The organism is Acinetobacter sp. FDAARGOS_515 (assembly GCF_003938865.1).
GTDB classification, from domain to species: domain Bacteria; phylum Pseudomonadota; class Gammaproteobacteria; order Pseudomonadales; family Moraxellaceae; genus Acinetobacter; species Acinetobacter ursingii.
This window is the reverse complement of record NZ_RKIX01000003.1, coordinates 1,441,409-1,499,079: the sequence shown is the minus strand read 5'-3', so window position 1 is coordinate 1,499,079 and position 57,671 is coordinate 1,441,409. Positions and strand designations below refer to the sequence as shown.

Sequence of the window (57,671 nt, the reverse complement as noted above, 5' to 3'; positions counted from 1 at the left end):
TGGTCACATTATTGAGATTATTGAAAATAATGAAGCTGCCAAACAGCTTGGGCGAGAAAAATTTAAATTTTATCGTCGCTTAGGGATCGAACCCCGCACCTTTAAACTGTAAAAGTCCATTAAAATGTAAGGAGATGGCGAGTGGCACTCAATGTCGGTCAGGATTTTAAAAAACGTTGGTTAAACGCGCCAGAAACGGTTCGTCAAACTTATCAGGATGATCTTGCCCGAATTTGTGATTTATTACTGCCACAGACGGTCATTGAAACATGGACAACGCAAGATCAAAAATCACAGCAGATCTCTTTGGATAAAATTGATCAAGCCTATGCTGATTTAAAAGCAGAATTGATTGAACAAGCGCATATTCGTAAACAGCAAGCACTTGAACAATCGCTTGCAGAAAAACGAGAACAACAAGCCCAATATGCAGCGTCACTACAAGCGGATGAAGCTCATAAATTTCAACAACAAACTCATGAGTTAATGGCTTTACGCAGTCATATCCAGCAAGAGATTGAAACTCAGACTGCTCGTTATCATCAAAACCCAGAGCAGGTAGCGATAGATTATTCACACGCCCGCCACCAAATATCAGATGATCAAATTCAGTCTGAACTAGAAAGCTTACGTTTACGGCTGGAACTTGAAGCAGATAGCTTGATTGAGCAGGCAGTGACCGTATTTAGAGCCAAACTGCATACCGCAGCGCAAGAAGAAATCGAATACATTCTAAAAAACTCAAATTTTTAGAATCTATATTGAATTCAATTCTTTATTTTTTCCAGATTGTCATCAAACTGACACATCCTTGTCACATGATAGTCATATCGCGGTTGCGATTAACTTTATAATACTGTTAAACATTTGACCCATTTCTGGAAAAATTCATGAACATACTTAGCAATATCTCCGCACAGATTGCCCAGTTAACCACAGGCGAGACTTGGACTTTATCTGCTCAGGATTTATACATGAGTCGCGACGATTTCAGCTCTCTTTCCATTTTCTTGAAACAGGAATCGCAAAATGGTACATTTTCCGTCGCGATACCAGAAACCCTTAAATCGTGGCTAGGTTCAACGTCATTAACTGTCACCAAACACTAATAAAAATGCCCAGTTTAAAAACTGGGCACATTTAAATCTTCAACAATATTTTATTTTAAGAAACCATTTTCAGCCAAAAAAGCCATACTAATATCAGCAGATTGTTGACCTTGCTCTGCGGCTTTATCGCCTAGTAGAAGACGCTCAATATAACGCGCCAACACATCCACTTCTAAGTTTACTTTTGCCCCAGTTTTCCATGTGGAAATATTAGTGCGTTCAGCCGTATGCGGAATCAGATTCAAACTTAAAATATTGCCCCGTAAATGGTTAATCGTCAGGCTAATGCCATCCACGGTGATTGAACCTTTTTCTGCCAAATATTTGGCAATTTCAACAGGAGCTGTTACTTCATAATAAATCGAACGGGCATCTTCGCGCACCAATGTAATTTCACCCACCGCATCGACATGGCCGCTAACAATATGCCCACCAAAGCGTGTGGTCGGTAGCATCGCCTTTTCCACATTGACAGGCTGACCGACTCGCCATTGTCCAAGTGTCGTCCGATTAAGGCTTTCACGTGATACATCTGCGGCATACCAGTCACTACCCCACTCGATTACAGTTAGACAGATCCCATTGGTTGCAATCGAATCTCCCAAATGCACATCGGACATATCCAGATCAGTTTGAATGCGTAAGCGCACATCACCACCTACGTTTTGCAGGCTTTCAACTTTGCCTAAACTTTCAATAATGCCTGTAAACATGCTGCTGCTCCAAATATTGATTCTGCATAAATGTGTTGCTTACCAAAGTGCAAGCTGGGTATTTGGCCCAGACGTATCAACCCCACCCAATTCTGCAAAGTGATACAGTTGTCCTAAAAGCTGACGCAGCGGCGGTCCTGATTTGGCATGTGTATCGGTAATCACGATAAACTCAAGTACCCGAGCACGTTCAGACTGACGTTGCTTACTGACTCGATAACGTGGCACATCTTGTGTTAATAAGGTCACTTTGCCGCGTTTCAAATTGGCCGTGAGTAAATCTTTCGGATCGATATTCCCATCAGTCGAATAGCTGGTCAAAATATAACGTGCGTTAATCGTCGCCAGTAATTTTTCATAAGCATCTTTGGCATGTCTGGATGAGTTATAGGGACTTGGACGTTCTTTACGCCATGCCCGATCAATCCCGCTCTTGTAGCCCTTCGTATCGGGTGGCGGCAAATCCACTTGATCCCAAAGGGTTAAGGCATTCAAAACATGGTAATTACTACTGTAGGCGTGTTGATTGTAAGGTGGATCCAGATAAGCGACATCCACTTCAAAACCACTCATTTGATTGGCGAGATGCTGTGCATCGACACACCACATTTCAGCCGCAGGACGTTTAGCATCGCCAATTTCACAAAAACGGCTTGGGGTCAGCCAAAGCAAAGATTCAATCCGTTCTAATGCGGTCTGGGTTTTACCACCCCAGCCTTGATGAAAGCTTTTAAATACACCACTGGTATTACTGACAAAACTGGCAGAATAGAGTAAAGGTGCCAACAGTGCACTCATTTCTACATCATTAATCGCACCCTGCGCTTGCCATGTCGCAATCTGCTGACGAATCGCATCAATCCGCATGCCATTACGACGTTTAAAAAATAAACGGTCGCGACTCGGATCATACACATCATCATTACGTGGACACAGATTATGCGTTACCCAGCCTTTGACTTCAGGCAAGCGATTCAAATAATCAATGGCTTTTTGATAACCACCTAACTCTTTAAATGCAGGCGCATCGACACAGGCCAATATCGCATGATTTAAAGCATGGCTATAAGGTTCCCAATCATTGGCAATCACACGATAACCGTTTTGTCGTGCCAGACGCGATACGACACCACTGCCTGCAAAAAAATCGGCAAAAATCGGGGGATTCTTCTTTTTACTGTTCAGCGTTCCCGTAATTTCCAGTGCTTCTAAAATCAGATGCAATAATCTGCGTTTGTTGCCTAAATATGGCACCAACTGGTGAAATAGATATTCATCTGTGGTTCGTGCCGCATGACGGCGTTTATGATAAACCGAAGCCTCTGAATTCATACTGTCTCTTGAATCGGGATAAGTCTTAAGCGGATGTCCTGACCAATTTGCGTCACATCAAACAGCTTAAATCGAAGTTGCTCTGACATTTTGTGCAAATCAGCGCTAAACATGGCACGTGCCGATTGCCCCAATAATGTGGGAGCAATATAGCTGATCATTTCATCGACCAGTTTTTCCTGTAAAAATGCCGTCGCTAAAGTCGTTCCTGCCTCCACCATCACATCATACAAATGATATTCTTTGGACAAGGTCGCAAGAAGTTCGCGTAGGGATTGAACAGGCAATTGTAGCACACCTAAATCTGCAAGTTCCTGACGAAATGGCCCCATCACCATTAAGCTTTCAGGTGCATGTAGAATTTTAGCCGTTAAGGGTAAACGCCCCTGCCGATCCAAGATTAAACGTTTGGGTTGAGCAATGGCAGAGATATCCTCGACATCCGCAAGTACTCGTACATTGAGCTGGCAATCATCTGCAAGTACAGTTTGTATGCCCGTGATCACTACAGCTGAACGTGCCCGCCAATATTGTACATCCAGACGCGCATCTACACCTGTAATCCATTTGGATTCACCTGATGCCATTGCGGTTCGCCCATCTAAACTCGAAGCGACTTTCAGGCGGACATAGGGCAAACCTCCCGCCATGACTTTTAAAAAACCACGATTAAGTTCAATGGCATCCTGCTCAAGCACTCCCACCTGTGTGGTAATCCCTGCATTGTTTAATATTTTTTGACCTTTGCCAGCGACTAAGGGATTTGGATCGAGTGTTGCAATCACCACGCGGGTGACTTTGGCACGGACTAGCGCTTCAGCACACGGTGGCGTTCGACCAAAATGTGCACAAGGTTCTAGGGTCACATAAGCGGTTGCACCTTCAGCACGATCACCCGCTTCACGTAAGGCAAAGACTTCGGCATGTGAACCACCAACAGGTGCCGTCGCGCCACGACCAATGATCTGATCATCTTTGACAATGACGCAACCTACAGCAGGATTTGGACGGGTTCGATACAAGGCAGTTTTCGCCTCAGCCAATGCTTGCGCCATCCAATAATGATCTTGTTGATCTAAGTGACTTACTTTAGTCATGTTCGTGTTCACGTTGCTGCATTTGTTCAATTTGACGACGGAATGCTTCGACATCCTGAAAGTCCTGATAGACAGAAGCGAAACGGACATACGCGACATGATCCAGTGCAAACAATGCCTGCATCACAACCTCGCCAATCTTACGAGACTTAACATCACGCTCACCCAAACGTCTGATTTGCAATTGAATATCACTCAAAACCGTTTCAATTTGCTCTTGGGTAACAGGACGTTTTTGCAGAGCATGCATCAGTGAACGGCGTAATTTAGCCTCGTCAAAAGGCTCGTTTTTGCCGTTTGATTTAATCACACGAGGCATCACCACTTCATAACTTTCAAAAGTTGTAAAGCGTTCACCACAATGGAGACATTCACGTCTGCGACGAATTTGACAGCCTTCAGCAGCAAGACGTGAATCGATGACTTTACTGTCTGCGGCGTTGCAGAAAGGACAATGCATAGCAGCTCAAAATGAATTCATTCTTAGAGCTAGTGTAGCAAAGATTGGACAAAGACTAAATCATCTCTCTATAAACAAAAAAACAGCCACGAGGGCTGTTTTTAATTTAATTCTAATTACTCGATACGTTCGCCATGTTGGCTTAAATCCAGACCCATACGTTCATCATCAGCCGACACACGGATACCAATGATTAGATCGATCACTTTTAGAATAATAAAGGTCATTACACCACTATAAATGATGGTCGCAAGAACACCTTCAAGCTGTACCCATAACTGACCAGCAAAGGTTGGAGCAAGAGTAACACCCGCTGCTTTAATAATTTCATCGCTATAGAATACGCCAGTTAAAATTGCACCGACGATACCACCAACTGCATGTAAACCAAATGCATCCAAGGCATCATCCGCTTTTAACATGCGTTTCAATGCAGTAATCCCCCAGAAGCAGACTACACCACCGATCAGACCCATGATCAACGCACCACCTACACCGACAAAACCAGCCGCAGGAGTAATCACAACCAGACCAGCAACCGCACCAGATGCACCACCTAATACAGAGGCTTTACCACGAATGATTCGTTCTACCACAAGCCATGAGAAAGCAGCAGCGGCAGCAGCAACTTGAGTCACCAGGATTGCCATACTTGCACGTGCGCCTGCACCTAATGCACTACCACCATTAAAGCCGAACCAACCTACCCAGATCAAACTTGCACCGATCACAGTCAGTGTCAAATTGTGCGGAGCCATAGATTCTTTGCCTAAGCCAATACGCTTACCGAGCATATAAGCAGCCACCAAACCGGCCACACCTGAGTTAATATGAACCACCGTACCACCAGCAAAGTCTAAAGCGCCTGCTTTAAATAACCAGCCATCCGTTGCCCATACCCAGTGAGTAATTGGGGTATAAACCACCAGAACCCAAACTGCAATAAACAACATAAATGCTGAATACTTCATACGATCTGCGATTGAACCACTAATAATGGCAACCGTAATAATCGCAAAAGTCATCTGGAAAATTACAAACAGTGTTTCTGGAATCGTACCGCTTAAAGCATCGAAAGCCACACCATTTAACATGGCTTTGGACAAGTCACCAAAATAAGCCCCTGTTCCAGAGAAAGCCAGTGAATAACCTGCAATCACCCAGATTAAGCTCACAAGAATGGCAGCTGAAAGACTGAACATCATGGTGCTTAGTACGTTTTTCTTACGCACCATACCGCCGTAGAACAATGCCAAGCCAGGAATGGTCATGAGTAAAACCAATGCTGTCGAGATCAGGATCCAAGAGGTATCGCCTGTATCAAGTTTTGGCGTCGCAGCAGCTGGAGCCACGGGTTCTGCTGGAGCAACGACAGTGGCGGTTGCAGCAGGAGCTTCTGTTGTCACAACAGTGGTCGTTTGTTCTGTTGGTGTAGGTGTTGATGCAGCTTCTTCAGCCCACGCAGCCGAACCACCTAAAAGCGCACTGGATAAACCAAGTGCCAAGAGCATTTTTTTCATTTGTATCCCCCAACCTAAAATTTTGTGAGTTATGCCGTATTCAGCAAACTTTGTGCCAACACTTAAACAGCGTCTGGACCAGTTTCGCCTGTACGAATACGGATCACTTGTTCCAGATTTGTCACAAAGATTTTTCCGTCACCAATTTTTCCTGTGCTAGCAACACGTGTAATTGATTCGATGACCGCATCGACCATTTCATCGCTAATCGCAATTTCAATTTTGACTTTAGGAAGAAAGTCAACGACATACTCTGCACCACGATACAGTTCAGTATGACCTTTTTGACGACCAAAACCTTTCACTTCAGTGACAGTAATCCCCTGAACACCAATTTCAGAAAGTGCTTCACGCACATCGTCCAATTTAAATGGTTTTACAATAGCAGTTACGAGCTTCATGTTTGTTTTCCTTCGGCTTATTTCACCAGTAAGGTTTTATGTTCAATTTTCATGCCAATATTTCTTAGGTTGAGGGAATCAGAAATGATCAGCGTGATTTTGTCTTTATAACCTATTTGCGCTACAAGATGTAGCATCTCCCTTTAATTTAAACATTTTTCTACTTTGTTTTGCAGTTTAGCTATAAAAATAGGTTGATTAATCGGAGAGCACTAGGGTCAATATAAAAGCAGTGGTAAACTGCACGCGGATCATATTATTTACGCGGATATCTCATGATTGAAACACTATTACAGGCGATACTTGAACAAGTCGACCAACCAAAAAAAGACCTTGAAAATAATTTAAGAGCTTTGCTCAATGAAGCTGTAGAGAAACTGGATTTAGTTTCAAAACAAGAAATTGACCGTCAACGTATTGCACTTCAACACGCCAATCAGCGCCTTAGCCAATTACAGGAACAAATGAATATTTTAGAGAGCATCATTCAAAACAAAAAATAAGCACCAACTCAGTGCATAAACATTTGAAAACGATTAAAAATAAAGCACCATAATGGAACAATATCAAAATGTCTTTTGCAAAGATTTTAACTCGCGGGGTATTAGGGTTACATGCTCCTTTAATTGAGGTCGAAGTTCATTTAAGTCAGGGGCTTCCCTCACTCACGATCGTTGGGCTAGCAGAAGCAGCGGTACGTGAAAGTAAGGATCGAGTACGCTCTGCGATTATTAACAGTGGTTTTCAGTTTCCAACCAAACGCCTGACCATTAATCTGGCACCAGCGGATCTGCCGAAAGATGGATCCCGTCTTGATCTCGCCATTGCTTTAGGGATTCTGATTGCCTCTGGACAATTGCCTGAAGCCTGTACAGATGGATTTGAATTTATTGGAGAATTGGCTTTGGATGGGCATTTAAGACCCGTCACCAGCGCTCTAAGCATAGCGATGGCGTGTCAACAAGCGCAACGTCAGCTTTTTATTCCTAAGGCGAATCTTGAACAGGTGGAACAGCTTTCTGAATTTCAACTTTATTCAGCCAACCACTTAAAACAGGTCTGTGAACATTTTCTGGGAGTACAGCCTATTCCTGCTCATATCACTCAAAATAACAATCATACTCAAGCTTATAAATATGATCTGATTGATGTAAAAGGACAATTACGGCCACGTCGTGCACTTGAAATTGCCGCAGCTGGAGGACACTCTTTATTATTTAAGGGGCCACCGGGTACTGGTAAAACTTTGTTAGCTTCGCGTCTACCTAGCATTTTGCCGCCGTTATCAACACAGGAAAATCTTGAAGTCGCCAGTATCTACTCGATTGCCAATAATCAGCATCATTTTGGTTTACGTCCTTTTCGAGCACCGCATCACACGGCTTCTGCGATTGCATTGGTAGGTGGAGGCTCACATCCTAAACCCGGAGAAATTACACTGGCTCATTTAGGCGTTTTATTTTTAGATGAGTTACCAGAATTTGATCGCAAAGTGCTTGAAGTATTACGACAACCACTTGAATCTAAAGAAATCGTGATTTCACGTGCATCTCGACAAATTACCTTTCCTGCTAATTTTCAGTTGATTGCAGCAATGAATCCATGTCCATGTGGCTATGCATTTAATCAGGATAGTCGCTGCCAGTGTTCGCCTGAATCAATTCAACGTTATCAAAATCGAATTTCAGGACCTTTGCTGGATCGAATCGATTTACATATTGATGTTCCTCCATTACAAGCCAATGAATTGCAAAATAATGTACCTGTAGAAGATTCTATGACTGTACGTAAACGTGTGATGAGTGCTTATGACTCTCAAATTCAGCGTCAACAAAAAGCAAATTTTGCACTTTCACCCCAAGAATTAGAACAATATGCGGTACTGGATGCGCATGCTGAAAAAATGATGGAAGTTGCGCAACAACGTATGAATTTATCGGCGCGCTCTTATCATCGTATTTTACGTGTTGCACGTACTATTGCAGATTTATCACACAGTCCTAATATTGAAATTACACATTTATCAGAAGCGTTGTCATATCGACAAAAGATTTGATTTACATAAAAAAATGCCTCAACAACGAGGCATTTTTTTGATTTAGATCAATTAAAAAGTTTTAGATAAGGTGAGTACTGCACCTAAATCATATGGTTTTTTACCTGCATCGGTCATACCCGATGTACTAATGTCAGTGCCTACACCAGCAAGTTCAGCCGTAACGCCTAAAATGCTGTATTGCACACCAAATTTATAATCTAGATAGCTATCATCTTCGCCCGGCCCACCTGCAACCACACTTAAAGAATCTTTATCTTTCAACTTGTTATATCCAATAGATGCAATACCAGTAAATCCTGTATCTGCAATTGGAGCACTATAACCTAAATTAAAATACCAGAAATCATCAGTACGCCCCCAGTAATCAGGTGAATAGTTAACGCCTACTGTAACGCTATCGCCTTTTAACAGAGCTTCTGGGAAAATTAACTTCGCATAAACTTCTGTGAAATTCAAACCCGATTTACCATTGTATGGATTGACGGCATTGGTTTTTGAACCAACATAACCATAATAGGTTACGCCCACGTCATAGGTCGCGCTATAGTTTGGATTAAATGCAATTTTGTTAGAATAACCTAAAGTTGCATCAGTCTCAGCAGATACCCCATGTATATTAAAGTCTACACTCGAACCCCATAGTGCCAGATAAGCACCTGATTCATGATTCAAGGTAAAGCCGCCCTGAATTGCTGGATTATTTGAACTTTGAGTCACACCACGGAAACGATAGTCTGTAGTTGCAGCCACACTACCCGCAACAGAAAAACCTGCGACAGATGGTTTATCTTCAGCCATTGCAGCCGTTGAACCTGCGACCAATACGCCTAATGCAACCGCTTTACATGCAAATTTTTTCATTCTGATCTCCCCCATGATCGGATCACTCCGACGGATATTGTGTTTTAAATTGCATCGATTTAGATTTAGCAAATGCTATGCCAACTTTTAGACAGCTCATCTCTTTTATTAAATTAACGCTGCAAAAAGAGCGAAAATTTTGAAGTTCAAGCTATCGACTTTAACCCCTCCAAAATTTGCTTTAAGCACTGCTACAATCGAGATGTAGTGTGAAAAATTAGACTGTAAAATTTCCATTCGTTTTAATACGACTGTCATCATTTTTGTATAAAGGCTTTAATAACGTTAAAACATGTCATTCATGATGAATCAAGTTCAGCCAACTATGTAACAAAAAATGTGAGATAGCGCAGTTTTGGGTCTTTTTCCAACTTTGCATAATAATTGTGCATTTTTTAAGTGCATCTTTGTTTTGTTTAAATAAACTAAAAAATTCCAAAAAATTGATCAAATAAAGTTAACTAAAAACCTGCTATTTCTAAATTGCATATATACATTAGTAAAATAATTTAATGAAAATGATATCTTTTCTATAGATTATCTATACAATTTGTTCATTTTCTGAGTCCTGCTTAGAAACCCATTTAGATTTATTTTTGAGGTATTCAATGCTAAAAGCACAAAAGCTTACTTTAGCAGTTTTGGTTAACGCTGCCCTTATTTCCTCAGCGTATGCAAGTGAACAAAGTGAAGCAAAAGGTTTTGTTGAAGGTGCTAGCGCATCGGTTCTATTACGCAACGGTTTTATTCAACGCGATAAAAAAGATGGCGTTCATGATACTAATTCATGGCTTCAATCGGTCATGCTAAATCTTGAGTCTGGCTTTACCCAAGGCCCGGTCGGTTTTGCAGCGGGTGTCGTGGGTGATTTTTCTTTTAAATTAGGCGATAACTATCATGCAGGTAACAGCATGATTGCGCTAAAAAATGATGGGCAAAAAGATGCCAATGGCCGTGTAGATCCATACGACCAATGGACACGCGGTGGTGGTTATGTCAAAGCCCGCGCATCAAACACAACCTTAACCTATGGTACACAGATTCTTGATTTACCTGTCCTTGCCAGTATGACGACACGTAACGTGCCTGAATATTTTGAAGGGACACTGATCACCAGCCACGAAATTAAAAACTTGGAAGTGGTTGCGGGTAAATTTACAAAAAACCAATTACCTGAACATATTGCATCTGACCAAAACCATTTGGATCGTGCTTATGTCTGGGGCGCAAAATACCAGTTTAATGATCAGTTAAAAGCTGCTTATTATGGTGCTGATCTGAAAGACAAACTTGAACGTCATTATGCCAATGTCAATTATAAGCAAACCCTTGCCAATAAAGATTCATTGACTTATGACTTCAGTGGCTACCACACCAAGTTTGAGCCAGGTACAACCTACTCTGCGACTGGTCCAGCCAATGAAGACAAGAAAAATAATATCTGGGCAGTATCTGCAACGTATAATACTGGCCCACATACAGCTATGTTGGCGTATCAACAAAATACAGGCAATGTTGGCTATGACTATGGTCAAAATGGCGATGGTGGTCAAAGTATTTATCTGCCAAACTCATACCTGTCTGACTTTATTGGTAATCATGAAAAGTCGGTACAACTGCAATACACTTATGACTTTGCGGATTTAGCTGTTCCAGGTCTGTCATGGACAACCGCTTACGTTTATGGCTGGGACATCCGTGTAAATAACTTGACTGATGATGCCAAAGAGCGCGAATTCTTCAATCAGGTGTCTTATAAAGTCCAAACGGGCCCTGCCAAAGATTTAAATATCCGTGTACGTAATTCAATTTATCGTGCCAGTGATGAATATCAAACCAATGCCTATATTGGTGATACCAACGAATGGCGTATCTTTGTTGATTTCCCGATTAAATTCTTCTAATCGGTTAAAACCAACCTGATACAAAAAACCCTACATTGAAATGTAGGGTTTTTCATTTGATTACTCAGAATAAAACTTATTTTTTAGCCGCTTCGATCGCTTTGATCACTTCTGCTTTAGCGACATCAGCACCTTCCCAACCACTGATTTTTACCCATTTACCAGGTTCTAAATCTTTGTAATGAGCAAAGAAATGTTCAACTTGGTTAATCAAAAGCTGTGGAAGATCCGTATATTCTTTGACATCTTTATACAATGGCGACAATTTTTCATGTGGAACAGCGATCAATTTTGCATCGATTCCGCCATCATCTTCCATGTTCAATTTACCCACTGGACGGCAACGAATCACAGAACCCGCTGCAACTGGATAAGGTGTCACGACTAAGACATCTAATGGATCACCATCTTCTGACAATGTATTTGGCACATAACCATAGTTCGCTGGGTAGAACATTGCTGTACCCATAAAACGATCTACAAATAATGCATCTGAATCTTTATCAATTTCATATTTGATTGGCGCAGCATTGGCTGGAATTTCAATGATAACGTAAATATCATTAGGTGCATCTTTGCCCGCAGGGATATTGTTGTAGCTCATAGCAACACTCTTTTAACGGTTAAACCAGATTTAAATCGCGACGATTATAACGGTTTTCTGAGTCAAACTGCGTCGTTTATACAATTTGGCAAAGGATTTTTTCATATTCCTGACCAATTTTAAAACCATCTCTAAACGCCTAGATATTTATGATTTTATAGCAAGCGAATAATCAAAAGTAACAGTGAAATAGGACATAACATCGACAATAACCAGATAATTGAGCGCAAGGTTGCCCAATTAATCAAATAGCAAATCCCGTAAAGGATGCGTAAAATCAGATAAGCAATTCCGAAGGTCATGATAATACTTTGCGGTAAAACCATATACTCCGCCATGAGTATCGCCGCAATAAATAACGGTAAACTTTCAAAACTATTTTGCTGTGCAGCATTGGCACGTGCAGCAATGCCGGTGCTTTTTGCAAGAAATTCACGCGGATTTTGATTATCTTTCGCCTTAAACCCCGCATTAAACTTGGCAATTATGGTAAATACATAAGGCAATAAACATGCTGCCAAAATTAGATAAATAATGCCGTTAATGCCCTGCATAATCTCATTCTCAAGATGTATTTATGGAAAATGCCTTATCATAGCATGGTGTTTTGTATGGAAATTCGCTTAAATAGTGTGTTTTTATAAATAAGATGATCAAGCGAGACCCTACATGAGCAATTCTGATCAGGATCACATGTTCAACATACTGGACAAACAGCGCAAAAACCAATTAAAGGTTGATCGCATCTTGAAGATTGTTCTGCCGCTGACTGCTTTTTTACTCAGTGTGATTTGTGCCAATCTTAACTGGCAATCGACCTTAGGGACGTTTGTGATTTTAACCCTTGCTTTTTTAGCAGTGGGGATCCAACGTCAAAACCTATGGATCTGGTTATTGGTTTTGGTGGTATATTGTGGACTAGATAATTATCTCAGTTTTGGTCAATTTAACTTAATTGCGCTGCGCTTACAGCTGGGTTCAATGCTGCTGTTTACATTGATTATTGGGATTGGGCGACCTTATATCGATCGCTGGTTCATGAAATCCTCAGTTTAATTTTACTCATAAAAAAACGCCTGAACATTCAGGCGTTTTTTTTAATGCTCAGATCAGGCACTTTTACGCAAATCTTTACGCAGGATTTTACCTACATTCGATTTTGGCAATTCATCCATAAACTCCACATAACGCGGACGTTTATAACCTGTTAGATTTTCTTTAGCAAAGCTCAAAACTTCTTCAGTCGTAAGTGAAGGATCTTTTTTCACCACAAATAGTTTTGGTACTTCACCAGATTTTTCATCAGGCACACCAATTGCGGCGACTTCCAAAACTTTTGGATGTTTTGCGACAACTTCTTCAATTTCGCTAGGATAAACGTTAAAGCCAGACACCAAAATCATATCTTTTTTACGGTCTACAATTTTAACATAACCACGGCTGTCCATGATACCAATATCACCCGTACGGAAGAAACCATCAACAGTCATGACTTTTGCGGTTTCATCTGGACGATTCCAATAGCCTTTCATGACTTGTGGACCACGAATCGAGATTTCACCTTGTTCACCCAAAGCAACTTCATTGCCATCATCATCTAAAATCGCAACTTCAGTTAATGGTAATGGAATACCAATCGTACCGCTGAATTCTTCTGATGCAGGTGGATTCGCTGTTGCCACTGGAGAAGTTTCAGACAAGCCATAACCTTCAATGATGTTAGTGCCTGTAATTTTTTTCCAAGCTTCAGCCGTTGACGGAAGTACCGCCATACCACCACCCATCGCCATTTTCAATTTGCTGTGATCCAACTGTTTGAATTCTTCATTATGAACCAATGCATTGAACAAAGTATTAACCGCAGGGAAGAATGAAGGCTGATATTTACGTAATTCTTTAATCACGGCTGGCAAATCACGTGGGTTAGGAATCAGAACATTGGCCTGTCCTTTGTACATGCCATACATGGCACACACCATAAATGCAAAAATGTGATAAAGCGGCAATGCACAAAAAATACGATCATTTTTATCGCCATCTTTGTCACCAAATTTACTTTGGAAGATACCGTCGCATTGCAGCATATTTGCAACAAGATTACGATGGGTCAGCTCAGCGCCTTTAGAGACACCCGTTGTTCCACCTGTATATTGGAGGACAGCCGTATCACTTAAAGTTAAACTTGGACGCTTATAACTGTTTGGACTGATTTTATTCAATGCTGTATTGAATTTGATATGTCCTGGAATATTCCAGTCAGGAATTTGTTTACGTACTTTGCGCAGTACAAAATTAACCAAAGTCCCTTTCAATGTACCCAGCATATCGCCAACTGAAGCGACGACCACATGCTTAACAGGTGTTTTACCAATAATACTTTGATAAACGCTCGCAAAGTTTTCCACAATGACCAGCACTTCTGTACCCGAATCATTCAACTGATGTTCAAGCTCACGTGCTGTATACAATGGATTGACATTAACCAACACCAAACCTGCACGGAATATACCTAAAGCCACCACAGGATATTGCAATACGTTTGGCATCATCACCGCGACACGCGAACCTTTTGCCAAACCCAAACTTTGTAAATAGGCAGCAAATTTACGGCTTGCTTCTTCCAATTCACTGAAAGTTAGGACTTTATCCATAAAGATAAAGGCATCACGTGAACCAAACTTTTGAAAATTACGTTCAAATACATCATTTAATGAAGTATTTTCTGGGGGTAATTCTACTGTTTCTGGAATCCCTGTTCTGTGGTACTCAGCAAACCATATTTTTTCCATAACGCCATTATCTCCAATCAGTAATCCTTAAATCACAACTGTTTATCAACGTGTAAGCTTTTTTTAGCTGATCTGCGCCTACACATTGCATTCATTTCCGCGAATATGGGCTATATATAGCCTAAATATCGCAGCAGATGCCAGAACTATCTCTGAATCAACAGTCTATTTGCTTTTTGATATCCTCGTGGTAAGAGTTGCCCCTTCGTCGCACGTTTACCAGCATACTTGAGGAGATCATCACCTTTTAATTTTAATTGTTGCTGTCCTGCAACCACCTGAATTATTTCATTTAAATTCATAGCTGTCATGGACAAAATCTGTTCTTTGCTATCAAGTTGTATCAACTTGTTACCCTTGCCTTTATTGAGTATTGGCAATTCTGACATTTCAACAATCAATAAACGTCCTGCGGAGCTAAGAATTGCAACATGGGTTGCATCCTGCACAGGAATGAGTGGTAAAGCATGTGCTTGTTCAGAGACGCTCAAGAACGCTTTACCTGCTTTGGCACTGGTATCCAGTTGTTTGACCTGACTCTTAAAGCCGTAACCTGCGCTACTCGCCGCAATCAACTCCTGTTCATCATCGCCAATATAAACCTGTATAAACGACACACCATTGGCTGGCGACAACTTGGAGCTTAAAGGTTCACCCGAGCCTCTAGCAGAAGGTAAATTCGCAATTGGTAATGCATAGCTTCTCCCCGTTTCATCCAGAATATAAGCGCGCTGATTTGATTTACCAACGGCATGACTTAAGTATTGATCACCTGCTCGATAGTTCAGATTTTCTGCATCCACGTCTGCGCCTTTGGCACAGCGAATCCAGCCCGCTTCAGATAAAACCACGGTCACGGTTTCAGCAGGCATGAGATCCTGCTCACGAATTTGTACCGCATCTTCACGTTGAACAATTGGAGAACGGCGATCATCACCAAACTTTTTCGCATCTTCTTTGAGTTCATTAATAATCAGATTTTTCAGCGACTCTGGATTATCCAATTGTTCACGAATCACAGCGGCTCTGGCTTCAAGTTCTTCTTGTTCACGGCGAATTTCCATTTCTTCAAGTTTAGCCAAATGTCTTAGCTTTAACTCTAAAATCGCTTCTGCCTGTATTTCATCAATGCCAAAGTGTGCCATTAACTCTTGTTTAGGCTGATCTTCTTCACGGATAATGCGAATGACGGTATCAATATCCAGATAAGCAATCAATAAACCTGCCAAGATATGTAAGCGTTTTTCAATTTTATTAAGATGATATTGTAAGCGGCGAGTGACGGTTGCCTTACGGATGTCAATCCATTCCAGCAAAATACGACGAATCGATTTGACTTGCGGACGACCATCTGCGCCAATCATATTTAAATTGACACGATAACTGGATTCAAGATCCGTGGTCGCAAACAAATGACTCATCACCGCTTCTGCATCGACCCGATTGGAACGCAATACAATCACTAAACGGGTTGGATTAGTATGATCCGACTCATCACGAATATCACTCACCAAAGGCAGTTTTTTGGCCTGCATTTGATCGGCAATCTGGGTAATCACTTTGGAACCTGACACTTGATAAGGCAAATCGGTAATGACGATTTCACCCTTTTCAATGTGGTAAATGGCTCTTACTCGATAACTGCCCCGACCTGTTGTCTGTATCTTGAGCAATTCATCGCGCGGGGTAATAATCTCAGCTTTAGTCGGTAAATCTGGTGCTGGAATATATTCAGCCAGTTTTTCATCCGATGTTTCAGGGTTACGAATCAGGGCAATGGTGCCTTTGACCACCTCTCGCAAATTATGCGGTGGAATATCCGTTGCCATGCCGACTGCAATGCCCGTCGTGCCATTTAATAAAATATTAGGAACACGCGCAGGCAAATTGACAGGCTCTTTCATGGAACCATCAAAGTTATCCTGCCAGTCACAGGTGCCTTGCCCAAGTTCACTTAATAATAATTCGCTAAACGCTGAAAGCTTAGCTTCGGTATAACGCATGGCAGCAAACGATTTTGGATCATCAGGGGAACCCCAGTTACCTTGCCCCTCAATCAAAGGATAACGATAACTAAACGGTTGTGCCATGAGTACCATCGCTTCATAGCAAGCAGAGTCACCATGCGGATGATATTTACCGAGTACATCACCGACTGTACGTGCAGATTTTTTCGGTTTACCACTATGTTTTAGCCCCAGCTCACTCATGGCAAAGACAATACGTCGCTGCACAGGTTTTAAACCATCACTAATATGTGGCAAGGCACGATCCATGATCACGTACATGGCGTAATTCAGATAGGCTTGTTCAGTAAATTCAGCAACGGAACGGTTTTCTGTCGCATGGTGCGCAAGGCTGGACATATTCGGAAATGATCCTAATCAATTTTTCTATTCATGGATATGCTAAGTGGCAGTGCTTGAGGATACAAGACCCTGTAATCATGCACTGCGTCAAATCATGTCTTATGGACTAAAACTATCCATTTTATGCAGTATGTTCAACCTCTTTTTATTGTTATAAGCCAATCGACTCTAATGTTTTTCCTTGAGTTTCTTCACCGAGAATAAGCACTACTGCTGCCACAGCCAACAAAACCACAGTAAACATCATAAAAACGTGATGAAAACCATTTTGTGCCACCATCATCTGTGTGACCACCAAAGGTGCTGCGATTCCACCTATACGCCCAATCGCGGATGCCCAACCAGAACCAAAAGCACGAATATTGGCGGGATATTGCTCTGGCGTATACGTATAAAGTACGCCCCACGCGCCGAGGTTGAAAAAGGACATTAAGCAACCCCAGAACATAATCATATTGACGCTCTGCGCCTGACCAAAAAAGTAGGCTGAAATCGCACAACCACCAATAAAGCCTGCAAGAGTTATCTTACGCCCCAAACGTTCTACCAACCATGCCGCTGCGATATAACCAGGAAGCTGCGCCAAAATCATAAATAAAACATATTCAAATGACTGAACGATGCTATAACCTTGTTTCACCAACAAACTTGGTAGCCACGTAAAAATCCCGTAATAAGAATAAACGATACCAAACCAGATCAACCATAACATCAAGGTGCGTCGTGCAAACGGTGACGACCATAATTGGATAAAAGAAACTTTGCGCTGCTGTGCAACAGGTTTTACTTCAATTTTTTCAACCACAGCAATCCCAGCTTGTTGCTCAAGCTGTTGCACCAGTTCATGGGCTTCATCAATGCGCCCACGGTTGATCAAATAAGGAATCGATTCGGGTACTTTTTTTATAATCACAAAGACATATAGTGCAGGTAAACCACCGAGCAAAAATGCCATATGCCAACCGAATTTTGGAATGACAAAATAAGAAATCAGTGCAGCCACCAGCCAACCTAATCCCCAAAAACTTTCCAACAAGACGATAAAACGACCACGTACCTGTGCAGGTACATATTCACTGACCAGTGTTACAGCAACAGGGAGTTGTCCACCCAAACCAAGCCCAACGATAAAACGGCAAATCAATAATGACGTCAGGTTGGGCGCAAAGGCACAGGCGGCGGTCGCAAGGCTATACAGCATCAACGTGCAGGCAAAAATGGTCTTGCGTCCAAAACGATCTGCCAATCCACCTGAAAATACGGCTCCGATCGCCATGCCAACAAATCCGATACTCACGATCCAACCGCTTTCCGCAGGGCTCAGCGCCCAATCTTTCACCAATGTCGTCATAATAAAAGCAATGATGCCCGTATCCATCGCATCAAACATCCATCCCAATCCCACCACGCAAAGCAAGGTATAGTGGAACTTGCCAATAGGTAAGTTTTGTACACGAGAGACTAAATCCATAGACTGAGCAACCTTGAATCTTGAGCTTAATTTTTATTGATCGGTAGAATAATAGGTTTTTTTCATCATTAGGTAGATCCTCTTTTTTCATGAAGAAATAAAAAAGAGACTGATAAAAAAATCTAATATAAACGTATTTTTACATCAAAGTTCAAATTATATTTTTAATTTTCAGCATTTAAGTTAAATGTTATGTTTCGGTTTAAGTCAGCGATCATTTCTAAGCTATTTTCAATTATTTTAGCGCTGCTTTGGTTAAATTTAACACCTTTAAATCTTTCAACAAGGGCTGACCGACATTGGCATGAATCGGATAATCCTCGACTTGCATCGTGAGCTGATAACCACGCCTTTGATAAAAAGCCAACAATTCTTTCCGTGCTGAAAGTACAGACATCTTAAAGCAATGAACTGAATATTTTTCGATTAAATAGTATTCCACAGCCTGAAGTAATTGTTTACCGATCTTTTGATTTAAACATTCACATATATAAGCTATTTTCTGACATATGATACGCGAAAACGTCATCTGCAACTGTCCGAGCCAAGAACCATCTAAAAAAATCCGTTTCTGCGATACATTGGATAGAAAATGCTATATGGCGAGTTTTGCAGATGACAATGGTTTTGCCTACTTTTGCCAAAACAAAAGTAGGCAAAACCGAAGGTTAAATTGTTGCCTAAAGATAAAAAAGCTTTGTTGAATCTTATATTTATTAATGTCGATCTGTAGAAGACGCAGAATCACTGTCATCATCCTGATAAATAAATTTCGGCATTTCCAGACCGAAATAAATCGCAATACAACGTAATGCAAAGCCAAAAACCAGTGTGAAAATCACCGTGAGCTCAAGTGACATGCCAATTTCAAGACAGACCCAATAACAGATCACCGCGACAAAAGAAATACTGGCATACAATTCACGGCGAAACACCAAAGGTACATCATTACACAAGATATCGCGCAAAATACCGCCAGACACTCCCGTCAATACCCCTGCAACTGCCGAGACAATAAAACCATGTCCCATTTGCAATGCAATCTGACAACCAATAATGGTAAATCCAATCAGCCCTAATGCATCGAGTAATAAAAAGATATTGCGTAAATGGCGCATCCATTTGGCGATTAAAATGGTGATAAACGCTGCCGCACAAGTCAACATCAGATACTCAGGATGCTTGACCCAAGTCAGCGGATAATGTCCCAACAGTACATCACGTACTGAACCACCGCCAAGTGCCGTCACACAGGCAATCAACATCACCCCAAACCAATCCATACTGCGCCGACCAGCAGATAACGCACCTGTCATCGCTTCAGCCGTGATTGCAATAATATAAATAATGGTGAGTAACATTGCCCTTCATCCACGTCGGGGAAAAGATGGCAGATATTCTACGGTAAACTTATAAGAATTGTGCACAACACTGTTTAAATTTTTTAGCTGAACCACAAATACACGGTTGTTTCATGGTGATGTGCTGATCTGTAGTCGGATCAAGGAAATACCATTGCTCTTTATATTGAACAAAATATGAAAGTTCATGATGAATCTGCTGTTGTGTCCCATCATGATAATGTGCCTTAAACTCAACGGATGCATGGGTTTTGTCTAACTTTGGCTGATGCTGTATCACTTCCAGTTTGAGCCATTGATTTTGACGGCTCCAATCGGCAATAGCGGCTCGATCCAGACTAGCCTGTTGACCGAGTGCTGTCGTTTCGATCAAATAATCAATCTGTTGCTGTGCAAAAGCACTGTAGCGTGAGCGCATAAGCTGTTCAGCCGACTGTGCCACTGCTTGTTTTAAGTGCAAAGGCTCACAACAGTTTGCATAATCACCCTGACCACAAGGGCATTGAATTGCTGAACTCATAGCGCTCTCGATTATAAAAAATTCAGTATGAAAAATAGCCCACTTAAGGGCTATTTCAATAATCACTACTTAACAATACCTAGCTGAAACATCAATCATTTTTCTGCGACGATGTTTCATCTACAATCACATGGACTTTCTCAATTTTATGTCCATCCATGGTGACCACTTCAAAAATATAGCCATCCGCATGAACCTTTTGACCATTTTCAGGCAAACGCCCCAAGTGAAATAGGATATAGCCAGATAGAGTCGAATATTCTTCGGTTTCATTGACCAGATCACGATTCAGCAATAATGAGACATGACGAATGTCGGTTGAGCCTTCCAGCATAAGCGAACCATCTTCCAGACTTTCAGCAATGGCTTCAAGTTCATCTTCATCTGGGAACTCACCTGCAATTGCTTCGAGTACATCGATTGGGGTCACAATACCTTCAATCGAACCATATTCGTTAAGCACAATCGCCATTTGTAGTGGCGCTTGACGTAATTGCTCCATCACCATCAATACCTGCGCATTTTCATGCACAATCACAGGTTCACGTAAATGGTGACTAAAATTAATGGCCCCTGTTTCGATATATTCGTTTAAGACTTTATGGGTAAGCGCAATGCCTTCGATATTATCCAGTTCACCTCTGGCCACAATCAAACGCGAATGAGTCATAGATAACAAGCGCTGTTTTAAGGCTTCGGGTTCTTCTTCCAGATCAATCCATTCCAGTTCAGGCCGCGGGGTCATCACAGATTTAGCAGGTCGCTCCGAAAGCCCTAACACGCCCTGTACCATCACACTGTGGTAAGCGCCATTCTCTTCATCAAACATCTCATCGGCAAAGGCTTGGGTCGCCAGTACATCTTCTTTTTCGTTTTGCGAATTGTCACTACTGCCTGCGCTATTTTTACCACCCAGCATTTTTAAAACCGCAGAGGCTGTCCGATAACGCAAGTCAGTCGTGGTGACTGCTTTTTCCTGATTATGACGCATGGCTTGATTCGCCATTTCGATCAACACGGCAAAACCAATGGCGGCGTATAAATAACCTTTTGGAATATGGAAACCAAAACCTTCCACTACTAGCGAGAAACCGATCATCATCAAAAATGCCAGACACAGAATAACCACGGTCGGGTGTTTATTGACAAATTCCATCAGTGGCTTGGAAGCCCACAGCATGATTCCGACCGCGATAATGACTGCAATCATCATCACGGAAAGATGTTTGACCATCCCTACCGCAGTAATCACACTATCCAGTGAGAATACCGCATCCAACACTACAATCTGTACGATCACCATCCAGAAAGTGGCATGTACTGGATTTTCTTCTTTCTGAAATTGTTTACCTTCCAAACGTTCATGCAATTCCATGGTGCCTTTAAATAATAAAAACACACCACCGAACAGTAGAATCAGGTCACGCCCAGAAAAAGGATGATCAAAAATATAAAATAAAGGACTGGTTAAGGTCACCACCCAAGCAATTGAGGCCAATAAAATCAGACGCATGCCAAGCGCCAGAATCAAACCGACAATACGTGCGGTATTACGCTGCTCAGGAGGTAATTTTTCAGCCAAAATGGCAATAAACACCAGATTATCGATACCCAGAACAATTTCCAGAATCACCAGTGTGGCAAGACCCACCCACGCAGAAGGATCAGACATCCATTCAAAAATCATAGACAAGTCTCCGACTGCGATGTGAGATTGTTCTTATTCTGAGGCAGCGCGATATTTTTCTCGCTAAAAATAAGGCTAAAATTTTGTTGTATAGACAAAGAAAAAACGAAGTGACGACAACCACTACCCATGGGCATAAATTTGTTGTTAAACAGGTTTTCAGTATAGGCAAGATTTTTTAAAAATTCATCTTTTTTTAAATCATCATTAGATGTCCGTCACCAACCCGATACAAAGCCTTGCAAAGTTTATGCACCACACGCATAAAGTTGTCATATTTCTTGCTTAATGTAGTGAAGTAGAAATGAACGTGATAAGGTAAAACGAAAACGAGATGAATAGCGTAGTAGAAATGACAGCAGATCTGAATGTAACTGTAAAAACAACTCAACCTTTAATTGCTTTATATTGTGGATCACGTAGCGGAAACAAACCGATTTATCGAGAAAAAGCCATTGAGCTGGCGCAGGGTATTGCTGAACAGGGCTTTGGCATTGTGTATGGCGGTGCCAGTATTGGGCTCATGGGACAAGTCGCCGATACAGTACTGGAACATCATGGTGAAGTGGTCGGTGTCATTCCAGAGTTTATGCTGGATTATGAAGTAGCACATGCGCAATTAACCGAATTGCATGTAGTACACACCATGCATGAACGTAAGTCCATGATGGCCGATCGTGCTAGCGCTTTTGTTGCACTCCCAGGTGGTTTAGGCACGTTTGAAGAAATTCTGGAAATTGCCACGTGGGGCCAATTGAACCAGCATCAAAAACCCATGATTTTATATAACGTGAATGGTTTCTATAATGCCTTGATCGCTCAACTTGACCATGCCGTTCAGGAAGGTTTTTTACCTCCTCAACATCGTGCCAAGCTGATCGTCTGTCACTGTATCGAAGAAATTTACACTACCATTAAAAACTTAAACCAACCAAGTCGTTTTGTAGTTTAAGGTTGCTCATTTGATCGAAATGATACATGCGGATTTTTAAAAATCCGCATGTTATTTAAAAGAACCCAATAAAAATAAAAACGTAATGCTTCAACAGCAGTCCAACAACCTTTTATCTGATTTTATGCTACTTTTAGGCAAAGCCCTCTGGATTTGTCTTCACGTCAATGAATGCTGCACCTACGTATCAAAAATTACAGCCTGAATTTCGATTATTGGTATTTCTGGTTTCCATCGGTTTTTTTATGCAGGCGCTGGATACCACCATCGTCAACACGGCTATTCCTTCAATGGCGCACCATCTCAATGAAGATCCGCTACGAATGCATGCTGTGGTGGTTGCCTATGTATTAACCGTTGCAGCGTGTATTCCTTTGAGTGGCTGGCTGGCAGATCGTTTTGGTGTAAGAAATACTTATTTTGCTGCAATTATTATCTTTACGATGGCATCGCTCGGCTGTGGGCTTTCGCAAACACTCAATCAATTAATTTTATTTCGAATCCTGCAAGGGGTTGGAGGTGCATTATTGCTGCCCGTCGGGCGACTGGCCATGCTGAAACTGATTCCACGTACCCAGTTTTTGGCGGCGATGAGTTTAATGAGTCTTGCTGGACTGATTGGCCCACTCATTGGTCCTACACTCGGCGGTTGGTTAGTGGAGGTTGCCACATGGCACTGGGTGTTCCTAATCAATATCCCAATGGGCATCTTAGGTATTCTGGTCACTTTCAAAGCCATGCCCAATGCCACTGAACCTACAGTCAAAGCATTTGATTTCAGTGGTTTTGTCTTGTTAGTGTTCGCAATGGTCGGCCTCTCTTTAGGCATTGAGCATTTGGCCAGCCGTGAATATTCCAAATGGTTCAGTATTGGTTTACTAAGTACAGGATTCATTGCGGCTTTAATTTACGCCCATCATGCACATACCCATCAAAATGCGCTGTTTCGTAGTGATTTATTTAAAAACAAAATTTATGCGATTGGTGTATTAGGCAATTTTTTTGCACGTTTTGGTGGCAATGCCGTACCTTTTATTCTGCCTTTGATGCTACAGGTGGCTTTTGGCTTTGAACCTTTTTATACGGGTTTACTCATGATCCCTTTGGTGCTTGGGTCTTTATTTTCAAAGCCTATTATTCGCCCCATTATTCAAAAATTTGGCTATCGTCATGTATTGCTTACCAATACTATTTTGGTCGGTGCTTGTATTGCCAGTTTCGCCCTGATGACAGCAGAGACGCCTATCTGGCTACGTGCCATTCATTTCTTTATTTTTGGCACTTTAAATTCCATCCAATTTGTATCGATGAATACCTTAACCCTGAAAGACTTATCTCAGCATGATGCCAGTAGTGGTAATAGTTTTTTATCGATGATCATGATGCTATCGATGAGTATCGGGGTCGCACTGGCAGGTACATTGATTAATTTTTTTACCCAATATTTTGGAACTCAGCATCTCACCACAGCATTCCATGCGTCTCTGATTTGTTTGGGATGTATCAATATTATTACTGCGCTGGTGTTCTCGCGTATTCCACCTAACACGTCCGTTTAAATAGATTGCATTTTCATCATGGTATATCTTTTGGGTTCAAGCTAAGATGTAAATTCAATGATTAATCTTATTGCTATGCCAAAAACGATCAGCTCTCGAACATCTGCATATATCCCCTATTTGGGTGGAGGACTGGCCGCTGTTGTCATGGCAGCCTTGCTATATGTCGGGGTGTTTTATCATCGTCAGGCATCTGCGCAGGATTATCCAGTACAAGGATTTGATTTATCGCATCATCAAGGTGATATTCAATGGTCGAAAATTTCTCCTGAGAAATTTCAGTTTGTGTATTTAAAGGCAACTGAAGGTGGTGACTTTAAGGATTCTAAATTTCAGGAAAATTGGCTTAAAGCGCGGGAACGTGGCTTTCATGTCGGTGCGTATCATTTTTATCGCCTCTGTCGTAATGGACAAATTCAGGCGCAAAATTTTATTGAAACTGTGCCGAAAAAACTCGATGCACTTCCTCCTGTAATTGATCTGGAATATGACAGTAACTGTATTAATACCTATACCAAAGAGCAGTTACTTGAAGAAATCAAAGTAATGCATGATCTTTTAAAAAAGCATTATGCTAAACAACCGATTTTTTATGTTTCAAAAAGCTTCTATCACATTGTATTGCTTGGAAGTTTTAAAGATACCCCTCTTTGGATTCGTGATTATCAGGAAAAACCGCAACTGAAAGATCAACGCGACTGGATGTTTTGGCAACATACCAATCAGGGGAAGATTCAAGGCATTACCAAACCAGTGGATTTAAATGTGTTCTCAGGCTCGCAGCGCCAATGGCAATATTTTATCGAGCAAAATAAACAAGCGCCAAAACCATGAGTATGCGTAAAATCATTCATATCGATATGGATGCGTTCTATGCCTCAGTCGAGTTACGTGAACGCCCAGAGCTAAAGCATTTGCCTGTGGTAATTTCATCACACCATCCACGAGCCGTAATTGCGGCTGCATCGTATCCTGCACGTGAATTTGGTTTACGTTCGGCTATGTCAATGGGACAGGCCCGTAAACTTTGTCCTGATGTCATCGTGATTGAGCCTAATTTTGAAAAATATCGCGCTGTTTCAGCACAAATTCATCAGATCTTTCAGCAATATACAGCAATCATTGAACCCTTATCTCTGGATGAAGCTTATCTCGATGTCACTGAAAATTTTAAAAATCTTCCCAGTGCTACCGATGTTGCGATTCAAATTCGTCAAGATATTTTGAAAGTCACAGGACTTACAGCTTCGGCGGGTGTCGCCCCAAATAAGTTTTTAGCCAAAATTGCCTCAGACTGGAATAAACCTGATGGCTTATGTGTGATTAAACCGAGTCAGGTGCAGGCTTTTATTCAGGACTTGCCCTTAAAAAAAATTCCGGGAGTTGGCCGGGTCACACAGGAAAAATTACAACAGCTTCAGCTTGAAACACTGGGCGATTTGCAACAAATTGAGGAAAATGTACTGATCCACCATTTTGGTAAATATGGAAAACAATTGTTTCTCTATGCACAAGGCATTGATCATCGGACAGTGCAGGCTGAACGGGAACGTCAGCAAATATCCAAAGAAACCACTTTTGATGGCGATTTATATCTGAATGAATGTCTGGCCTATTGGCCGCCACTGGCTGAAAAAGTCTGGAATAATCTACAACACAAACAACTGACTGCACGTGGTGTCAGTATTAAACTTAAACTCAAAAACTTTCAAATCTATCAGCACAGTAAAAGCTTTAAACGCCCGATTCAGTCATTTGCAGAACTTTTGGATATTTTACAGGTTCTGCTTTATGAAATGCATTTACCTGCCGAATTTCAATACCGTCTGATCGGTATGGGCGTCTATCAACTCGCCCCTCAAGCTGATGAAAATCAATTGTCACTTTGGTGATCTGCCGTTTTTTTATTCAAATGTGCAAAAAATCAACCTTTATCCCTTTCACTTCTGTTTTATTTTAGAGTAATCTAGCCTCGCAAATGCATTTACCCATGTATCTGCGGTTATGCTAAAACCTTACCTTTATTTTTAGCATGCTGTCCTGTAGTGAGCGCGACGAAAAAATCCGAATATTACAGGGCAACTGGTTTTAAAAAACATGGGATCCCTCTTGCATGCCCGCATCTTATTCTCCTCCCTCGCAAGCGCAACGCGCTCGTAAAGCCGCATTTAGTAGTTTCATTGGTGCTGTGGTCGATTGGTACGATTTTCTTCTTTACGGTATTGTTGCTGCACTGGTTTTTAATCATCAATTTTTCCCCAATGTCAGTCCTGCAATTGGCACATTGGCTGCATTTGCGACTTTTGGTGTCGGTTTCTTATTTCGTCCACTCGGTGGAATCGTTTTTGGTCATTTTGGTGACCGTCTAGGTCGTAAAAAGATGCTGTTTCTCACAGTGTTTTTGATGGGTACTGCAACCGTTTTGATCGGTTTACTGCCTAACTTTGCAAGTATTGGCTGGTGGGCGCCTGTATTGCTGGTTTTACTTCGTGCTATTCAAGGATTTGCTGTTGGCGGTGAATGGGGTGGAGCTGCGCTCATGGCTGTTGAAAGCGCGCCCAAAGGCCGTAAGGCTTTATATAGCAGCGGTGTACAGATCGGTTATGGGGTTGGGCTCATGCTAGCTACAGGCAGTGTCTCATTGGTCATCTATCTATTTGGTCAGGATGCTTTTGCAGACTGGGCATGGCGTATTCCTTTTCTAGCGAGCATCATTTTGGTTTTATTTGCCTTATGGGTGCGGGGCGGTCAGGAAGAATCACAAGAATTTTTGGAAAATGTCGTCAAAGCGAAACAACAACCTGCAAAAATTCCATTGTTTGAAGCAGTTCGTCAAAACCCCAAAGGCTTTTTTTACATTATCGCTTTGCGTTTGGCTGAACTACTGACCATGTATCTGGTCACCACCTTTGCCTTAAACTATTCCACGAAAAATTTGGGCATGTCCTCCAGTTTATTTTTAAATATTGGTCTGATGGTCGGCGCGATTAGCTGTTTTACCATTCCTTTTTTTGCCCATATTTCTGATCGCTTTGGTCGTCGTCGTATGTGCGTGATGGGTGGATTAATCGGAGCAGCGTGTGCTTTTCCATTTTTCTTTGCCTTAGAAAGTGGCTCAACACTCTGGATTGTACTCTTTGCAATTTTGTTGGCCAACCTTTCTCACGATATGGTGGTCAGTGTACATCAGCCTATTTTTACAGAATTATTTGGTACAGCTTATCGCTATAGCGGTGCGGGTGTCGGTTATCAGGTGGCCAGTATTGTAGGTGGAGGTTTCACGCCTTTTATTGCCGCAGCACTGGTGACACTGGCACATGGACAATGGCACTATGTTGCTGTTTATTTAACGGTAGGTTGTTTACTCACGACTTTGGTTGCAGCCCGAATGAAAGCCCACGTACAATCAGATGTATCTTCTGAATATATACAGGCAAAATAAATGAGCGTTCAACGTTTACATGTCAGCAAACGTTTTTCTGAAATTGCAATTTCAGGCAATCTTGTGCATCTAGCGGGTCAGCTTGCGGAAGATTTGAGTTTGGCTATTCGAGGTCAAACCCAACAAACACTCGACTTGATCGATCGATTTCTGGCAGATGCAGGCACAGATAAAAGTCATATCCTATCTGTGATGATCTTTCTGAAAGACATCGAAAATGACTACGCAGGCATGAACGAGATCTGGGATGCATGGTGCGCAGATATCCAAGCGCTTCCACGTACCTGTGTCGAAGCAAAAATGTATCGCCCAGATGTTCTAGTTGAAATGACCGTGGTTGCCGTTAAACCTTAAGATTGCTGACGGTATCAAGCTTAAAATTGCGCTGTTGAACAGGCAATGTAGTCAGCGAATGAGGTTGTGAATAGCGTGTGAGCAGTTCACATTCAAATTGCTCACGCAGCTCATTTAATTCTGGCACAGTGTCATAACGAATGACCCGATAGCCTGCTAATTCCAATAATCGGTCCTGATAATAATCAGCATGAATGCGTCTGGCATGGCTTAAATCAGCAAAAGCCACTATCGCAAAGACCTGATAATTTTTATCCAATAACACAAAGTCAGCCACCATAGATTGATACTTACTCCGCGTTCTTAAAAACTTTGTCGTGAGTAAGGCATCAAATGAAACTCGCGCCAATACCGTGAACTCTGGAAATATTTGTTTTAAGCGTGAAAAAAATAGTTGTTCATGACTGCTCATCACAGCACGACGTTTTAAGGCACTGTCATAAATTTGTTCACGCTTGAGCCCTTTATAGGCCATCACTGAAATCAGCAATAATATGCCAATTGCTAAAAAGTAATACATGAGAATCAATCCTTTAATATTTTTTATAGTTCGGTTTCAAGACCGATTTGTTCTACTTCACCTGTTTGTTTTTCATCTTACAGGTTTCCATTTCCTCTAAATTAAAAGTTTATATTCTTTTAATCAAGTTAGACCAAAGCCTAGAACACCATTCCATGGTTCCTATCATCATAATAAATTAAACTCGAGATGCAAGTGTTGTATATCGGATATTCTCTATATCAAAGGATATGATATCTTAGATATCCTGATGTATTCATTTTATATTTTCTTAAATAACCAGACATCAATCTGATGAGTAAAGTTTTGTATATGTCCGCTTGGAGTATCATCTAAACCGAATGAAATGCTGCCTTATAAAATAATATGGATCATAAAAGTCTATCTCATATAACGTTAAAAACTCTATGAATAAAAAAAAAGCACTTCAGATCATGAAGTGCTTTTTTCAAAATGGATAAATTTAAGCGCGCGTCTTATTTTTTGACTTTGATCTAGATTTGGATGCATCAAAAGGTTTTTTTTGACCTGTTTCACGCGGAGGTAACCCTGTGTGCTGCGTCAAAATTTGACCTTTTTGTGGACGTTTCGCTGACTGATGTGATTGTGGCTGTGATTGAGCGTTACGTTTAACCGAATCACCCGCATTACTTGAGTTCTTCTTACGTGCAGATTTATATTCACCTTCTGCCGTGCCTTGCGGTTGGTAGGTCGGAATCAAATGCTGCTTGGAGTTACCAATCAAATCTGCACGTCCCATTTCCTTTAAAGCTTCACGCAGTAAAGGCCAGTTATTTGGATCATGATAACGCAAAAAAGCTTTATGCAAACGACGACGTTTCTCACCTTTGACAATATCTACATTTTCAGTATAACGCGCCACTTTGGACAGCGGGTTTTTTCCTGAATAATACATGGTTGTCGCGGTCGCCATTGGCGATGGATAAAAGGTTTGTACCTGATCGGCACGGAAACCATTTTTTTTGAGCCAAACGGCCAGATTCATCATGTCATAATCGGTCGTACCCGGATGCGCTGCGATAAAATAAGGAATCAAATATTGCTCTTTACCGACTTCCTTACTAAAGCGTTCAAACATTTGTTTAAAGCGATCATAGGTTCCAATCCCCGGTTTCATCATTTTTGAAAGCGGGCCTTGCTCAGTATGTTCAGGCGCAATTTTTAAATAACCACCGACATGATGCTGCACCAATTCTTTCACGTATTCTGGATTCAATACAGCCAAGTCATAACGTAAACCAGAACCAATCAAAATCTTTTTGACCCCTTTAATGGCACGCGCTTTACGATAAAGCTGTACCAATGGCGCATGATCAGTATGTAGATTTTGACAAACACCTGGATACACACAAGAAGGTTTACGGCAATTCTTCTCAATTTCTGGATCTTTACAGGCCAAGCGATACATGTTGGCGGTTGGACCACCTAAATCAGAAATAATGCCTGTAAATTGCGGCGCAGTATCTCGAATTTTTTCAATTTCACGCAAAATCGAGTCTTCTGAACGATTTTGAATAATCCGCCCTTCATGTTCTGTGATCGAACAGAAGGTACAACCGCCAAAACAGCCGCGCATAATATTGACTGAAAACTTGATCATATCAAAAGCAGGGAAACGCGCATCCCCATAAGCTGGATGTGGCAATCGCGCATACGGTAGATCAAACACATAATCCATTTCCTCTGTGGTTAGAGGAATTGGAGGTGGATTAATCCAAACATCACGTTCACCATGACGCTGTACCAGAGCCCGCGCATTTCCTGGATTGGTTTCAAGATGAAGAATCCGATTGGCATGTGCATAAAGGACTTGATCATTTGCGACTTCTTCAAATGACGGCAAACGAATGACCGCTAATTCACGCGGTGGTAATTTATGCTTAATGGCTTTGGATGGTGCAGGTTTTAATTGCACGATCTGTGTATTTTCATCCAGTTGATCGCCTTCTCTTACCACTGGATTAGCCACGAATTCCTTTTGGAAATTTTGATATTGCGCTAAAGAGTTGCCTTTTTCTTTTTCAACTTCACAACCATCAATATCCTCAGTCATCACATAAGGATTAATAATGGGATCAACCCGACCAATGCTATCTACATCATTACTGGCAATTTCGACAAATTGCGCTTTGGATACTTTATTGTGTTTATTGATAATAAAAGCCGTACCACGGACATCAGTAATCTCGTGAACTTTTTCACCTTTGGCCAAACGATGCATCACCTCGATAATGGCACGTTCACCATTTCCATACATCAATAAATCAGCCTTCGAATCCATCAGAATTGAACGACGGACTTTGTCTGACCAATAATCATAATGCGCAATACGACGCAAACTGCCTTCGATCCCCCCCAGTAAAACGGGTACATCAGGAAAAGCTTCACGGCAACGCTGGCAATAAACAGTTGCCGCACGATCTGGACGTTTATTCGCTTCATTGTTTGGAGAATAAGCATCATCCGAACGAATTTTACGATCTGCGGTATAACGATTAATCATCGAATCCATATTGCCTGCAGTCACCCCCCAAGCAATAGTAGGTTTTCCTAACACCCGAAAGCTCTCGACATTGGTCCAGTCAGGCTGTGCAATAATCCCAACACGATAACCTTGCGCTTCCAATACACGACCGATGATGCCAGAAACAAAAGATGGATGATCAATATAAGCATCACCACACACTAAAATAAAATCGCAAGCATCCCAACCCAGCTGATCCATTTCTTCGCGTGACATCGGCAAAAATGGCGCAGGTTCAAAACACGACGCCCAATATTTGTCGTAATCAAACAGCGCTTTTGGCGCGGTCTGCATAGTGTAGGCAGTAGACATAGCTTGCGATTCTCGGCTTGCTGAAAAGGAGGGGTGACATCAAAGATGAAAGCCGATCATTTTAACATGAATTTCATTCAGTTCAGAGAATTATAAAAATTGAATAAACAAGGAGATAACAATTAATTTGCTTATTTTTTAAACTAAAACCTAATTTACATAAGCTCGCGATCAGCAGCGATTCTATTTAACCCGAATCGCGGATAAGCAATTGACTTGAAAAATAAGGGGACTAGAGCCATCAGTTGAGTTACCACACCAAACCTAAAGCTCTAGCCCTGATGTTCAATAGTACCGAATTATTCTGCATCATTGATGATTTCTTTCTTAAATTTGAAGCAACTTATTGGAAGTTTCTCAAACAAAGTCGTCGCTCTGTAAGAATTCGACCAGCCCAGCTGAGTCTCTCAGAAATACATTTTATCGCTATTTGGTATAAGTGTTCTCATTTCAACAATTTCAAAGCTTTCTTTTCATGGTTGAAGCAGGATAAAAATCATTTATTTAAACGCTTACCCTGTTACCAAAGGATGATTCACCTGATCAATATGCATCAATTAGCTTTACATGCTTTACATGTCGCTTTGATGAAAGGTGAATACAAACAATATTTATGGATTGATTCAACGACTCTGCCTGTCTGTAAAAATCAGCGTATTCAGCGTCATAAATCATTAGCCAAGATTGCATCTCGCGGTAAAAGTTCAATGGGATGGTTTTATGGCTGTAAGTTACATATCGTGATGAATCAATTCGGTGAGATCGTTAGCTCAGGCTTATCTAATGGGCATGTTGCTGACATAAAAATGGTTGAACAATTGGTTGAAGGCTTAGACGCAAAGCTTTATGCAGATCGTGGCTATATCAGTCAAAATTTAAAAAGCAGGTTAAAAGATCAAGGTGTTGATTTGATTACTTACCATAGAAAGAACATGCAGGCTATTCAACTCTGTTCATCAGATAAATATCATTTAAAACAACGCAATAAGATAGAGACGTTATTCAGCTTATTGAAAGGACAATACAATTTAGTGACGAGTAAAGCACGTAGTATTCATGGATTTCTTAGTGGAATTTATACATCGTTATGTGCATATCAATTAACTCATCGGAATAAGCCAACAATTCAAGTTATGGAATCATTAGCTTAAGCAGGATTCGGGTTATTTACAGAGTTAAAGTTGCTAGATGATCTAAGACTAAACAACTCCTTTTCTATACGGGAAATCAGATGTTGTTTAACCAAATGATGAATACGCTGTTTTGGATAACAACGACTTAATTCGATATGTCCAACCTGAGTACTTCGATCAAAAATAATATTTTCAATACTCTGATGATCACTTGAAGATTGAATTAAATTATCTCGATAGCAACGATCAGCCCCCAAAGGATCACTTAATGAAAAGAAATTTAGACTTTTCAATACATTCTCGGGAATTTGGCGTGGATTATATCCCCATTGTTTGGGTAATAATCGTCCTTTACCCCCTGCTGCAATGGTAACCAGTAAATCCACGGGATATTGTAGACGTTTAAGTGCCTGAGCCACTTTGACCGCCTGAAAACCACCTTGACTATATCCAATTAAAACTATTTTTTGTTTTTTGCTCTGATTTAAGTTAATAATTTGTTTGGCAATTTTTTTAGCTGACGGTAAATGTCCATATAATTCTACATTCGGATAACCCAATTCAGCTAAATAATGCAACCAATGACGTTGCATGTGTTCACGTGCCATAAACCCATGAAATAAAAAAATCTTTAAATTTTGTTTAGACATTTTTTGAATCAACCAGACCAATAAAATATAACTTAATCTATTTACTGATGATTCACTATGCCCTAAATGACAGGCAGAACTTAGAAAAATGATAATCATCGATAAGGCCAAATTGATGGTAAATGGCTTTCCAGAATATTTTAGTTATTGCATCTATTCTATTTATAAAAAGAAAGCACCCTCATCTGTATAAAGATGAGGGTGCCTTAGATTTAAAAGCTGGCGATGACTTACTCTCACATGGCTAACGCCACACTACCATCAGCGCGAAGAGGTTTCACTTCTGAGTTCGGGAAGGGATCAGGTGGTTCACTCTTGCTATTGTCGCCAGCAAACTGTTGTGGTGCTTTGGGGTCTTATTCACATTACTTAATAATGTATGCCTTACTTACGAACCAAAGAGTTATTAACGGATTGGAAATTGAGTCGGTATTGTAACTAGTTTATTGACTAAATCAAGTTTTCGTATCGAATTTATCTTGAATACAACAACTGTTTGGGTGTTGTATAGTCAAGCCTCACGAGCAATTAGTATTGGTCAGCTTCACATATCACTATGCTTCCACATCCAACCTATCAACGTCCTAGTCTTGAACGGCTCTTTAGGTGACATATAGTCACAGGGAAATCTTATCTTGAGGTAGGCTTCCCGCTTAGATGCTTTCAGCGGTTATCCCTTCCGAACATAGCTACCCGGCGATGCGACTGGCGTCACAACCGGTACACCAGAGGTTCGTCCACTCTGGTCCTCTCGTACTAGGAGCAGATCCTCTCAAATTTCCAGCGCCCACGGTAGATAGGGACCGAACTGTCTCACGACGTTCTAAACCCAGCTCGCGTACCTCTTTAAATGGCGAACAGCCATACCCTTGGGACCTGCTTCAGCCCCAGGATGAGATGAGCCGACATCGAGGTGCCAAACACCGCCGTCGATATGAACTCTTGGGCGGTATCAGCCTGTTATCCCCAGAGTACCTTTTATCCGTTGAGCGATGGCCCTTCCATACAGAACCACCGGATCACTAAGACCTACTTTCGTACCTGCTCGACTTGTGGGTCTCGCAGTTAAGCGCGCTTTTGCCTTTATACTCTACGCGTGATTTCCGACCACGCTGAGCGCACCTTCGTACTCCTCCGTTACTCTTTAGGAGGAGACCGCCCCAGTCAAACTACCCACCAGACATGGTCCTCGCCCCGGATTACGGGGCAGAGTTAGAACCTCAACATTACCAGGGTGGTATTTCAAGGATGGCTCCAATGCAACTGGCGTCACATCTTCATAGCCTCCCACCTATCCTACACAAGTAAGGTCAAAGTTCAATGTCAAGCTGCAGTAAAGGTTCACGGGGTCTTTCCGTCTAGCCGCGGGTACACTGCATCTTCACAGCGATTTCGATTTCACTGAGCCTCTGCTGGAGACAGCGCCGCCATCATTATGCCATTCGTGCAGGTCGGAACTTACCCGACAAGGAATTTCGCTACCTTAGGACCGTTATAGTTACGGCCGCCGTTTACTGGGGCTTCGATCAAGAGCTTCGCTTACGCTAACCCCATCAATTAACCTTCCAGCACCGGGCAGGCATCACACCCTATACGTCCACTTTCGTGTTTGCAGAGTGCTATGTTTTTAATAAACAGTTGCAGCGGCCTGGTTTCTGCGGCTGCCAAGCGCTCAGGGAGCAAGTCCCATCACCCTCAGCAGCGTACCTTCTCCCGAAGTTACGGTACCATTTTGCCTAGTTCCTTCAGCAGAGTTCTCTCAAGCGCCTTGGTCTACTCGACCTGACCACCTGTGTCGGTTTCGGGTACGATTCCTGTGTAACTGAAGCTTAGAGACTTTTCTTGGAAGTATGGTATCAGCCACTTCACTGTACAAGTACAGCTTGATATCGACTCTCAGCATAGAGCACCCCGGATTTGCCTAAGATGCATGCCTACTGTCTTCCACCTGGACTACCAACGCCAGGCTGACTTAACCTTCTCCGTCCTCTCATCGCATTACACAGAAGTATGGGAATATTAACCCATTTCCCATCGACTACGCCTTTCGGCCTCGCCTTAGGGGTCGACTCACCCAGCCCCGATTAACGTTGGACTGGAACCCTTGGTCTTTCGGCGAACGGGTTTTTCACCCGTTTTGTCGTTACTCACGTCAGCATTCGCACTTCTGATACCTCCAGCATACTTCTCAATACACCTTCTTCGGCTTACAGAACGCTCCCCTACCACGTAACTCTAAAGTTACATCCGCAGCTTCGGCACATAGTTTTAGCCCCGTTACATCTTCCGCGCAGGCCGACTCGACTAGTGAGCTATTACGCTTTCTTTAAAGGGTGGCTGCTTCTAAGCCAACCTCCTAGCTGTCTATGCCTTCCCACATCGTTTCCCACTTAACTATGATTTTGGGGCCTTAGCTGGCGGTCTGGATTGTTTTCCTCTTGACTACGGACGTTAGCACCCGCAGTCTGTCTCCCGGATAGTACTCATAGGTATTCGGAGTTTGCATCGGTTTGGTAAGTCGGGATGACCCCCTAGCCGAAACAGTGCTCTACCCCCTATGGTATTCGTCCGAGGCGCTACCTAAATAGCTTTCGGGGAGAACCAGCTATCACCAGGCTTGATTAGCCTTTCACCCCTATCCACAAGTCATCCCCTGGCTTTTCAACGACAGTGGGTTCGGTCCTCCAGTTAGTGTTACCCAACCTTCAACCTGCTCATGGATAGATCGCCTGGTTTCGGGTCTACACCCAGCAACTATACGCCCTATTAAGACTCGATTTCTCTACGGCTCCCCTATGCGGTTAACCTTGCTACTGAATGTAAGTCGCTGACCCATTATACAAAAGGTACGCAGTCACCGAACAAGTCGGCTCCCACTGCTTGTATGCATGCGGTTTCAGGATCTATTTCACTCCCCTCACAGGGGTTCTTTTCGCCTTTCCCTCACGGTACTGGTTCACTATCGGTCAGTCAGGAGTATTTAGCCTTGGAGGATGGTCCCCCCATATTCAGACAAGGTTTCACGTGCCTCGCCCTACTCGTCATCATGATGTGTGCCCTTTCGTGTACGGGACTATCACCCTCTACGGTCGCACTTCCCAGAGCGTTCCGCTAAAACACACATCACTTAATGGGCTGATCCCCGTTCGCTCGCCGCTACTAAGGGAATCTCAATTGATTTCTTTTCCTAAGGGTACTGAGATGTTTCACTTCCCCTCGTTCGCTTCAATAACCTATGTATTCAGTTATTGATACCTACCTTATAGTAGGTGGGTTCCCCCATTCAGACATCTCCGGATCAATGGATATTTGCCGCCTCCCCGGAGCTTTTCGCAGGCTATCACGTCTTTCTTCGCCTCTGACTGCCAAGGCATCCACCACATGCACTTAATTACTTGACTATACAACCCCAAACAGTCGTTAATACCTACAAGTAGTATTACCAACATTACAGTTTGAAGTACTGTGCATTTAAGCACCGTACAGCTTCAATCTAAATTCATATACCAAAACGCTTGATTCAGTTAATTTGCTAGTTCTCAATTAACTCTAAGATCAGAATGACTTCTTCTCTCTTTGTTATTGAGTGAACAATTTATTTCAGACTCAATTCTCAATCTGTTAATGAATTAATGTAACCTCGTCAGCTACATTAAACTGTGATTAATCACAGAGCTTAATAAATCATTATATTTACTAAGCTCTATAATCATCTTTTCTTTCACTTTCGTGTTCGATCAGATACTGCGCGAAGCATAGCTTCTTGCTTAAATTTCAAGGAAAAGCTGCGCTTTTCTGTTCTTGAAATTTGGTGGAGACTAGGAGAGTCGAACTCCTGACCTCCTGCGTGCAAAGCAGGCGCTCTACCAACTAAGCTAAGTCCCCAGCTTAAAATCATTATGTATCTTTGAATCCATACTCGAGCAGAGCTCTCGTCTTGCGTTCGGGCAAAGCCTTGCTTTGCTAAACCTCACTCAAGTGGTGGGTCTGACAAGACTTGAACTTGTGACCCCACGCTTATCAAGCGTGTGCTCTAACCAACTGAGCTACAGACCCTGAGAAAGTTTTAAAGCACCGCTTTAAAAGTTTCGCAAGACAAACAGCTTCGCTGTGCGTAGTGTTTGATTCTCGCTCTTTTTTAAAAGCTTCTCTCTAAATCTTTTTCATTCAGATACCAGAAGAACAACTTGTTGTGGATTCTTACCAATCAATCAATCTTTTCGTTAAGGAGGTGATCCAGCCGCAGGTTCCCCTACGGCTACCTTGTTACGACTTCACCCCAGTCATCGGCCACACCGTGGTGAACGTCCTCTTTGCAGTTAGACTATCCACTTCTGGTGCAACAAACTCCCATGGTGTGACGGGCGGTGTGTACAAGGCCCGGGAACGTATTCACCGCGGCATTCTGATCCGCGATTACTAGCGATTCCGACTTCATGGAGTCGAGTTGCAGACTCCAATCCGGACTACGATCGGCTTTTTGAGATTAGCATCCTATCGCTAGGTAGCAACCCTTTGTACCGACCATTGTAGCACGTGTGTAGCCCTGGTCGTAAGGGCCATGATGACTTGACGTCGTCCCCGCCTTCCTCCAGTTTGTCACTGGCAGTATCCTTAAAGTTCCCACCCAAAGTGCTGGCAAATAAGGAAAAGGGTTGCGCTCGTTGCGGGACTTAACCCAACATCTCACGACACGAGCTGACGACAGCCATGCAGCACCTGTATGTAAGCTCCCGAAGGCACCAATCCATCTCTGGAAAGTTCTTACTATGTCAAGACCAGGTAAGGTTCTTCGCGTTGCATCGAATTAAACCACATGCTCCACCGCTTGTGCGGGCCCCCGTCAATTCATTTGAGTTTTAGTCTTGCGACCGTACTCCCCAGGCGGTCTACTTATCGCGTTAGCTGCGCCACTAATCCCTCAAAGAGACCAACGGCTAGTAGACATCGTTTACGGCATGGACTACCAGGGTATCTAATCCTGTTTGCTCCCCATGCTTTCGTACCTCAGCGTCAGTGTTAGGCCAGATGGCTGCCTTCGCCATCGGTATTCCTCCAGATCTCTACGCATTTCACCGCTACACCTGGAATTCTACCATCCTCTCCCACACTCTAGCTAACCAGTATCGAATGCAATTCCCAAGTTAAGCTCGGGGATTTCACATCCGACTCAATTAGCCGCCTACGCACGCTTTACGCCCAGTAAATCCGATTAACGCTCGCACCCTCTGTATTACCGCGGCTGCTGGCACAGAGTTAGCCGGTGCTTATTCTGCGAGTAACGTCCAGTACCTGGTAGTATTAATACCAGTACCCTCCTCCTCGCTTAAAGTGCTTTACAACCATAAGGCCTTCTTCACACACGCGGCATGGCTGGATCAGGGTTCCCCCCATTGTCCAATATTCCCCACTGCTGCCTCCCGTAGGAGTCTGGGCCGTGTCTCAGTCCCAGTGTGGCGGATCATCCTCTCAGACCCGCTACAGATCGTCGCCTTGGTAGGCCTTTACCCCACCAACTAGCTAATCCGACTTAGGCTCATCTATTAGCGCAAGGTCCGAAGATCCCCTGCTTTCTCCCGTAGGACGTATGCGGTATTAGCATCCCTTTCGAAATGTTGTCCCCCACTAATAGCCAGATTCCTAAGTATTACTCACCCGTCCGCCGCTAAGATCAGTAGCAAGCTACCTCTCTCCGCTCGACTTGCATGTGTTAAGCCTGCCGCCAGCGTTCAATCTGAGCCATGATCAAACTCTTCAGTTAAAATCATTTTGCGTCTTAGTTAAGACAAGACGCCAATTCTGGCTCATCAATTACTGACAAATTCTCTCAAATAAACTTCGAGTAATTTAAACCAATTAATCAATGATAATATTTCGATCAATCAATTAGTAAAAATCCACACAAGTTGTTCTTCTATATTCTTAATGATCTTCTTCATGCTTCGTCAGCATCAAGCTAGGTCGGCTATATTACTCTCAATCTCTTAAAAGTCAACAGGCAATTTAGATATTTCTAAAACTCAACCTACTCAACCAAAATATCAATCAAATCCTTCAAGACCCAACCAACACCCTGTTTTTCAACAAGTTTTTATCCGCATCACCGCCGATGAGTGCGCATTCTACAGCATTATCAGTTCTTCGCAAGCCTTATTCTGGTTTTTAATTTTCAAGTGCTTATCTTTTAAACCAAGTTATACATAAGCACATGATTTTAATTGTTTAATTTATTTTAGCTTTTTAAGTAAGCTAAAATCATTTTCGATAGTTCATTCTTAAGTTGCTGTTCTTCAATCAAAAAATCATTATTACTGACGTAGCGCATCATGGTAAATAAAGTGCTATTAATAATCACAAAGGATTTATGTTTTAGAGTTTCAAAGTCCCACTCTCGATCAAAACGATTAAATACATATAAACCAACTTCAAAAAAATGTTGTTCTAAAACCTGAGCGGCTTTTGAATGGTTATAGCCATGCCAGTGTTTAAGCACTTCAATAAAAAAGCCCTGATCGGCTTTCATCATATCAAAACCGAATTGAACACTCAGTGGAATAATCTCTTCAATCGTGAGCTGTTCTTGTGTCACCACAAGCTGTTTAAGCGCCTGCCCTAATGTTTCACTTTTGCGCAACAGTAATTCCTGAACAATTTGTTCTTTATTTTCAAAATATTGATAAATTGATCCGACACTAATTCCTGAACGCTCTGCAATTTTAGGTGTCGTGAGTTGCAACAGCCCATGTTCAGCAATACATAATTGGGCTGCATGTAAAACAGTATCAACCAAATAAATGGCGCGTTGTTGTTGTGGCTGTTTTCTCATGGAATGTTCTTTTCAAGATGCGAATTGAATACGAATAATTATTCGTATTAGAGTTTGATTAAACAATAATCAGGCACCAACTTCAAATGCAAAATACAACCCCCTCAAGATTGTCTTCTTTTGAACGCATGTCCGAGCAGAGCTGGTTGAGTCGTGTTTTATCACGCATCAATAAACGTCCGATTCAACCCAGCTTTGAGGAATACACCGCACTGGGGCAGGCCTTGCAGTCGGGCGATCAAGAGATGGATCAGCTCATACTCTGGATGATGAAAAATCCACGTTTACATCGTCAGCTCTTTGAAACAGCCTTGTTTCAGGGCATTGAGCAACTTCCAGAGTCGATCCCAGAACTTGAGCATTTCTTCACACATGTCACCCAAGCGCCTGTTTGGTTAGAACAGGATAAGATCGATGCTGCATTAGCTTTTACACATAAGCTAGGTATTAATAATGGTTTTATTCTTCGGGACTTATCGCTTATGGCGGGTTATTTATATCCTGGATTTAATCAACCTTTGATGCTAACTGGTGCCTTAAAAAAACAGGCAGGAACACGTTTAGCTGAAACCACCAAGTGGTGGGTTGATATTACTGAACCTAATAGTTTACAACGTTTTAATGCAGGTTTTACCTCAACCATTTATGTACGGTTTATTCATGCATTAGTCCGTCATCAGTTAGGTAAATCAGAACGTTGGGATGCCAGTACTTGGGGCTTACCGATTAATCAGTTTGATCTGGCCATGACCAATATTGCTTTTAGTGGCGTGGTATTACTCGGGATTCGTGCACTGGGCATTTTACCCAATCAACAAGAAGTCAAAAATTTTCTGCATTTTTGGAAATATATTGGTTGGCTAATGGGCATCGATGAAAAATGGCTGGTGGATCAGGAAAGTGAGGGTTGGCGATTGTTGTATTGGATGCAATTTGCCCATCCCCAATCTGATGATTCCAGTTTTGCACTTGGACAGAGTTTATCGAAAGAGCCTTTTGAACGGCGTTATCGTTATCTTCGCCCCTTACAACAAAAAATAGCTTATCGACAGCATCTGCAAGTGACTCAGTTTTTTATTGGTCGAAAGCGTATGCAAAAGTTAGGCTTAGAACATGGTTCAGCGGCTTGGTTTGCTTATTATCTGATGATTCGCAATTTGGTGTTATACACAGGGGCTAAATTTGTGCCCAAACTGGATCAAACTTTGCGAGCAAAAGGACGAAATATTCAAAAACTGGGACTAGCTTTATATCAAAGTGAATCGGAACAATTGGCCAGTATGCATCAATAAGACAAGAGGGAGTTTAAACTCCCTCTTGTCTTTTAACGAACGCTTTTAATGTGAAGATGATGGGTCATGTTGATGATCCATCGGCATATCTTTCATATCCATCGGCATAGCATCATTTTTTTCAGACTCAGACTGCATCTGATGCTGCATTTGCATCTGCTTTTGTTTGTGCATTGGCATATAGTCAGGCTCATTATTCATTGCTAAATAAAATACCCACATAAACAAAAAGGCTAAAATAATCGCGATGATCAGGAGTTTCCAACCCCAAATCGATTTTTCGGGTGACAGTTTTTCACGCATGGACATTCTCCATAAAATTGAAACGATGTTTATATCCAGAAAATCAGAATTTCATACTGACACGCGCCCAGTAGTTACGACCAATGTTATTAACCTGTTCATTGGCAGCATAACCGAACAAGGCAGCACCCGATTTATTCAAGTGTTCGCTATAGGCTTTATCGAGTAGGTTATCAATCCCGACTGAGAAGTCGAGTGCTTCACTGTACTTGTATGTTGCATTCATGGCTAGCGTCGAAAAGGCTTTGCTTTTCCCCATATCATAGCCCACGATGTTACCGTCGTTTAGGCTAATCCGATTCTGTTCAGCTACTGCACGCCATAACAGACCTAAGCTGTATTTTTCCTGTACATAACGTAGATTCAAACGCCCTTCCAACGGTGCAATTTGGGGCAAAGGTTTATTGTCCGTGGTATTTTCACCCCATGCATACATTGCAGAAAGATCAGCCTGAAGATGCTCATTAAATTGATAACCCACACCTGCTTCTGCACCTGCAATCGTCGCATCAACATTATTTGCCAATGGATACATTTGGCTTGCGTTTGGCGCATTATATCTGACCAGAATAAAATCATTGATCAACCCCGCATACGCTGAAGCCCATGTGTTCCAAGCACCATGTTGCTGCTCAAACCCGATATCCAATTGAGCAGTTTTCTCGGTCTTTAAGTTATTTAAATTATTAACCATTAAATAAGAAGACTGACCCATCATATTGGTTGAACCGTTTCCATGATCCGTCGCGGTGCTATACAGCTCCCAATAATCTGGACTACGTTCAACATAACCTATTCCTGCATAGGTTTTAAAACCATGCTCAGGCAAGGTGCTTTCGATACGAATAAAACCACTTGGATTAGTATCTGTTCGTTCCTGATCATTTTCAGCACTGTCCACTTTGACATGGTCAAAACGTGCACCAGCAACCAGTTTATTGTTTGGATTTAAACGATAGGTCCATTCGCTAAACGCACCATAAGATTCAAAGCGTAAATCTCCATCTAACGGTGGAATTGGATTTGCATCGCGCATGTACATATTGCCCGCATGCTTATTTTCCTGACGATCAACACCAGAAATCACACTAAAATTATCCCACTCTGTAGTGATCGCTGCTCGTGTATTAAGTGTACGGCGCGTGACTTCCATGGCCATAGGCATCATGGGTGGGGTACGCATTTTATAATTATCCATGATGTGATCGTTGTAGCTATAGTCCACTTGAGCTTCAACTTTTTTAATCACATCGGTTAGATTTTTTTGTTCTGCATGTAATCCTAAACTTTCACGCTGAAACTGTGTTCCGTCCATCGTACGTCCAGCATATGCCGCTTCGCCATCGCCTTTTCCACCTTTCAGTTCAATCCATGAATCTTGTGTCGGTTTCCAACCTATAGCTAAATCGGCATTCCAACGTTCCCAATTAGAATGAACCTTGTCACCATTGCCATCCTCATAATCATTGGCTACTGAACGATTGGCATTAATACGCGCATATTTAGTTTCATCACCGATCGCCGCTTCCACATTATGATCGAGTCGTCCATAAGATCCCATCAAGACACTGGCCTGTCCACGATAAGGTTGATTGGCCGTTAAATTTTCTGGTTCCCGATCAAAAATCACGGTTGCCGCAGAACCTGTATTGGCATATTGAACCGTTTGTGGCCCTTTGATCACAGTAATTCGATCATAACTTTCTGGATTAATATAGGAAGTGGGCGCATCCATACGCGCTGGACAAGCACCCAGATTTTCTGTGCCATCGGTCAAAATTTTGATGCGCGAACCAAACATGCCACGAAAGGTGACATCACCATTAGTTCCACCATTTTTAATCGCATTAAAGCCCATAATGCTTTGTAAATAATCGGCACCATCGGTTGCAGGTACAGGCTGGATCGGCTGTTTGGGATCCGCTTGAACAATCAAACCATTTGATAGGCGATTATCCTGAGCTGTGACCACGATGGGTGCCATTTTTTTGGTTTGAATATCATCTTCTGCAAACACGCCACTAGAACCAAGGGCGATCAAAACCGCAGCCGAAAGCGGCTGTAATAAAAATTGAGTTTGAGTCATGTCTGTTTATCTCAAAACATAAATACGGGGTGGCCTAAACTGCGCAAAAACAGCTTAAGCAGATGTAAGCTTTAAAACCTAGAAAGCTAAAGGTATTTAATTATGCGAAAACAGGCGGGGCTCGACCCTGAGGTAGTAAAAAAAGTCGCTGAAGCGCGAAGTAAATATGCCGAAACGTTTGTTGATATGCCAATAAGCGAATCTGAATCCGGACTAAAACTTCTTTAACTTCGAGTTCAGGAGGTAACACCAGATTGCCATAGACCGTACAATACTGACATTGATGATTCAGATCATGATGGTCATGACCCTGTGTAGGCCTGGATGTTGCAGACATATCATGATGCATATGCTGCATCGCTGAATGCGAGGAATGATCAGAAGAAGATGACGCAGTTAACCTTAACGCTTGGGTAATAGTTTCACAGACCGGAGCAATTTGATATTGCTTCGGTAATAGCGGTTGTAAAAATACCGCGACCTGTAAAAATACTGCGGTAAAACCCAGCAGCAACCCTGTGCGTAACAGCAAAACGTTCATCTCAACATTTTTTCGTCGGCAAGTATAACAAAGCCCAATCAAAATTGGACTTTTAGTACAACAGCTTTTGCCAAAATTAGCGTTTTACTGCCACTTTTTCACGTTGACGCACCACTTTTTCAACTTTTTCACGCGCTCGTTGACGTTTTAGTGGCGATAAATAATCCACAAATAACTTGCCATTTAAGTGATCCATTTCATGTTGGATACAAACAGCGAGAAGTTCGTCAGCCTCTAACTCAAATGCTTGACCATCAAGGTTAATTGCCTCTATTTTGACACGTGACGGACGCTCAACTTTATCGTATATTTGAGGCACTGAGAGACAGCCTTCTTCGTACGGCTGAGTTTCTTCGGTGAGTGGGGTAACTTTGGGGTTAATAAATACCATGGGTTGGTCTTTATTTTCAGACAAATCCATGACAATCAGTTGAATATGACGATCTACTTGTGTCGCAGCCAAACCAATACCTGGTGCTTCATACATAGTTTCAAACATATCAGCTGCAAGTTGACGAATTTCATCGGTCACTTCTTCAACTGGCTTAGCAATGGTGCGCAGGCGGGGATCTGGGAAACTTAAAATAGGTAATAAGGCCATATGGTTATCCTCACTTATGCCATTGATCGAAAAACCAATGAAGAAAAAGCTTCATCAAAAAAATGTGTGTATTGTGCTGATTATAACGCAACTACACACATAATTTTTAGGAATTATGATAATGAAAAAGGTTTTGCACGGCATTCGATCATTTAATGCCTTGGGGTTGAAAAAACATTGTATCGCTGTGGCGATTTGCGCTGGACTCGGGATGACGGGACTCAGTGCAACCTATGCAGCAAGTCCAAACGTGAATCCACCTTCACTCAGAGCCAGTGCACCAAATGTTTATGTCGTTAAAAAAGGCGATACATTGTGGGATATTTCAGGAAAATTTCTGGATAAACCTTGGCGCTGGCCTGAAATCTGGGCAAGCAATAAACACGTTAAAAATCCACACTGGATTTATCCGGGTGATCGTTTGTTGTTATGTACGCTAGATGGACGTCCACTGGTAGGCCGTGACGAAGGTGATGGTTGTGAAGGTATTATCCGTCGTTATTCGGGACGAACCACGCTACAGCCTCAAGTTCGTATTGAACAACTCAGCAATACGATTCCTGTGATTCCACTAGATAATATCAAACAATGGTTAGATCGTACCGCCATTGTCGCGAGTGACAGTATCGAAAATACGCCTTATATTTTAGGGACAGCAGATCAGCGTGTACTGGCAGGTAAAGGGCAAAATGTTTATGTACGTGGTCAGGGCCTAACTTCGGGTCAACGCTATGCGGTCTATCGTAAAGGCGAACCTTATGTATTGACGGATGCAAATGGCAAAAAACACACCGTGGGCTTGGAATTACTACAAGTCGCTTCAGGTATTGTGACTCAAGTCGACCATGATATTGCCACCATGGAATTGACCGATAGCTATAATGCCGAGGTTCGTCGTGGTGATCTGGTCATGTTTGAACAAGAAGCCATGTTACCAACTTTGTTCTATCCAACAGAAGCCAATCAGGTGACTCAAGGTGGACAGATCGTTCGGGTAATGGGTTCAATCGGTTCTGCTGCTAAAAATAGTGTAGTCACCATTGATCGTGGTCGTCTGGATGGTGTGCAATCAGGTCATGTTTTTGCAATTTATCAACAAGGTGAAACGGTTCAAGACCCTAAAACCAAAGAAAGAATCAAATTGCCAAATCAGAAAGTCGGAACCTTGATGGTATTTAGAACTTTTGACCAACTAAGCTATGCCTATGTGTTAGAAAGTTCTCTACCGATTAAAGTGGGTGCTGAGATTTTGCCTCCTCGTCTTGACGATTAAAAACTCATCTTATGCTAAACAATTTGAATCCTCATCACTACCACACCATTGCGGTGTGGTATCTGGTGCAACATTCTCTTTCTGCATTTCAAAAAATCAAACATCATTTTGGTGATTGTGAACAAGCCATGTTGCCCCAACATTTGGCACAGTGGTCACAGTTGGGCTTACATGCCAGTCATCTAAAACGTGTTCAAGAATATCAAAGCGATGCTGGTCAACAGGATTTTGCCAGACTGATTAATTTGATAAAACAGTACACCGATTTTATTGTTACACCCGATGATACGCTATATCCATCGCAACTGCTTCCTTATGAAGATCGCCCACCGATTATTTTTGGGCAGGGTAAAGTGGATGCCTTACTACAACCGCAAATTGCAATTGTAGGTAGCCGCAAACCTAGTCCACATGGTCGACAGGTGGCTTATGATTTTGCTTTTTATTTAAGTGAAAAAGGCTTCTTTGTTAGTAGCGGTCTGGCACATGGGATTGATGAAGCAGCACATCAGGGTGGTTTACAGCATCAGCGTAGTATCGCGGTCATGGGTACGGGTCTGGATACGACTTATCCGACAGCCAATCAAGATTTACGCCAACAAATAGCACAACAAGGCGCAGTCATTAGTGAATTTTTACCGCAAACCTTGCCCTTACAACGTCATTTTCCACGGCGTAACCGAATCGTGAGTGGCTTAAGTCTGGGAGTACTGGTGGTTGAAGCCAAACAGCAAAGCGGCTCATTGATCACCGCCAATGAAGCAGCCAAACAAGGCAAACTCATTTTTGCGATTCCAGGTCATATTTATAGCGAATTTCATCAAGGTTGCCATCAACTGATTCGGGAAGGTGCAATTTTGGTTGATCATCCTGAACAGATCATTGAAGATTTAGCGCTGCCAACTCAATGGCACATCAATCAGCAAGTGCAACCTGACTCAACTGAGCAAACTCATCATATCCCAGAGCATTTAATTGGCTTATATCAACAACTGGACTGGATCGGACAAAGTATCGATCAACTCGCTCAAAACTTTAGTGGATCAACTGCCGAATTAACTGGTCAATTGATGGAACTGGAACTCTCGGGACTATGTATGCAGCAGGCTGGTTTATATCAACGTTGCCGACCAAGCTATTAACGTTCACAATAGCGACTGTTTTTATCCAAGCAGGACATCATCATGCTGACCACCTCCGTTGTAGAAGCAGCACAAAGCTTGAAACAGGGCAATGTGCTTGCCTATCCTACTGAGGCCGTGTGGGGATTAGGTTGCGATCCTTTTAATGAGCAAGCCTTTCATAAAATTCTCAGCCTAAAACAACGCCCAATTGAAAAAGGGGTTATTTTACTGGCAGGTCATATCGATCAAGTCCGACCTTTACTTCAGAATCTTGATTCAGAACGACAACATCAGGTGATTCAAAGCTGGACCGATCGCAGCGTGATTGAACGTGCGACCACGTGGCTACTCCCCGTCAATGCAGCACAAATTCCCAAGTGGATTACTGGACAGCACAGCCAAGTCGCGGTAAGAGTTACGACACATGCCTTATGTGTGGCGCTGTGTCATGCATTTAATGGTTTTATTGTCTCCACCAGTGCCAATCCCGCAGGATTAGAACCTGCACGTTCTTTGCAGGATGCGAGTCAATATTTCGACTCAAAAGTTGATTATCTCAATGGTGATTTAGGCTTGAGTCAAGAACCAAGTCGCATTATCGATGCTTTGACAGGGCAGGTTATACGCGCTTAGAGCAACCCGAAGTACTGATCGTTAATTTGTCTAAGTTCAGTTTGCTTATTCAATGCTGAAACATTGATCTGTAGAAATAAAAAAAGCTCAACCACATAGATGGTTGAGCATAAAAAGGATGTTTTTCAATCACATCCAGAGGGTAAACTAAATCTGATCGCAATGACTGATTAGAATTTAAGTCATATTTTGCAATGAATGTATTATGGATGATTCTTTTGTCTTATACAAATATATTATTTATCTTATAAAAACCTATAAATAATGAGCATTATTATTCAATTATACTTAATAATTAAAATTATCATTCTATTTTCATTCATTTTTTTAAAATTTTGAATTTATTGTCATATTTTAAATTTATTTAAAAATCATATAGAAACAACAACCCAACGGCTCTTTAAGCAAATTATTTTAAAAGATTTAACGCTGATGAATAGATCTCTGAATGCGTGATCTATTCATCATTAGGGTTCTTGTTTTTAGAAACCTTAAGGAATAAATGATTTACCTAAAGAGGCAGGCAAATTCATTTGCAGCAATTTTTTATCTCGCGAAATGACCACCAACACTAAAATAGTTGCCAAATAAGGTAAGGATGCCAACAGTTCAACAGGTAGATCTAAACCCAAAGCCTGTGCATGGAACTGTAAAATCGTAACACCGCCAAATAAATATGCACCAATCATCAATCGTGCTGGCTTCCAGACTGCAAATACCACTAGGGCAATCGCAATCCAGCCACGACCTGCCACCATATTTTCCACCCACAGTGGCGTATAGACAGTCGATAAAAATGCACCGCCAATTCCCGCCATTGCACCGCCAAACAGAACTGCACCGTAACGAATCAATAAGACGGGATAACCCATGGCATGTGCCGACTCTGGCGATTCTCCAACAGCTTTAAGCAATAAACCCAGCTTAGTTTTTGCCAAAACCCACCAGATCACAAAAAACGTTAAAATCGACAAATACACGACATAGTTTTGATGAAACAAAATCGGGCCAATAAAAGGAATCTCGGAGAGCACTGGAATATCTAGCGCTTTTAAGCCTTCCAGACTGTTACTCACAAAATGTTGTCCCACAAATGCCGATAAACCTACACCAAAAATCGTCAGTGCGAGACCACAGGCTGCCTGATTGGCTGCTAGAGATAATGCCAAAATTGCAAAAATTAAGGCGGCTGCCATCCCTGCGATTGCACCTGCGATTAAACCCGCGGCAGGCCCTAATCCCGTGCTTGCACAAAAAGCAAAACCTGCAATCGCGCCAATCAGCATCATTCCCTCAACGCCTAGATTGATCACACCTGTACGTTCTACCACTAATTCTCCCATCCCTGCAAAGATCAGTGGTGTACCTGCGGCCAGCGTTCCGGCCAGAATTGGAACTAAATCAATCATGTCTGACTCCTAAGCTGTTTCAGTTGATGCAAGGGAAGCTGTATTTTTTTTCATGGTTTTAGACTTGCCAAAACGATAGCGATTTTCGATAAAAGCATCGGCTGCCAGTAAGAAAAACAACAACATGCCCTGAAATAATCCTGTAATTGCGGCAGGGAGTTGTAGATTGAGCTGGGCTGTTTCCCCGCCGATGTAAAGCAGAGCCATCAAGAAGCCTGACAGTACAATTCCAATCGGATTTAATCGACCTAAGTACGCGACAATGATTGCTGCATAGCCATAGCCTGGAGAAATATTAGGATTAAGCTGTCCGACAGGCCCCGCGACTTCACCCACTCCTGCAATACCGGCCATAAAACCTGAAATCATCAAGCTAAACCAAATCGCCTGTTTGGCAGAAAAACCTGCGTAACGTGCCGCATCAGGCGCTTGTCCACCCACTTCGAGCTTATACGCCAGAAAACTGCGTTTACTAAACAACCAAAATGCCAAGACTGCAAAAATGGTGACCACGATCAAGGCATTGATCCGTGTGCCTTCAAATAAAATTGGAAACAAGGTTCCATCATCGAACATTACCGATTGTGGAAAATTCATACCTGCTGGATCTTTCCACGGCCCATTAATTAGGTACAGTAAAATGAAGGTCGCGATATAATTCAGCATTAACGTGGTCAGCGTTTCCTGTGCATTAAAATGGGTTTTTAATAAAGCAGGAATGGCTCCCCACAACGCACCACCGATCGCCCCTGCAATCACCATACATGGCAATACCCAAAATCCTGAAACTCCCTGACAGGCAATGGCCAGTCCACCCCCAAAGATCGCCCCCATAATCAACTGACCTTCGGCACCAATATTGAAAATACGAGCTTTAAATCCAACAGATAAACCTAATGCAATTAAAATTAAGGGACTGGCTTTAATTATCAATTCACTCCAGCCATACCAACTGGATAATGGCTCGATAAAAAACACCTGAAACGCTTCAAGTGGATTTTTCCCTAGAGCCATAAACAGCAAGCCACCAATAGTGAAAGTCGCGACCAGCGCAATGATAGGTGAAAGCCACTTCATTAATGTCGATGGATGATCACGTGGTTCGAGTAAATGCATATATAATCCCCGTTCAAATGAAATGGTCTAAGCTGTTGCGCTTAAAACACTTGAGCTTTCAGCTTGCCGATTTAATCCTGACATCATCAAACCAATGGCTTCTGCATTGGTTTCGCTGACAGGTTGAGCTTGGCTCAGGCGACCTGCCGCCAGAACAGCAATTCGATCACTGATCTCAAATAATTCTTCCAGTTCTTCAGAAATCACGATGATGGCAACCCCTTGACGGGATAAATCAATCAAAGTCTGCCGGATAAAAGCTGCGGCTCCGACATCGACGCCCCAAGTCGGTTGTGCCACCACCATGACCTTTGGCTGTTGTAAAATTTCACGTCCTACAATGAATTTTTGTAGGTTACCTCCCGATAAGGAACGAGCAGCAGCTTCAGTGCCAGAAGCTTTTACTGCAAATTTTTGAATACAGTCCTGTGCAAACTGACGTGCTTTTTCATAACTGACCAGTCCATAACGAACAAAACCTTGTCGAAATGCGGTCAACAATGCATTTTGAGTTAAACTCATGGCAGGCACTGCGCCACGTCCCAGACGTTCTTCGGGGACAAAGCCAAAACCCAATGCACGGCGTTGTCCTGCATTTAAATTCCCAATCGCACGACCTTCTAACAGGACACAATCTTTGGCTGTGGTGATTTCACCAGACAAAGCGGTCAAAAGTTCAGCCTGACCGTTTCCAGAAATCCCTGCAATCCCTAAAATTTCACCTGTTTTTACACTGAGCTGAATATTCTCAAGGGATGTCCCAAAAATATCGGGTGCCTGTACATTGAGCTGTTTGACTTCAAATATGGGCAGACTTTCACCTGTATAAACTGGATGTTCGTAAGCAGGAAGATCACGACCTATCATCATTTTGGCCAAACTAGCGGTACTTTCTTGTTTTGGAATGGCCGTGCCTGTAACCTTTCCACCACGTAAAATAGTGGCACAGTCACAGAGCGTTTTTATCTCATTGAGTTTATGACTGATATATAAAATTGATACGCCTTCGCTGGCCAGACGGCGTAGGGTTTCAAATAAGGTCAACACTGCTTGAGGCGTCAGCACTGAAGTCGGTTCATCTAAAATGAGCAATGATGGGTTTTGTAATAGGCAACGAACAATTTCAACCCGTTGTCGTTCCCCGACCGATAAACTATAAACGGTTCTTTTTGGATCGATAGGCAATCCATATTTTTCAGACACCTCAATCACGCGTTTGGATAAGGCGTTTAGATCAAATTTTTCATCCAAGCCCAATGCAATATTTTCCACAACGGTCAGGGTTTCAAATAACGAGAAATGCTGATAGACCATCCCAATACCCAAACGTCGGGCTGCGGCAGGACTTTCGATACTCACCGAACGACCATTCCAGACAATTTCTCCTTCATCGGCTTTGACAGCACCATAAATAATCTTCATCAGGGTGCTTTTACCTGCGCCATTTTCTCCAAGCACTGCATGGATTTCACCTGGTGCGACCTGTAAGCTAATTTGATCATTGGCGACTAAGCTGCCATAGCGCTTGGTAATATTGATCAGTTCCAGACGATTTTGCTGCATAATAGGCGTTGACTTGTTGCTCGTCGTATTGAAGACAGGATCAACAGAGACTGTATCGGAAGGTAGTGCCATCATGTCATCTCTTTGGTTCAGGTGATTGAAATGAAGCAAGGGACATGCCATGCTAAAATCACATTGCTTTGGTAGATATAGATCATTTAAAAAATAAAATAATGATCAGCTTCAGGCTTACCTCAAGACCAGAACCCCTGATGGGCTTGTGCTGCTTCTTCACTTAAACACGGTCCAATCACTTGTATAGCTCGTTGTCCACTGGCAAAGACCTGTCGGCAAGGTAAAGACAAGGTTGGATTTTCTGGATGATTACCCGTGATTTCGAGTAATTGACCCTCACTCATGCCATAAACCACGCGACCAATGCCCGTCCAATAAATAGCACCTGAACACATCGCGCAGGGTTCTGCATTGGTATATAACGTGCAACCTCGAAGCTGTTCTAAGGGTAACAGTCGCGCAGCCTGTCCTGCGGCTACAGTTTCTGCATGGCGAGTCGGATCACCTGTGGGTGGTAATGAGTTATTGCCTGCCTGTGTCACGATTTCCCCTTGTGCATTCACGACAATCGCAGCAAAAGGATGTAAGCCTTGTTGTTTGGTTTGTTCTGCCAGTTCAAAGGTTTTTCTTAAAAAAAACAGGTCTTGAGCTGTGGCCTGATCATGTGTTGTCATTTCGCTGTCCCTTGGGATTCAATGGCACTTGAACATGAGGATGGAGCGTAAACAAGCTAAGGTCTTGTTGCTTACGCTCAACCTGCATCCTCAATACATTTTAGAAGTGGTAGTCCACACGAACCATTGGAGTACTGGCTGTTGCGCCTTTTCCGGCAAAACCATCGGTATCATTGCCGAATTTATTTTTCCAGTACTCATAACCTGCACCAGCACGCAACTTACTGCCTTTAAGACCTATCACTGAACTTAGGTCATACATCACCCGTGCATCGATATGGGTTTCAGCTTTGGTATCGCCACCCGATTCATTTTTCCCTTTAGAGTCAATCCAGAGTGCATAGCCTTCAAAAGATAATGGTGTTTTTGCAATTGGAATGCCCCAAGTGAATTGAGCTGCTGCATGTGTATCGTAAGTATAGCGACCAGAAGAATAGCCAAAACGTGGTGTATCTGAGGAAGGATCATTACTTTCAAATAATGCCAAGATGCTAAAATCTAGAAAGCCAGGCACATCAAATTGAATCGTTGGTCCAACCACCCACATCCGCTTTTTAGAACTATAACTATCATTCTTGGTATTCCAGTCCAACCCTGCTGTTAAACCTGCGCCACGAATGTAGCCTGGTACAGATAAGTTGGTTTTGGTGATTGCACCTAAATCCAGATAGCGACGAATGACTACATAAGCTTCCTGAGTGCCTTTATTGTTGGATTGCGTGCTATTTGGCTCATCATCAGACTGAAGCAAGTCGACATTAAAGAAATTTGAACCATATTTATCGCCACTGGCATGGGTCAGGTTAAAAATCTGTTTGGTAATATCAGTACGGCTGCCATCTGCATCATTTTTATACGGTTCAGCAAATTGAGTGCCGTAGCGCCAACCAATCGAAGTATCACTCCATGTTGCGGCTTGTGCAGATTGCATGACACCTACTCCCCCTAGAATAGTCGCCATAGCAGTCATTAACGTTTTAAGTGCATTACCTTGTTGTAATACTTTCATTACACATTTCCCCTTATCACCTTGTTAAGATCAAAGCGCACAATATTCGTTTCAAGATACTGATTGATTGCTTTGTTAAAATCACGTTTGCCCCAATGCAAAACGATCTGACTCAGAGATAAAGGCAAATTTCCTACCAAAGATTGGCATATTAAAAATGTACAATGTTGCTTATGTTAAAATAGATATAAACCTGCAATTCAGTCTTTTTTTTAATCGAATTTCATGAAAATACAGAGCATTAAAAGCACAGGGCAATAGCTGCACGATTTCCCTGTGCTTGAACGTAAGTGATTGAGAGAAAGAAACTGCAAAGAATTAATTGACCACATGACTATCGTTTCTCAGCACCGAAATCACCAAATCACGGAACCAACGAAATTCAGGAGAGCGGTGCTGGCGTTCATGCCAAAGTAGATAATAAGAAATTTTAGGAAACTGAATCGGTGCTGTCGAAATCGTCAACGGTAATAATGCACTATAATGGCGAGAAAATGAGCGCGGTGCAGAGAAAATCGCGTCAAGTTGTAGCAACATGTACGGAATCATCCCAAAATATGGAATAAATGCCACAATATTACGTTTCAGTCGTTCTTTAGATAAATGTAAATCGATGACACCACGTTGGCCAACCGTATAAGGTGTGGGTGCAATATGATCAGCATTTAAATAATCATCCATGGATAAAGCTTTGTTGGCGAGTGGGTGTGACTTACGCATCAGGCAAACGACTTCATCTTCAAACAGTGGCGCAAGCCGTAAATATTCTGGGGGTTGCGGCCAATTGCCAATCACCGCATCATACATGCCACTTTCCAGTGCATGGGCATAATCCACATTGTGTCCCATCGAATGCATAATCACCGTACAATGCGGAGCTTCCACATGAATCCTACGCAGAATTTCACCAATCGCGATCGGATTTAAATAATCGGATGCAGCCAGATTAAAGACTTGGCGCGATTGCGCAGGATCAAAATTGACTTGCTGAGTCGCGATCAGTTCGAGTTGGCTGAGTACCTGACTCACAGGCTCAAGTAGAGATAATCCACGCTCAGTTGGAGTCATGCCATTTCGACTACGCACCAAAAGTTGATCACCCGTAATTTCCCTGAGTTTTTTTAAAGCAGTACTAATGGCAGGTTGTGATTGATTCAGTCGTTTGGCTGCATTAGATACACTTTTTTCAGTCAAGAGCACATATAACACTTGCAATAAATGTGCATCCAACGCTTCCCATTTGTTTGTAGGATGAATCACCAAGCTGTCCTTATTTTACTAAAACGAAGTTTATAGGCAAAATTTATACCATCTCTGGCATGTAATAGAACAGCACTATTCACAATGATGAAAATAAAAACAGTTTTTTTATGAATTATTTCAATTGACAGCCAATAAACCTGCCATAGGAATAAAGTGACTTTGATGACGAATACGATTGATCCAGCGACGAATATGCAAAAATGGCACTAAGCTCAGTCCAGCATCCCATGCCAGCGCGACTTGTGGAAAGATCATCAAGTCGGCAATCGTGGGGTGTGAGCCCAATAAATAGCCCTGCCCAATAACAGTTTGCTCACATAAGTGATCATCTAATTCGCGTAATTGTTGTGTTGCCTGTTGGATCAGCTGTTCCTCATTAGATAAAAATTGATCGACCGACAAATTCGCCTGACGTAAGATTCCTAAACTGAATTTAAGTGTTTCATTAAAATCAGACCAAGCCTGTATTTGTGATGACAAATTTTCAGGCATCCATTGCAATTGATTTTTTGTTATTTCAAGCAGTTGTTTAAAAATAGGCATCAACCCAGAATGGTTTGACGTGGAATCGAACAAAACAGGACATTCAAATTTGCGCTCCAGTTGCTCGACATCTGCATAGATGGATTGATAAGGAAGCTGTAAAAACTCAAGTAGCAAACGAACACTGTAACAATCCGTAGATAATGGATCATCCGCGAGTTGAAAAGCCGCTTGTGATTGATTTAAGTTCATGCCACATGCTCCCTCTGGGTATTTTGATGTACACCATAACTCCAGTTTTTCGCGATCAACCATTTACGATAGGCGGTCGCCAGTGCATCGGCTTTAGTTGGAATTTCCAATTTTTCAAGTGGAAGTTTCAAAGGCAGATGATTTTCCAGAATCGGTTTATCCTGTGTAAAAATTTTCTGCTGAAACAACACCATATCGGTCATGCTACTGGTCTGATCATCCAGAATCATGAGTAAATGCGCTCGAATATGAGTTTCACTCAAGGGTTGAATAAACAGACACACCACATCGGCAGGAATAATTCCCTCAGCCGCAGTATTCACTTTATATAAAATCGCATTTAAGGGGGAAGCAACACGATAAACATATTCAGTTTCCTGTGGCTGAGGAGAACTCGGTGCAGCAAGCGGTTGAGTAAAAAAACATTCGGTTGCCCAAATTTCATCGACCTCTTCACGCCATTCAACTTGATAAGGTTTGACAGCGGTTTCTGGTTCAGCACCCAATATCCCTGTATGTACATAAGGAAAATGTGCCATATCCAGAAAATTTTCAATACCACGCAATGGCGAAGTCCGCACACCATAAGCGCCACAGGGTACACGGCGGGCGGCGGCAACATCATATTCTTGTAGCTGAAATAGTGGTTTTTTCTCAGTACCAATACACAACCAGACAAAGCCATAAGCCGCTTGTACTGCAATATCTGATGGAGCAATATCGAGTGCATCAAATCGAATCTGATACACTTTTTCAGCATGGATAATATCTTGCTGGATCGTCAAATTATGGCCATCCAGACGAGTTTTGATCTGTTGCTGCTGAACAAACTCCTGTTCAGACGCCAACACAATCCACTCGCCAACCAAGCTTGGTGCAAGTGATGGAAGATGCTGATTAGACATAACTCAATTGCTCCATCTCCAAATCCTGTCGCATCTGATTTAACAAAGGATGACGCTGGGTTGCATGTTCTTCTTGCAATAACATCGCATGTATGGTCACCACATTGGACTGAGTAGGTGTTAAATAAATGCGTAGTGCGGAATCTTTAGCATGACCTTGCCACACTAACCGATTGTGACTAACGCAGTCACTTATCCCCAGTTCAGATAGATAATCCTGTACCTGAGGCAATGTCGTCGACAGTGTGACCGAACCTGCATAAACGAACGGCACTTCCTCCAAAGGAAGATCAGCACAACAATCAGCATCACCGCCATACCAGATCATGCCTGACTTTTCAGTGACAGCATAAGACTTGGCACATAAACTTTTCGGCGCACGTTGATCAGGTTGAGCAGGTATTCGCTGACAATGCCCATCTTCAGCAGCAAACTGCCAACCATGATAGGCACACACGAGACTTTCGCCTTGTACTTGTCCCAGACTTAAACGCACACTGCGATGCGGACAACGATTTTCCCAAATTTGGACATGACCCTGAATAGAGCGCCATACGGCAACATCTTTATCTTCTACCA

Annotated in this window: 51 protein-coding genes, 2 tRNA genes and 3 rRNA genes (2 of these 56 running past the window's edge); 18 read left to right on the top strand and 38 right to left on the bottom strand. The window is 42.3% G+C overall.

Annotated elements, in window-relative coordinates:
* From EGS47_RS08610 to EGS47_RS08600, 3 genes are all read left to right on the top strand, one after another.
* Positions 1–112: the end of a DNA polymerase III subunit chi gene (locus EGS47_RS08610; RefSeq protein ID WP_005001784.1), read on the top strand. Its footprint begins 296 nt before the window's first position; 112 of the gene's 408 nt are visible here — the last part of the coding sequence; its start codon lies beyond the left edge, outside the window; the stop codon is at positions 110–112.
* Between the two features lie 29 nt (positions 113–141).
* Positions 142–753: a hypothetical protein gene (locus EGS47_RS08605; protein WP_005001781.1), complete on the top strand. Its 612-nt coding sequence runs from the start codon at positions 142–144 to the stop codon at positions 751–753.
* Positions 754–890: 137 nt separating this feature from the next.
* Entirely contained in the window at positions 891–1,109 is a 219-nt protein-coding gene (locus EGS47_RS08600; protein WP_004995372.1) for a hypothetical protein, read from the top strand.
* Positions 1,110–1,159: 50 nt separating this feature from the next.
* Here the strand turns inward: EGS47_RS08600 and EGS47_RS08595 are convergent, their stop codons facing one another.
* From EGS47_RS08595 to glnK, 6 genes are all read right to left on the bottom strand, one after another.
* Positions 1,160–1,822, bottom strand: a complete 663-nt coding sequence (locus EGS47_RS08595) for a riboflavin synthase (protein WP_005001779.1) — start codon at positions 1,820–1,822, stop codon at positions 1,160–1,162.
* 39 nt (positions 1,823–1,861) lie between these two features.
* The gene (locus tag EGS47_RS08590) at positions 1,862–3,154 is read right to left on the bottom strand and encodes a DNA adenine methylase (protein WP_005001778.1); all 1,293 of its coding nucleotides are present in this window, start codon (positions 3,152–3,154) and stop codon (positions 1,862–1,864) included.
* A complete protein-coding gene (gene ribD, locus EGS47_RS08585) occupies positions 3,151–4,251 on the bottom strand; it encodes a bifunctional diaminohydroxyphosphoribosylaminopyrimidine deaminase/5-amino-6-(5-phosphoribosylamino)uracil reductase RibD (RefSeq protein WP_010588816.1) in 1,101 nt (366 codons plus the stop codon). Before ribD ends, EGS47_RS08590 begins: the two co-directional genes overlap by 4 nt.
* Entirely contained in the window at positions 4,244–4,711 is a 468-nt protein-coding gene (gene nrdR / locus EGS47_RS08580) for a transcriptional regulator NrdR (RefSeq protein ID WP_005001774.1), read from the bottom strand. Before nrdR ends, ribD begins: the two co-directional genes overlap by 8 nt.
* 116 nt (positions 4,712–4,827) lie before the next feature.
* Positions 4,828–6,231, bottom strand: a complete 1,404-nt coding sequence (locus tag EGS47_RS08575; RefSeq protein WP_005001773.1) for an ammonium transporter — start codon at positions 6,229–6,231, stop codon at positions 4,828–4,830.
* A gap of 62 nt (positions 6,232–6,293) precedes the next feature.
* Complete coding sequence (gene glnK / locus EGS47_RS08570; protein WP_004656379.1) at positions 6,294–6,632, bottom strand: P-II family nitrogen regulator; 339 nt, start codon at positions 6,630–6,632, stop codon at positions 6,294–6,296.
* 275 nt (positions 6,633–6,907) lie between these two features.
* Between glnK and EGS47_RS08565 the strand changes: the two genes are divergently transcribed.
* Together EGS47_RS08565 and EGS47_RS08560 are read left to right on the top strand one after the other, a co-directional pair.
* A complete protein-coding gene (locus tag EGS47_RS08565; RefSeq protein WP_005001770.1) occupies positions 6,908–7,135 on the top strand; it encodes an accessory factor UbiK family protein in 228 nt (75 codons plus the stop codon).
* A gap of 68 nt (positions 7,136–7,203) precedes the next feature.
* Positions 7,204–8,688, top strand: a complete 1,485-nt coding sequence (locus EGS47_RS08560; RefSeq protein ID WP_005001768.1) for a YifB family Mg chelatase-like AAA ATPase — start codon at positions 7,204–7,206, stop codon at positions 8,686–8,688.
* Positions 8,689–8,739: 51 nt separating this feature from the next.
* On the opposite strand, the gene EGS47_RS08555 is transcribed toward EGS47_RS08560, so the two are convergent.
* Positions 8,740–9,552 carry a TorF family putative porin gene (locus EGS47_RS08555; RefSeq protein WP_010588817.1) on the bottom strand — a complete coding sequence of 271 codons (813 nt, stop codon included), beginning with the start codon at positions 9,550–9,552 and terminating at the stop codon, positions 8,740–8,742.
* 608 nt (positions 9,553–10,160) lie between these two features.
* Between EGS47_RS08555 and EGS47_RS08550 the strand changes: the two genes are divergently transcribed.
* Positions 10,161–11,456 carry an OprD family outer membrane porin gene (locus EGS47_RS08550; RefSeq protein ID WP_005001763.1) on the top strand — a complete coding sequence of 432 codons (1,296 nt, stop codon included), beginning with the start codon at positions 10,161–10,163 and terminating at the stop codon, positions 11,454–11,456.
* A 76-nt stretch (positions 11,457–11,532) separates the two neighbouring features.
* Here the strand turns inward: EGS47_RS08550 and ppa are convergent, their stop codons facing one another.
* A complete protein-coding gene (gene ppa, locus EGS47_RS08545; protein ID WP_004995387.1) occupies positions 11,533–12,060 on the bottom strand; it encodes an inorganic diphosphatase in 528 nt (175 codons plus the stop codon).
* Positions 12,061–12,215: 155 nt separating this feature from the next.
* Entirely contained in the window at positions 12,216–12,614 is a 399-nt protein-coding gene (locus tag EGS47_RS08540; RefSeq protein WP_005001756.1) for an MAPEG family protein, read from the bottom strand.
* Positions 12,615–12,729: 115 nt separating this feature from the next.
* On the opposite strand from EGS47_RS08540, the gene EGS47_RS08535 reads away from it, so the two are divergent.
* Entirely contained in the window at positions 12,730–13,116 is a 387-nt protein-coding gene (locus EGS47_RS08535; RefSeq protein ID WP_005001754.1) for a hypothetical protein, read from the top strand.
* Between the two features lie 53 nt (positions 13,117–13,169).
* On the opposite strand, the gene EGS47_RS08530 is transcribed toward EGS47_RS08535, so the two are convergent.
* From EGS47_RS08530 to EGS47_RS08500, 7 genes are all read right to left on the bottom strand, one after another.
* Positions 13,170–14,849: a long-chain-fatty-acid--CoA ligase gene (locus EGS47_RS08530; RefSeq protein WP_005001752.1), complete on the bottom strand. Its 1,680-nt coding sequence runs from the start codon at positions 14,847–14,849 to the stop codon at positions 13,170–13,172.
* 146 nt (positions 14,850–14,995) lie between these two features.
* Positions 14,996–17,215 carry a DNA topoisomerase IV subunit A gene (parC, locus tag EGS47_RS08525; RefSeq protein ID WP_005001751.1) on the bottom strand — a complete coding sequence of 740 codons (2,220 nt, stop codon included), beginning with the start codon at positions 17,213–17,215 and terminating at the stop codon, positions 14,996–14,998.
* A 154-nt stretch (positions 17,216–17,369) separates the two neighbouring features.
* On the bottom strand, positions 17,370–18,689 hold the full coding sequence (locus EGS47_RS08520; protein ID WP_005001749.1) for an MFS transporter: 1,320 nt from the start codon (positions 18,687–18,689) through the stop codon (positions 17,370–17,372).
* A 235-nt stretch (positions 18,690–18,924) separates the two neighbouring features.
* A complete protein-coding gene (locus EGS47_RS18645) occupies positions 18,925–19,086 on the bottom strand; it encodes a hypothetical protein (RefSeq protein WP_228128593.1) in 162 nt (53 codons plus the stop codon).
* A 319-nt stretch (positions 19,087–19,405) separates the two neighbouring features.
* A complete protein-coding gene (locus EGS47_RS08510) occupies positions 19,406–20,050 on the bottom strand; it encodes a trimeric intracellular cation channel family protein (RefSeq protein ID WP_004995394.1) in 645 nt (214 codons plus the stop codon).
* Positions 20,051–20,099: 49 nt separating this feature from the next.
* Positions 20,100–20,570 (bottom strand): YchJ family protein, encoded by a 471-nt coding sequence (locus EGS47_RS08505; protein WP_005001743.1) that lies wholly within the window; start codon positions 20,568–20,570, stop codon positions 20,100–20,102.
* Between the two features lie 91 nt (positions 20,571–20,661).
* On the bottom strand, positions 20,662–22,257 hold the full coding sequence (locus EGS47_RS08500) for a TerC family protein (protein ID WP_005001741.1): 1,596 nt from the start codon (positions 22,255–22,257) through the stop codon (positions 20,662–20,664).
* Positions 22,258–22,591: 334 nt separating this feature from the next.
* Between EGS47_RS08500 and EGS47_RS08495 the strand changes: the two genes are divergently transcribed.
* The 6 genes from EGS47_RS08495 to EGS47_RS08470 all read left to right on the top strand — a co-directional run bounded on the left by EGS47_RS08495 (position 22,592) and on the right by EGS47_RS08470 (position 28,564).
* On the top strand, positions 22,592–23,209 hold the full coding sequence (locus tag EGS47_RS08495) for a TIGR00730 family Rossman fold protein (protein ID WP_005001740.1): 618 nt from the start codon (positions 22,592–22,594) through the stop codon (positions 23,207–23,209).
* Positions 23,210–23,376: 167 nt separating this feature from the next.
* A complete protein-coding gene (gene mdtD / locus EGS47_RS08490) occupies positions 23,377–24,768 on the top strand; it encodes a multidrug transporter subunit MdtD (RefSeq protein WP_005001739.1) in 1,392 nt (463 codons plus the stop codon).
* 75 nt (positions 24,769–24,843) lie between these two features.
* A complete protein-coding gene (locus EGS47_RS08485) occupies positions 24,844–25,602 on the top strand; it encodes a GH25 family lysozyme (RefSeq protein ID WP_035271854.1) in 759 nt (252 codons plus the stop codon).
* A 2-nt stretch (positions 25,603–25,604) separates the two neighbouring features.
* Positions 25,605–26,660, top strand: coding sequence for a DNA polymerase IV (dinB, locus tag EGS47_RS08480; protein WP_035271762.1), 1,056 nt, complete (start codon positions 25,605–25,607; stop codon positions 26,658–26,660).
* A 221-nt stretch (positions 26,661–26,881) separates the two neighbouring features.
* Positions 26,882–28,210, top strand: coding sequence for a shikimate transporter (gene shiA / locus EGS47_RS08475; protein WP_005001735.1), 1,329 nt, complete (start codon positions 26,882–26,884; stop codon positions 28,208–28,210).
* Positions 28,211–28,564: a RidA family protein gene (locus EGS47_RS08470; protein WP_005001731.1), complete on the top strand. Its 354-nt coding sequence runs from the start codon at positions 28,211–28,213 to the stop codon at positions 28,562–28,564. It abuts the gene before it with no gap.
* Here the strand turns inward: EGS47_RS08470 and EGS47_RS08465 are convergent.
* Positions 28,554–29,084, bottom strand: a complete 531-nt coding sequence (locus EGS47_RS08465) for a DUF2726 domain-containing protein (RefSeq protein WP_004995408.1) — start codon at positions 29,082–29,084, stop codon at positions 28,554–28,556. The genes EGS47_RS08470 and EGS47_RS08465 overlap by 11 nt on opposite strands.
* Before the next feature lie 463 nt (positions 29,085–29,547).
* On the bottom strand, positions 29,548–31,941 hold the full coding sequence (locus tag EGS47_RS08460; RefSeq protein ID WP_005001729.1) for a YgiQ family radical SAM protein: 2,394 nt from the start codon (positions 31,939–31,941) through the stop codon (positions 29,548–29,550).
* A 281-nt stretch (positions 31,942–32,222) separates the two neighbouring features.
* On the opposite strand from EGS47_RS08460, the gene EGS47_RS08455 reads away from it, so the two are divergent.
* Positions 32,223–33,092, top strand: coding sequence for an IS982 family transposase (locus EGS47_RS08455; protein ID WP_005001726.1), 870 nt, complete (start codon positions 32,223–32,225; stop codon positions 33,090–33,092).
* On the opposite strand, the gene EGS47_RS08450 is transcribed toward EGS47_RS08455, so the two are convergent.
* The 7 genes from EGS47_RS08450 to EGS47_RS08420 form a co-directional block, all read right to left on the bottom strand.
* Entirely contained in the window at positions 33,089–33,724 is a 636-nt protein-coding gene (locus EGS47_RS08450) for an alpha/beta hydrolase (RefSeq protein ID WP_080632313.1), read from the bottom strand. The genes EGS47_RS08455 and EGS47_RS08450 overlap by 4 nt on opposite strands.
* Before the next feature lie 217 nt (positions 33,725–33,941).
* Positions 33,942–34,056 (bottom strand): 5S ribosomal RNA (gene rrf / locus EGS47_RS08445).
* 175 nt (positions 34,057–34,231) lie between these two features.
* Positions 34,232–37,125, bottom strand: a 23S ribosomal RNA gene (locus EGS47_RS08440).
* A 408-nt stretch (positions 37,126–37,533) separates the two neighbouring features.
* Positions 37,534–37,609: transfer RNA gene (locus EGS47_RS08435), tRNA-Ala, on the bottom strand.
* Between the two features lie 94 nt (positions 37,610–37,703).
* Positions 37,704–37,780 (bottom strand) — tRNA-Ile (locus EGS47_RS08430).
* Positions 37,781–37,948: 168 nt separating this feature from the next.
* Positions 37,949–39,485, bottom strand: a 16S ribosomal RNA gene (locus EGS47_RS08425).
* Together the 16S, 23S and 5S rRNA genes with 2 tRNA genes alongside form the textbook arrangement of a ribosomal RNA operon.
* A 471-nt stretch (positions 39,486–39,956) precedes the next feature.
* On the bottom strand, positions 39,957–40,550 hold the full coding sequence (locus tag EGS47_RS08420; protein WP_005001722.1) for a TetR/AcrR family transcriptional regulator: 594 nt from the start codon (positions 40,548–40,550) through the stop codon (positions 39,957–39,959).
* A gap of 86 nt (positions 40,551–40,636) precedes the next feature.
* On the opposite strand from EGS47_RS08420, the gene EGS47_RS08415 reads away from it, so the two are divergent.
* Positions 40,637–41,842 carry an oxygenase MpaB family protein gene (locus tag EGS47_RS08415; protein WP_125269533.1) on the top strand — a complete coding sequence of 402 codons (1,206 nt, stop codon included), beginning with the start codon at positions 40,637–40,639 and terminating at the stop codon, positions 41,840–41,842.
* Positions 41,843–41,887: 45 nt separating this feature from the next.
* Here the strand turns inward: EGS47_RS08415 and EGS47_RS08410 are convergent, their stop codons facing one another.
* From EGS47_RS08410 to def, 4 genes are all read right to left on the bottom strand, one after another.
* Complete coding sequence (locus EGS47_RS08410; RefSeq protein ID WP_004985566.1) at positions 41,888–42,145, bottom strand: hypothetical protein; 258 nt, start codon at positions 42,143–42,145, stop codon at positions 41,888–41,890.
* A 43-nt stretch (positions 42,146–42,188) separates the two neighbouring features.
* Complete coding sequence (locus tag EGS47_RS08405) at positions 42,189–44,231, bottom strand: TonB-dependent copper receptor (protein ID WP_005001718.1); 2,043 nt, start codon at positions 44,229–44,231, stop codon at positions 42,189–42,191.
* Positions 44,232–44,331: 100 nt separating this feature from the next.
* Entirely contained in the window at positions 44,332–44,763 is a 432-nt protein-coding gene (locus EGS47_RS08400; RefSeq protein WP_371863916.1) for a DUF2946 family protein, read from the bottom strand.
* An 85-nt stretch (positions 44,764–44,848) separates the two neighbouring features.
* The gene (gene def, locus EGS47_RS08395; protein ID WP_004985572.1) at positions 44,849–45,373 is read right to left on the bottom strand and encodes a peptide deformylase; all 525 of its coding nucleotides are present in this window, start codon (positions 45,371–45,373) and stop codon (positions 44,849–44,851) included.
* A gap of 121 nt (positions 45,374–45,494) precedes the next feature.
* Here def and EGS47_RS08390 point away from each other — a divergent pair, with 121 nt between their 5' ends.
* The 3 genes from EGS47_RS08390 to EGS47_RS08380 are packed head-to-tail and all read left to right on the top strand — an operon-like array spanning position 45,495 to position 48,403.
* The gene (locus tag EGS47_RS08390; RefSeq protein WP_005001713.1) at positions 45,495–46,646 is read left to right on the top strand and encodes a LysM peptidoglycan-binding domain-containing protein; all 1,152 of its coding nucleotides are present in this window, start codon (positions 45,495–45,497) and stop codon (positions 46,644–46,646) included.
* Positions 46,647–46,657: 11 nt separating this feature from the next.
* Complete coding sequence (gene dprA / locus EGS47_RS08385) at positions 46,658–47,788, top strand: DNA-processing protein DprA (protein WP_049173876.1); 1,131 nt, start codon at positions 46,658–46,660, stop codon at positions 47,786–47,788.
* 42 nt (positions 47,789–47,830) lie between these two features.
* Positions 47,831–48,403: an L-threonylcarbamoyladenylate synthase gene (locus EGS47_RS08380; RefSeq protein ID WP_125269532.1), complete on the top strand. Its 573-nt coding sequence runs from the start codon at positions 47,831–47,833 to the stop codon at positions 48,401–48,403.
* Positions 48,404–48,894: 491 nt separating this feature from the next.
* On the opposite strand, the gene EGS47_RS08375 is transcribed toward EGS47_RS08380, so the two are convergent.
* From EGS47_RS08375 to EGS47_RS08335, 9 genes are all read right to left on the bottom strand, one after another.
* A complete protein-coding gene (locus EGS47_RS08375) occupies positions 48,895–49,812 on the bottom strand; it encodes an ABC transporter permease (protein ID WP_005001710.1) in 918 nt (305 codons plus the stop codon).
* Positions 49,813–49,821: 9 nt separating this feature from the next.
* Complete coding sequence (locus EGS47_RS08370; RefSeq protein WP_004985584.1) at positions 49,822–50,928, bottom strand: ABC transporter permease; 1,107 nt, start codon at positions 50,926–50,928, stop codon at positions 49,822–49,824.
* A gap of 27 nt (positions 50,929–50,955) precedes the next feature.
* Positions 50,956–52,566, bottom strand: coding sequence for an ABC transporter ATP-binding protein (locus EGS47_RS08365; RefSeq protein ID WP_004985586.1), 1,611 nt, complete (start codon positions 52,564–52,566; stop codon positions 50,956–50,958).
* A 119-nt stretch (positions 52,567–52,685) separates the two neighbouring features.
* Entirely contained in the window at positions 52,686–53,180 is a 495-nt protein-coding gene (locus EGS47_RS08360; RefSeq protein WP_004985588.1) for a nucleoside deaminase, read from the bottom strand.
* A 100-nt stretch (positions 53,181–53,280) separates the two neighbouring features.
* Positions 53,281–54,189 (bottom strand): outer envelope protein, encoded by a 909-nt coding sequence (locus EGS47_RS08355; RefSeq protein WP_049173874.1) that lies wholly within the window; start codon positions 54,187–54,189, stop codon positions 53,281–53,283.
* A gap of 318 nt (positions 54,190–54,507) precedes the next feature.
* Positions 54,508–55,449, bottom strand: a complete 942-nt coding sequence (locus EGS47_RS08350) for a LysR substrate-binding domain-containing protein (RefSeq protein WP_005001706.1) — start codon at positions 55,447–55,449, stop codon at positions 54,508–54,510.
* Between the two features lie 120 nt (positions 55,450–55,569).
* Positions 55,570–56,187, bottom strand: coding sequence for a glutathione S-transferase (locus EGS47_RS08345; RefSeq protein ID WP_005001705.1), 618 nt, complete (start codon positions 56,185–56,187; stop codon positions 55,570–55,572).
* On the bottom strand, positions 56,184–57,092 hold the full coding sequence (locus EGS47_RS08340) for an aromatic ring-hydroxylating dioxygenase subunit alpha (RefSeq protein WP_125269531.1): 909 nt from the start codon (positions 57,090–57,092) through the stop codon (positions 56,184–56,186). The genes EGS47_RS08345 and EGS47_RS08340 overlap by 4 nt, the downstream gene beginning before the upstream one ends.
* Positions 57,085–57,671 carry the 3' portion of a Rieske 2Fe-2S domain-containing protein gene (locus EGS47_RS08335; protein ID WP_005001699.1) on the bottom strand. The gene runs 70 nt beyond the window's last position, so 587 of the gene's 657 nt are visible here — the last part of the coding sequence; its start codon lies off the right edge, out of view; it ends in the stop codon at positions 57,085–57,087. Before EGS47_RS08335 ends, EGS47_RS08340 begins: the two co-directional genes overlap by 8 nt.

What these genes read in the sequence shown, in the direction of transcription:
- mdtD (WP_005001739.1), top strand. Translation starts at nt 23,377, where the DNA reads ATGAATGCTGCACCTACGTATCAAAAATTACAGCCTGAATTTCGATTA.
- EGS47_RS08485 (WP_035271854.1), top strand. Translation starts at nt 24,844, where the DNA reads ATGCCAAAAACGATCAGCTCTCGAACATCTGCATATATCCCCTATTTG.
- EGS47_RS08495 (WP_005001740.1), top strand. Translation starts at nt 22,592, where the DNA reads ATGAATAGCGTAGTAGAAATGACAGCAGATCTGAATGTAACTGTAAAA.
- nrdR (WP_005001774.1), bottom strand. Translation starts at nt 4,711, where the DNA reads ATGCATTGTCCTTTCTGCAACGCCGCAGACAGTAAAGTCATCGATTCA.
- EGS47_RS08450 (WP_080632313.1), bottom strand. Translation starts at nt 33,724, where the DNA reads ATGTCTAAACAAAATTTAAAGATTTTTTTATTTCATGGGTTTATGGCA.
- EGS47_RS08590 (WP_005001778.1), bottom strand. Translation starts at nt 3,154, where the DNA reads ATGAATTCAGAGGCTTCGGTTTATCATAAACGCCGTCATGCGGCACGA.
- EGS47_RS08420 (WP_005001722.1), bottom strand. Translation starts at nt 40,550, where the DNA reads ATGAGAAAACAGCCACAACAACAACGCGCCATTTATTTGGTTGATACT.
- EGS47_RS08410 (WP_004985566.1), bottom strand. Translation starts at nt 42,145, where the DNA reads ATGCGTGAAAAACTGTCACCCGAAAAATCGATTTGGGGTTGGAAACTC.
- EGS47_RS08520 (WP_005001749.1), bottom strand. Translation starts at nt 18,689, where the DNA reads ATGGATTTAGTCTCTCGTGTACAAAACTTACCTATTGGCAAGTTCCAC.
- EGS47_RS08575 (WP_005001773.1), bottom strand. Translation starts at nt 6,231, where the DNA reads ATGAAAAAAATGCTCTTGGCACTTGGTTTATCCAGTGCGCTTTTAGGT.
- EGS47_RS08405 (WP_005001718.1), bottom strand. Translation starts at nt 44,231, where the DNA reads ATGACTCAAACTCAATTTTTATTACAGCCGCTTTCGGCTGCGGTTTTG.
- EGS47_RS08500 (WP_005001741.1), bottom strand. Translation starts at nt 22,257, where the DNA reads ATGATTTTTGAATGGATGTCTGATCCTTCTGCGTGGGTGGGTCTTGCC.
- EGS47_RS08555 (WP_010588817.1), bottom strand. Translation starts at nt 9,552, where the DNA reads ATGAAAAAATTTGCATGTAAAGCGGTTGCATTAGGCGTATTGGTCGCA.
- EGS47_RS08360 (WP_004985588.1), bottom strand. Translation starts at nt 53,180, where the DNA reads ATGACAACACATGATCAGGCCACAGCTCAAGACCTGTTTTTTTTAAGA.
- EGS47_RS08505 (WP_005001743.1), bottom strand. Translation starts at nt 20,570, where the DNA reads ATGAGTTCAGCAATTCAATGCCCTTGTGGTCAGGGTGATTATGCAAAC.
- EGS47_RS08595 (WP_005001779.1), bottom strand. Translation starts at nt 1,822, where the DNA reads ATGTTTACAGGCATTATTGAAAGTTTAGGCAAAGTTGAAAGCCTGCAA.
- EGS47_RS18645 (WP_228128593.1), bottom strand. Translation starts at nt 19,086, where the DNA reads ATGTCTGTACTTTCAGCACGGAAAGAATTGTTGGCTTTTTATCAAAGG.
- dinB (WP_035271762.1), top strand. Translation starts at nt 25,605, where the DNA reads ATGCGTAAAATCATTCATATCGATATGGATGCGTTCTATGCCTCAGTC.
- def (WP_004985572.1), bottom strand. Translation starts at nt 45,373, where the DNA reads ATGGCCTTATTACCTATTTTAAGTTTCCCAGATCCCCGCCTGCGCACC.
- EGS47_RS08470 (WP_005001731.1), top strand. Translation starts at nt 28,211, where the DNA reads ATGAGCGTTCAACGTTTACATGTCAGCAAACGTTTTTCTGAAATTGCA.
- EGS47_RS08465 (WP_004995408.1), bottom strand. Translation starts at nt 29,084, where the DNA reads ATGTATTACTTTTTAGCAATTGGCATATTATTGCTGATTTCAGTGATG.
- EGS47_RS08565 (WP_005001770.1), top strand. Translation starts at nt 6,908, where the DNA reads ATGATTGAAACACTATTACAGGCGATACTTGAACAAGTCGACCAACCA.
- EGS47_RS08390 (WP_005001713.1), top strand. Translation starts at nt 45,495, where the DNA reads ATGAAAAAGGTTTTGCACGGCATTCGATCATTTAATGCCTTGGGGTTG.
- EGS47_RS08355 (WP_049173874.1), bottom strand. Translation starts at nt 54,189, where the DNA reads ATGAAAGTATTACAACAAGGTAATGCACTTAAAACGTTAATGACTGCT.
- EGS47_RS08415 (WP_125269533.1), top strand. Translation starts at nt 40,637, where the DNA reads ATGCAAAATACAACCCCCTCAAGATTGTCTTCTTTTGAACGCATGTCC.
- ribD (WP_010588816.1), bottom strand. Translation starts at nt 4,251, where the DNA reads ATGACTAAAGTAAGTCACTTAGATCAACAAGATCATTATTGGATGGCG.
- EGS47_RS08560 (WP_005001768.1), top strand. Translation starts at nt 7,204, where the DNA reads ATGTCTTTTGCAAAGATTTTAACTCGCGGGGTATTAGGGTTACATGCT.
- EGS47_RS08530 (WP_005001752.1), bottom strand. Translation starts at nt 14,849, where the DNA reads ATGGAAAAAATATGGTTTGCTGAGTACCACAGAACAGGGATTCCAGAA.
- EGS47_RS08380 (WP_125269532.1), top strand. Translation starts at nt 47,831, where the DNA reads ATGCTGACCACCTCCGTTGTAGAAGCAGCACAAAGCTTGAAACAGGGC.
- EGS47_RS08550 (WP_005001763.1), top strand. Translation starts at nt 10,161, where the DNA reads ATGCTAAAAGCACAAAAGCTTACTTTAGCAGTTTTGGTTAACGCTGCC.
- EGS47_RS08535 (WP_005001754.1), top strand. Translation starts at nt 12,730, where the DNA reads ATGAGCAATTCTGATCAGGATCACATGTTCAACATACTGGACAAACAG.
- EGS47_RS08340 (WP_125269531.1), bottom strand. Translation starts at nt 57,092, where the DNA reads ATGTCTAATCAGCATCTTCCATCACTTGCACCAAGCTTGGTTGGCGAG.
- EGS47_RS08455 (WP_005001726.1), top strand. Translation starts at nt 32,223, where the DNA reads ATGTTCAATAGTACCGAATTATTCTGCATCATTGATGATTTCTTTCTT.
- EGS47_RS08370 (WP_004985584.1), bottom strand. Translation starts at nt 50,928, where the DNA reads ATGCATTTACTCGAACCACGTGATCATCCATCGACATTAATGAAGTGG.
- EGS47_RS08345 (WP_005001705.1), bottom strand. Translation starts at nt 56,187, where the DNA reads ATGAACTTAAATCAATCACAAGCGGCTTTTCAACTCGCGGATGATCCA.
- EGS47_RS08510 (WP_004995394.1), bottom strand. Translation starts at nt 20,050, where the DNA reads ATGTTACTCACCATTATTTATATTATTGCAATCACGGCTGAAGCGATG.
- EGS47_RS08600 (WP_004995372.1), top strand. Translation starts at nt 891, where the DNA reads ATGAACATACTTAGCAATATCTCCGCACAGATTGCCCAGTTAACCACA.
- EGS47_RS08540 (WP_005001756.1), bottom strand. Translation starts at nt 12,614, where the DNA reads ATGCAGGGCATTAACGGCATTATTTATCTAATTTTGGCAGCATGTTTA.
- EGS47_RS08460 (WP_005001729.1), bottom strand. Translation starts at nt 31,941, where the DNA reads ATGTCTACTGCCTACACTATGCAGACCGCGCCAAAAGCGCTGTTTGAT.
- EGS47_RS08375 (WP_005001710.1), bottom strand. Translation starts at nt 49,812, where the DNA reads ATGATTGATTTAGTTCCAATTCTGGCCGGAACGCTGGCCGCAGGTACA.
- glnK (WP_004656379.1), bottom strand. Translation starts at nt 6,632, where the DNA reads ATGAAGCTCGTAACTGCTATTGTAAAACCATTTAAATTGGACGATGTG.
- dprA (WP_049173876.1), top strand. Translation starts at nt 46,658, where the DNA reads ATGCTAAACAATTTGAATCCTCATCACTACCACACCATTGCGGTGTGG.
- shiA (WP_005001735.1), top strand. Translation starts at nt 26,882, where the DNA reads ATGCCCGCATCTTATTCTCCTCCCTCGCAAGCGCAACGCGCTCGTAAA.
- EGS47_RS08365 (WP_004985586.1), bottom strand. Translation starts at nt 52,566, where the DNA reads ATGATGGCACTACCTTCCGATACAGTCTCTGTTGATCCTGTCTTCAAT.
- parC (WP_005001751.1), bottom strand. Translation starts at nt 17,215, where the DNA reads ATGTCCAGCCTTGCGCACCATGCGACAGAAAACCGTTCCGTTGCTGAA.
- ppa (WP_004995387.1), bottom strand. Translation starts at nt 12,060, where the DNA reads ATGAGCTACAACAATATCCCTGCGGGCAAAGATGCACCTAATGATATT.